Here is a 55,964-nt window from a genome sequence, read left to right on the forward strand (position 1 = left end):
CTGCCAGCGGCGCCTCGTCCAGCGTCGCCCGGTGTACGCGCACCGCCTGATACGTCAGGCGTTCCGCCAGCGCCTCCCGCAGCGGCGGCCACAGTCCGGCGCGCTGGGCGGCGATGGCCCCGCCGACGGCCACGGCGTCCAGCCCGGCGGTGAGCGCGAAGTTGGCGATGCCGTCGGCGAGGTGACGGGCGTACGCGTGCCAGAACCCGGCGTCCTCCACCGTCTCCAGGGCCCGGCCGAGGTGCCGGCCCAGCGCCGCGCCGCCGAGCAGCGTCTCCAGGCAGCCGGTCTGCCCGCAGCCGCAGCGCCGGTCGTTGCCGGCGACGAGCTGGTGGCCGGCCTCGGTCGTCGCGGCCACGAAGTGCCCGCCGGCACCGAGCCGCAGCGCCGCGCCGACGCCGGTCGACAGGGTGACGTACCCGCACCGGTCGGTGCCGCGCAGGCTGCCCAGCGCGTGCTCACCGAGCAGGCCGCAGGTCGCGTCGTGGGCGACCCGCACCGGGGCGTCCAATGTGGACTCAAGGTCGCGGCGCAGCGGGCGGCCCTCGTATCCGCGGAGGTTCATCGCGACCCGCACGTCGCCGGCGGCGGTGACCCGGCCCCCGAACGACACCCCGACGGCCGACGGCGTCCCGGGGATGGCGTCCCGCAGCCGGGCCAGCTGCCGGTCGTAGTCCTGCTCGGTGGGGAACCGCACGACGGGCCCGTCGCCGGCGGCCACCCGGGTGCGGGTCCCGCCGACGTCGATCGCCACGACGCCGCGCCCCTGACTCGCGGCACCGCTCATGCGGGCCCGGCGGGCGGATCGATCGCCGCGGGCGCCGGCCACGGGTCGTCCGGCCGGGCCGTGGCGAGCAGCCCCGCGATGAGCAGCGCCATGCCGAGGACGTGCAGCACCAGGAACCCGAAGCTGGCCCCGGCGAGGAGCGCCCTCGACTCCTGCCAGTCGCCGTAGCGGATGACCCGCGGCAGCAGCACCATGTACACCACGTCGGCCACCGCCCCGGCGAGCAGCACCGCGAGGCCGGCCAGACCGAGCGTCCAGGCCCGGTGCACGAGCCGCTTCCGCCGCGCCCACAGCAGCGCGACACCGACGATCAGCGTGGCGATCGCCGGCACGGCGAAGGCCACCTGCGGCACGACGTAGTAGAGGTCCCCCATGCGCACGACCGTAGTCGATGCACCGGCACGCCGTCATCGACGATGGGCGGTCCGGGACGACAATGGGACCATGATCGAGACCCTGCGGCATCCAGTCGAGGACGACCACGCCCGCGTCATGGCGGTCATGGACGAGTGGTGGGGCGGCCTGGGCGGCGAGTCCGGCCACCTGTTCCGCACGTCGCTGCTGCCCCGCCTGTACTTCCAGCACTTCACCGACACCAGTTACCTGCTGGACCTGCCCGGCGGGAAGCTCGGCGCGTTCCTCATCGGGTTCCTGTCGCAGTCCGAGCCCGGGGTCGGCTACATCCACTTCGTCGGGGTCGCGCCGGCGGTGCGGCGCACGGGGGTCGGCGCCGCGCTGTACCGCCGCTTCTTCCTCGACTCGGCCGCCCGCGGCGTCCGGAAGGTCCACTCGATCACCGGCACCGGCAACCAGCAGTCCGTCGCGTTCCACACCCGGCTCGGGTTCACCCTCGAACCGGGTGACGACGAGGTCGACGGGCTGCCGGTGCACCGCAACTACGACGGGCCCGGACGCGACGCGTTCAAGTTCGCCAGGCACCTGCCGTGAGCACCCGCGTCGCGGTGTCAGCCCTTCGGGCACGCACCGCTGCGCGCCGCCCCGGCCGTCCCACGTGAGGTTCAGGTCACCGCCGAACACCGCCGGACCGGCCCAGCCCGGCAGGACGACGCCCGTGACGCGCCGGCACTGGGCGAGCGCCACGGCCACGTCGGCGCCGGGCGAGCGCCACGGACGCGCCGGCACCGGGCGAGCGCCACGGCCACGTCGGCGCGCCGGCATTGCTTTGGTACGCCCGAAAGCCCGCGAAGTGGTCCTTCCCGCCGGCTGCCGCGCCGGGCGACGCTGGAGCGCGTGCAGTTCCGTCACCATCCGCAGCTCCGTGCGGACTTCCCCACGCTCGTCGTCGGCACGCTCCGTCTCGACGGGGTGAGCCCTTCCGCCCCCGCCGACCCGGCGCCGTGGCTCGACATCGCCCGGGCCCGGCTCGCTGATACCTCCGAGGGTCAGCTGCCGCCCATCCAGGCCTGGCGCCGGGCGTTCACCGCGATGGGGCTCAAGCCCACCCAGTACCGCTGCGCCTCGGAGTCGCTCCTGCGCCGCCTGCGCCGCGAGGGCGACCTGCCGTCGCTGCACCCCCTCGTCGACCTGTGCAACGCGGTGTCGGCGGCGTTCGCGATCCCGGTCGCCGCGCTGGACGCCGACCGCATCACCGGCGACCTGGAGGTGCGCCGGGCCGACGGCACCGAACGGTACGACACCTTCACCGGCGACGTGGAGCACCCCGACCCCGGCGAGGTCGTGTTCGTCGACACCGCGGGCCGCGCGCACGCCCGGCGCTGGACGAACCGGCAGAGCGGCCACTCCGCGATCAGCGCCGCGACCAGCCGCGCGTTCATCGTCACCGAGGCCCTGCACGAGGACGCCACCGCCGACGTGACCGCCCTGCTGGCCGCACTGACCGGCGCCCTGCGCACCACCTGGCCCACCGCGACCCTCACCACCACCACATGATCCGGCAGCCCCTTCCGTAGCCCGATCCCACGTGCGCCGTGATCCGGAAGACCCTGTGCAGTCAGGAGTGCACGAGGTCTTCGGGATCATGAGAAGGGGTGGGGCGGGCGCGGGCTGCGGTGAGGCAGGCGGCCGCGACCGCGGCGAGGCCGAACAGCGGCACGGCGACGGCGTCGCTGTCGATGAAACCGACGTACACCGGGGACGGCGGGCCCCAGCGGTCCGGGCTCAGCACGGCGCCCGTGACGATCAGCAGGTATGTCCACAGCACCGGCCGGAACAGGACCAGGACCGCGACGGCCGCGAGGATGGCGACCGTGCCCCGGCGGGCCCAGGACCGGTCGCCGCGCAGCTGGTAGGCGACCCAGGCGACCAGCAACCAGCCGGCAACGGCGCCGGCGAGCCAGCCGGTCACGACGCCGGCGGTCACCGCGGCCGGTTCGGCCGGCCAGATGACGACGGAGACGGGAGCCGCCGATGGGTCCGGCCACATGACCACGCCGGCGGGGTTCTCGGCGGCCGGCAGCGGGCCGGTCACCCAGGTCCGCAAGGTGCCGCGGTTCGCGGTGAACGCGGAGGGGCCGGTGGGCTCGACGGTCCAGCCGGCGGCGGTGAAGCGGGCCGCGGCCGACGTTGAGGTCCAGCCGGCGATGTAGCGGGGGTCGACGGCCTCGACCTTGACGGCCCGGAGCTGCCAGCGGTCGTCGCGGCTGAAACCGCCGACATACGGTTCGCCGATGGCGAGCCCGGCGATCTGGGCCGCGCTCTGGTCGACGCGCAGCGGCGGGGTGGTGCACCAGCCGAGGAACGAGCCGGTCCCGGCGCCCAGCGCGCCGAACACGAACGCGGCGAAGACCGCGACGGCGACCGGGGCCTTCCCGACCGGCAACCTGAACCGCTGCCGCAACCCGCCGCGCAGCAGGTCGACGGTGTCGCGGCGGCCCGGCCGGACCCGGTCGGTGCCGGCGGCGTCGAGCAGCGTGGTGATGAGTTCGTCGCCGTGGCGGCGCCGGTACGCGGCCGGGTACGCCAACAGCAGCCGGCGGTAGCGGCGCTCCAGCCCGGTGACCACGGGCCGCCCCGGCATCGTGGGCCCCGTCGACGCGGCGACCGCGAACCCCTCCGACCCCGCCGGCAACGCCGACTCCGACTCCGACGACGACCCCGAAGACGCCGACGATGAAGCCGATGACGATGAAGACGACGATTCCGGCGTGGTCATGCGAGACCCGGCAGGGTGACGTTGCCGGTGGCGCGGCGGCGCAGGCCCGCGGCCGCCGCGTTGGCGTTGCGGCGCAACCGTTCGACCTCGACGCTGAGCCGGCCGGCGCCCTCGTCGGTGAGCCGGTAGTAGCGGCGCAGCCGCCCGTCCACCGCTTCCTCCCGCTCGACCGCGATGAGCCCCTGCTCGGTCAGGCGGTCCAGGGCGCCGTAGAGCGTGCCGGCGCCGAGCACCACGGTGCCGCCGGACAGGGCGGTGACCTGCTGGAGGATCCCGTAACCGTGCAGCGGCTCGCCGGTGAGTGCGGTCAGGACGAGAAACGTCGGCTCCTGCATTGGCGGCATGACCAGCAAATTACAGCCGCCGCGATATTACGTCAACCGTAACGTAGGAAACCGCGGTCGTGCGGGGCAAAGGCTCATGGCAGCATTCTGGTGGTCGATGTCCCTGGCGACGGCACTGGACGAGGAGACCGCATGGGCGCACTGCGACAGCTGCGGGCGATGTCCGGGCTGGTGCGCGCCTCGTGCCTGATCCTGGCGGTCTGCGCGGTCTGGTTCACGGTCAACCTGGTGACGCCGGTGGGGCCGCCGGTGCTGCTGTGGCTGCCGACGCCGGTCGGTGCGCTGCTGCTCACCGCCGCGTTCCGCCGCACGTCGAAGGCCCAGGCACTGCCCGCGCCGACCCGCCGGTTCTGGGGGCACCTGAGCATCTCGGCGTTCCTCGTCGGCGTCGCGCACACCCTGCAGGCGATCGACGTGCTGACCCATCCCGACGAAGGCGGCGCGTACAACGGACCCGGCCTGCTGATCTTCGACAGCGGGGCGATTCTGATGATCGTCTACGCGCTGTACCGGCTGCCGCTGTCCGCCCGCAGCGCCGGGGAGCGGCTGCGGGTCACCCTCGACGGCGGGACCGTCGTGGCCGGTGCCGCCGTGTTCATCTGGCACTTCCAGACCAGGGTGGCGCTCGGCACGGACGACCGCAACCAGGTCGTCGGCTCCCTGATCCTCGGCGTGCTCGCCCTGGTCGTGGTCCTGGCGGTGGCGAAGGTGATGCTGTCGGGGTTCGAGTTCATCGACAAGTCGGCCCTGCAGTGGCTCGCGTTCGCGATCTTCGTCGGCGCGACGAGCTCGCTGTTGCAGCCGCTGCTCGCGCCCGGGCACCCGCACCTCATGGTCACCCAGGTCAGCATCCCGGTGGTGTGCTGCCTGGCGTCGTTGGCCGCGGAGCGGCAGCGCCTCTCGACCGGCCGGGCCGTCGCGGTGCGGCGCCGCCGGCCGTTCAGCCTGGTGCCCTACGCGGCCGTCGCGGCCGTGTACGTCCTGCTGGTCCTGGAGACCTGGTTCGGCACGCAGCGCGACCAGAAGATGGTGGTCCTCGGCGCGGTCACCCTCACCGCCCTGGTCATGGTGCGGCAGGTGGCCGCGTTCGTCGACAACGGGCGGCTCGTCGCCCGGCTCGACCACGGCGCCACCCACGACGCGCTCACGCACCTGCCCAACCGCACGCTGTTCGGGCAGCGCCTCCACGAGGCGCTGCAAGCGCCCAACGCGCAACGGGTCGCCGTCGCGCTCATCGACCTCAACGACTTCAAGGAGGTCAACGACACCCTCGGCCACGAGGTCGGCGACCTGCTGCTGGTCGAGGTGGGGCGGCGGCTCGCCGGCTGCGCGGACACCGGGCACACCGTCGCCCGGCTCGGCGGCGACGAGTTCGTCGTGGTCATGCCCGGCGCCGACCCGCAGGCGGCCGGCGTCGCCGCGGACCGGATGGCCGCCGCGCTGTGCACACCCGCCGTCGTCAACGGCCACGAGCTGCCGATCTCCGCCAGCATCGGCATCGCCGACGGCCGCACCGGCGACGACCCGAGCCTGCTGCTGCGCCACGCCGACATCGCCATGTACGCGGCGAAGAAGCGCGCCGGCACCACCTACCTGCACTACGACAGCGCGATGACGGAGCCCGGCGACGACCATTCGCAGCTGCGGGAGGCGATCGCCGGCGGGCGGTGTTTCCTGGTGTACCAGCCGATCGTGTCCCTCGACGACGGCCGGCTCGCCGGCGTCGAGGCGCTCGTGCGCTGGGACCACCCGGAGCACGGCGTCCTGCCGCCGGACACGTTCATCCCCGTGGCCGAGCGCACCGGGCTGATCGTGCCGCTGGGCCGGTTCGTGTTCGCCGAGGCGTGCCGGCAGTTCGCGGTGTGGCGCGAACACTACAAAGACGCTCCCGCCGTGCTCAACGTCAACGTGTCCCCGCGGGAGCTGCGCGAGGCCGGCTACGCCGACTTCGTCGCGGCGACCCTCACCACGCACGGCGTCGAGGCGTCCCGCGTCGTGCTGGAGATCACCGAGTCGCTCGCGCTGGACCTGGGCCCGGCCGTCGCCACCCTCCACCGGCTCCGCGCGCTGGGCCTGCGGATCTCGCTGGACGACTTCGGCACCGGCAGCTCCACCCTGCGGCTGCTGCACGACTGCCCCGTCGACGAGGTGAAGCTGGACCGCTCGTTCACGCAGGCGCCGCACGGCCGGGCCCCGGTCGCCGCCGCCGTCATCCAGCTCGCGCAGGCGCTGGGGCTGCATGCGGTCGCCGAGGGCGTGGAGACGCCGGCGCAGGCGGAGCAGCTGCGGTCACTGGGCTACAGCACGGCGCAGGGCTACCATTTCGCCCGCCCGGTGCCGGCCGCGCAGCTCACGGAGTGGATGACGGGTGCTCCGGTGACCGCTCAGCCGTCCGGACTCGTCCGATGAGGACGGTGATGCTCAGCGCCACCAGTACCACCGCCGCCAACGCGAATCGCAGATCGACGGCTCCGGCGAGCGCGCCGATCAGGGGCGCCGCGACCAGATAGCCGGGCCACTGCCCCATCACCACGACGGACACCCCCTCGCCGGCGGTGAGGCCCGGCTGCTCACCGGCGAAGCCGAGCACCGTCGGTGTCACGCAGGCCATCCCGAGCCCGAGCAGCCCGAACCCGGCCATCGCCGCGGCCGGGTGCGGCACGAGGAGCGCGAACGCGAGGCCCGCCGCGGCGACGAACGCGGACCACCGCACGAACCTGACCCGCCCGACGCGGCCCGCGAGCCGGTCACCGCCGAGCCGGGCGGCGACCGACGACAGCGACAGGCACGTGTAGGTCGCCGCGCCGACGGCCGCGCCCGCGTGCAGCGTGCCGGTGGCGTAGAGGGCGCTCCACTGCGCGCCGGCCATCTCGGTGAACGCGGCCAGGAACGCGACCGCGGCCAGGAGCACCAGCTGCGGCGTGAACCGGCGCTTCGCGCCGGCACGACGGTCGGCGCGTTCGGTGTCCGGCAGGTGGCGGGCCGTGGCGAGCAGGAGCACGCCCATGCCGGCGCTGGTGCCGGCCATCTGCGCGGCGGGGGTGATGCCGGCGCCCGCCGCGACGGTGCCGAGCAGCCCACCGGCGAGCATGCCGACGCTGAACCCGGCGTGGAACGTCGACAGGATCGGCCGGCCGTACGCCCGCTGGACCTCGACCGCCTGCGCGTTCATCGGCGTGGACAGCAGGTTGGCCGCGAACCCCCACACCGCCAGCCCGACCAGCAGCGCCGCGACCGTGGACGCGGAGGCGAGCAGCGGCGCGTTGACGAGGATGACGGCCGCGCCGATGAGGGCGAGGAGCCGCGTGTTGACCCGCCCGATGAGCACGGCGACGATGCCGAGCGACACGACCTCGCCGACGTTGGTGGCGACGTTCGCCAGGCCCCAGCCGGCGTCGCCGAGCCCGACGGCGTGGCGCACGTCCGGCACCCGGGCCGACCATCCACCGATCGCGATGCCCATGACGACGAAGAGCACGGTGACCGCGGCACGCGCCCGCCGTGGCACGGTCGCCGGCGCTTCGATGACGGTCATTGCATCGCGCGTACCCCGGCGGCGGGCGCGCGAAACGGGCTACTTCAGCGTGAGCTTCTGCTGCGGGCTGCTGTCCAGCTTCAGCGTGGTGGGCTTGCCGTCGCGGGTCAGGGTGCCCTTCGGCTCGAACCGGAACGTGAGCGTCTGCACGGAGCCCTCCGCCACGTCCATGCGCACCTCGTCGTGGATCGTGTAGTCGGTGATCGCCTGCCCCCGCTCGATCTCGGCGCTGGCCGCCTCCACCGCGATCGCCTTGCCGTTCGCCGTCACCTGCAGGCTCTGCTTCAGGTCGATCGTGCCCTCCAGCACCCCGATCCCGCTGACCTTCAGCTCCACCCACATCCGCAGCCAGGTGTGCCCGGCCGGGGCCCAGGTGCCCTTGGCCCGGTGGTCGAAGGGTTCCAGCGCCGCCGACACGGTGATGTCGACGTAGGTGCGCTTCGGCTCGCCGCCGATCTGCCCGACGAGCTGGTAGGTGACCTCGCCGTACGGGCGGGCCTTCAGGTACGCGGCGACGGCGCCCGCCCCGACCGCCCCGGTGCGCACGTCGACGCTCTGGTCCTTGTCCCGGTCCGCGACGACCAGCGTCACCGCGGCCCCGGCCGGCACCAGCGCCACGATCACCGAGTCGGGCGTGATCATGCCGGCGACGGCCCGGGCCTGCTCGCCGATCCGCAGCCGTGCCGTGACGTCCGGCGACGGATCGCTCTTCACGCCGGGCACCGCGGCGAGGCGCACGAACAGGAACTCCTTGCCGGCCCCGGCGGCGATGGTGCCCGTCGCGTCCCGGGACACCCCGGTCGCCGACTGCATCTTGCCGAACTGCGTGACGACGGCCGGCTCGAGATGATCGGCGGCGCCGACCTCGGTGAGCCGCACCGCGTAGTCGGGCCCGCCGATGGCGGCGTTCGCCGGCAGCTGCTTCGCCGCCGGGACCGCGATCCCGCCGCCGGCGACGACCGCGAGGTCCTCGGCCACCGTGGCCTTCGTCGACGCCGCCGCGGCCGGTGCCGGGACCTCGTCCCCGGTGCAGCCCGCCAGCAGCCCGCACACCAGGACAGCCGCCGCCCCCAACACCCCGCGCATTGCTCCCCTAACGTCGAAGACGCATCACCTTAGCGGTGTCAGTACACGTCGCGGACGTAGCGCTTGTCGGCGGCGAGCTGCTTCACATATGCCTCGGCGGCGTCCGGGGTGAGGTGGCCGTGGGCGACGGCGATCTCGCGCAGGGTGCGGTCGACGTCCTTCGCCATGCGGCTCGCGTCGCCGCAGACGTAGAAGTGGGCGCCGTCCTGCAGCCACGACCACAGCTGCGCGCCGTGCTCCCGCATGCGGTCCTGGACGTACACCTTGTTGCGCTGGTCGCGGGAGAACGCGAGGTCGAGGCGGTTGAGGGTGCCGGCGTCGCGCAGCGCGAGCAGCTCGTCGGCGTAGTAGAAGTCGGTGTCGCGGCGCTGCTCGCCGAAGAAGAGCCAGTTCGCGCCGCGGGCGCCGCGGGCCTGGCGTTCGTGCAGGAAGCCCAGGAACGGCGCGACGCCGGTGCCCGGGCCGACCATGATCATGGCGGTGGCGGGGTCCGCCGGCGGGCGGAAGTGCGGGGCCCGCTGGACGAAGACCGGGACCTCGCCGCCGGCCGGCAGGTCGGCCAGGAACGTGGACGCGACGCCCTTGCGGATCTGGCCGCGGATGTTGGGGAACCGCAACACCGACACGGTGAGGCTGACCCGGGTGGGGTCGAGCAGCGGGGTCGAGGAGATCGAGTACTGCCGCGGCTGGAGCCGCTTGAGCACGCCGGCCCATTCCTGGGCGGTGGCGTCGACCGGCCACTCGGCGACGACGTCGATGGCCTGCCGGCCCCACGTCCACTTCGCCAGCTCGCCCTGGTTGTCGGGGCGCAGCAGGGTCTTGAGCTGGGGGTCGCCGTTGCGTTCGGCGACGAACCGCAGCAGGTCCGGGCTGATCTTCGCGATCTCCAGGCGGCGGTGCAGGGCTTCGGTCAGCGGGAGCGTCCCGTGCTGGGCGAGCTCGACGGGGTCGTCGGCGCGCAGGCCGGTCACCTTCAGCCACTCGCCGACCAGGTCGGGGCAGTTGACCGGCCAGACGCCGAGGGAGTCGCCGGCCTCGTAGGGCAGCACGCCCTCGTCGGTGGCGAACGTGAACTGCCGGACCTCCTTCGCCGACCCGGGCAGGCTCAGCAGCCGGTTGCCGGCCAGCTGGGCCGTCACCGGCGCGTTGCGGGTCGGCACCGGCAGCGCGGCCCGCCGGGCGGGCGTGGCGCGCAGCGCGGAGATGACCTGGTCGAGCCAGTCGGCGGCGGCGGGCTGGTAGTCCGGCTCGCAGTCGACGCGGGCGGTGAGCCGGGTCGCGCCGAGCTCGCTGAGGCGGGCGTCGAGGCGCCGGCCGTGGCCGCAGAAGTCGTCGTAGTTGGAGTCGCCGAAGGCGAGCACGGCATACCGGCGGTCGTCGAGGCGCGGTGTGTCCGGCCCGTCGAGGGACTGCCAGAACGCGGCGCCGTTGTCGGGCGCGTCGCCGTCGCCGAACGTGCTGGTGATGATGAGCAGGTCGGCGGGACCGTTGAGGGTGTCCACGCCGACGTCGGCCATGCTGCGCACGCTCGCCTGCCAGCCGGCCTCGGCGAGGCGCTGGCCGACGACGCCGGCGAAGTCCTCGGCGTTGCCGGTCTGCGACGCCCACAGCACCTGGATCGCGGGCCCGGCCGCCTCTTCCGTGGCGACCACGACGGCGGGTGCGTTCGCGGGGATCCTGGAGTACCGGCCGGCGAGCAGGCCGTTGACCCACAGGATCCGCTCCGGCGCGATCGGCGCGGAGCCGGGCAGGACCGGGACGGTGGTGTGGTCCGGAGGGGCGGCGGTGAGCGCGTCGAGGAAGCCGGCCAGGTAGCGCTTCTCGTCGTCGGTGAGTTGGGGCGGCGCGACGGGCAGCCCGAGCATCTCGCGCAGGTCCGACGTATCCGAAGTTTCAGCCTTGTCAGGCACCGCGGCCACGCGGGTCAGGGACACCGCGCAGACCTTCAGCTCCGGCTGGAACGAGATCGGGTCGACGGCGTCGTTCGTGACGGCGTTGATGCTGAGGTATTCGCCGAACAGGTCGTTCCAGTGGAACGGCGCGAAACAGCCGCCGGGCATCACCCGGTCCGTCAGGACGGCCGGCAGCACCGCCCGGCCGCGGCGGGACGCGACCTCGACCCGGTCGCCGTCGCGGACCTCGAGCCGCGCCGCGTCCGCCGGGTTGAGCTCCACGAACGGCCCCGGGTTGAGCTTGTTGAGCTTGCCGACCCGGCCCGTCTTCGTCAGCGTGTGCCACTGGTGCTGCAGCCGGCCGGTGTTGAGCAGGAACGGGTAGTCGTCGTCGGGCAGCTCGGCCGCCGGCAGGTGCGGCCGGGCGTGGAAGACCGCGCGCCCGCTCGGCGTCGCGAACGCCAGCCGCGGCCGGGTGCCGTCGGGCGCCTCGAGGAGGCGCTGGCTGACGCCGTCGTTGAGATACCGGATCGGGTTGCGGGCGTCCGCGCCGGGCGCCGCCGGCCACTGCATCGGGCCCTCGCGCAGCCGGTCGTAGCTCACCCCGCGCAGGTCGTAGCCGGTGGCGGGGTTCCAGAACGCCTGCAGCTCGGTGAAGATCTCCTCCGCGCTGGAATAGTCGAACGCGGCGCCGTGCCCCAGTTCGGTCGCGATCCGGGCGATCAGCTCCCAGTCGGGCAGCGCGTCCCCGGGCGGCGGCACGGCCCGGTGCACGAGCGTCAGCGAGCGCTCCGAATTGATCATGATGCCGTCGGTCTCGCCCCAGATGGTCGCGGGGAGGATCACGTCGGCGTAGGCGTTGGTCTCGGTGTCGCCGTACACGTCCTGGGTGATGACGAGCTCGGCGGCCTCCAGGCCCTCGATGACGGTGCGGCGGTTGCCCACCGACGCGACCGGGTTGGTGCAGATGATCCAGCAGGCCTTGATCTTGCCGTCGGCCATCTGCTGGAACATGTCGACGGTGCCGGTGCCGACCTCGGTGCGCAGCGTGCCGCGCGGCAGCGCCCACCGGTCCTCGACGAACGCCCGGTCCTGCTCGACCAGCACGGACCGCTGACCGGGCAGGCCGGGGCCCATGTAGCCCATCTCGCGGCCGCCCATCGCGTTGGGCTGGCCGGTCAGCGACAGCGGCCCGCTGCCGGTGCGGCAGATCGCGCCGGTGGCGAGGTGCAGGTTGACGAGGGCGTTGGTGTTCCACGTGCCGTGCGTGGACTGGTTGAGCCCCATCGTCCAGCAGCTCACCCAGTCGCCCGCGGCGCCGATCAGCGCGGCGGCTTCTCGTATGCCTTCCTCGGAAATGCCGGTTATTTCGGACACCCGTGCCGGGGTGTAGTCGGCCAGGAACGCGGGCATCGCCGCCCAGCCGTCGGTGTGCGAGGCGATGAACTCCTCGTCGATGTCGCCGGCCTCGACGAGCAGGTGCAGCAGCCCGTTGAGCAGCGCCAGGTCGGTGCCGGGGCGGATCTGCAGGAACAGGTCGGCCTTGTCCGCGGTCGCGTTGCGTCGCGGGTCGACCACGATCAGCTTTGCGCCGGCCTTGATCCGGTCGAGCATCCGCAGGAACAGGATCGGGTGGCAGTCGGCCATGTTCGCGCCGATGACGAGGAACACGTCGGCGTGGTCGAGGTCGTCGTAGGACCCGGGCGGCCCGTCGGAGCCGAGCGACAGCTTGTAGCCACTGCCCGCGCTCGCCATGCACAGCCGCGAGTTCGACTCGATCTGGTTGGTCCCGATGAAGCCCTTCGCCAGCTTGTTCGCCAGGTACTGCGCCTCGAGGGTCAGCTGCCCCGACACGTACAGCGCGACCGCGTCCGGCCCGTGCTCGTCGATGATCGCCCGCAGCTTCCGTGCCGTCTCGGTGATCGTGGCGTCCAGGTCGGCGTCCTGCGGCGCGGCGCCCCGCTCCCGGCGAACCCTCGCGGTGCCGAGCCGGCCCGGCGCGGCCAGCATGTCGGCGCTCGTCGCACCCTTGGTGCACAACCGTCCGCGGTTGGCCGGGTGCTCCTTGTCACCGGCGGCCTTGAGCACCTTCGGCCGGCCGTCGGGTCCACGGCCGATGTCCAGCACCATCCCGCAGCCGACGCCGCAGTACGAACACACCGTCCTGACCTGCGTGTCCAGTGCTGTCACACCCCACACCCCCGCTCGGCCGACACCGTCGCGTCGACCGTGACGCTGGAGGGAGCATAGGAATGGCGCGTTACGCCCGCGTCACACCGATCATCGCCGCGTCGTTACGCCGGTCCCACATCGATCCCGGTCCCGGTGTGAAGGCGCTCCAGCACCACGACCGGGATCTCGCGGGCGGCGGCGGCCCGGTACTGCTCGTATCGCGGGAAGATCGTCACCATCGCCTGCCACAGCGCGGGTCGCTCGTCCGCCGTCGCCGTCCTGGCCCGCGCCGCGAACCGCTCGGTGCCGACCTGCAGGTCGACCTGGGGTGTGTCACGCAGGTTGAGATACCAGGCGGGATGCCCGTCCGACCCGCCGTTGGACGCGACCACGACCAGGTCGTCCCCGGCGCGGCCGTAGATCAGCGCGGTGCGGCGCAGGACCCCGGATCGGCGCCCCCGGACGGTGATCAGGAGCGTCGGCAGCCCTTGATACAGGTGCCCCTTGGCGCCGCCGCTGTCGACGTAGGTCCGGATGTGCTTGGCCACCCAGCCGGTGGCACTGTCCACGATTGGTTCTTCAGTCGTCATCGGCGTCGATGGTACGGCGGTCCGGCTGGAAATCGGTCAGCTCCCGCAGGCGCCGGACCGGCGACAGCACCAGCGCGAGCGGCGCGGCGAGGACGGCCGCGGCGAACAGCCACAGCGTCACCCGCCCGCCCAGCGGCCCGGCGAGCGCGCCCGCGACGAGGCCGCCGACGGGGATCGCGCCCCACGACACGAACCGCACCGTGGCCATCACCCTCGGCAGCAGCTGCGGCGGGCTGGCGATCTGCCGGTAGGTCCTGGTGGTCACGCTCAGCACGACCACACCACCGGCGAACACGACGTTGCCGGCCGCGAACGCCGCGTAGGCCACCCAGCCGGTGCCGGCCGGGATGAGCGCGGCGCCGGCGACCGCGGTGAACCCGGCCCAGACCAGGGCCCGCGCGGACCCGAGCCGGCGGGTGATCCGCGGGGTCAGGGCCGCCCCGACCAGGGAGCCGATCCCCTCCACGGCGAGCAGGAACCCGACCAGCGCGGCCGGCGCGTGCAGCTCGCGGACCAGGTACAGCGGGTAGACCGCCAGCTGCGCCCCGCAGACGAAGTTGACGGCGGTGGCGGTCCACATCCCCGGCCCCATCACCGGGTGCCGGACCACGAACCGCCAGCCCTCCCGGATCAGGCCCTTCTGGCCCTGGTGACCGCGGACCCTGCCGCCCCGAGCCGGCAGGGTCCGCAGCAGCGCGGCGGAGACGAGGTAGCTGACGGCGTCGACCAGCACGGTCACGACCGGCCCCAGCAGCTGCACGAAGAGCCCGCCCGCGGACGGCCCGCCGAGCTGCGTGGTGGCGTGCGTGGCCGACACCAGGCTGTTGCGGGCCTGCAGCTGCTCCCGCTCGACGATCTCCGGCAGGAACGTCGCGTTGGCCACGTCGAAGATCACGTTGGCGAAGCTGATCACGAGCGCCACGACGACCAGCTGCGCCACGCTGAGCCACCCGAACCACCAGGCGAGCGGCACCGACCCGACCGCGGCGGCCCGGGCCAGGTCCGCGCCGATCTGCGCGCCGCGCAGCGGCAGCCGCTGCACGAGCACCCCGGCCGGCAACCCGATCACCAGCCAGGCCACGTATCCGGCCGCGGCGATGAGCCCCATCTCGAACGGCCCGGCGTCCAGCACCGTCAGCGCCGTCAACGGCAGCGCGACCGCCCCGACCGCCGACCCGGCGCCGCTGGCGGTCCCCGCCGCCCACCAGGTCCAGAACACGCCCCGCTTCGACAGATCCGGCTGCCGCTCCATGGTGAGTTCCATAATGGAACGCACTATAGTTGGTGCTCGTGGACCGCGCTGCCCTCACCGACGCCGACTGCGGCATCAGTCAGGCCCTCGGCGTCATGGGCGACGGCTGGACGTTTCTGATCGTGCGTGACATCGCCGGCGGCACCACCCGCTTCGACGCCCTGCAGCGCGCCCTCGGCGTCAGCCGCCGCGCCCTCACCGAGCGCCTCGGCCGGCTCGTCGAGCACGGCGTGCTGCGGCGCCGGGAGTATTCGGCCCACCCGCCGCGCTACGACTACCTGCTCACCCCGAAGGGCGAGGGCCTGCTACCGGTGCTGGTCGCCCTGCAGGACTGGGGCACCCGGCACGTCATGGGCCCCGGCACCCTCACCGCGACCGCCGACAGCGCCTCCGCCGAGGCCCGCCGGGTGCGCGCCCTGACCGGCCGGCGCCTGCCCGGCGTCACCCTCACCGCCCACGACGGCACCCTGGTCGACCTCGGCGCCCAGGTCTCGTGGACGGTGCTCTACTGCTTCCCGGGCGCCTTCGCCCCCGACGCCCACGGCTACCCGCCCGGCTGGGGCGACATCCCCGGCGCCCCTGGCTGCACCCTCGAGTCGCTGACCTATGCCGCCCGCCACCCCGCGTTCCTGGCCAAGGGCGCCGCCGTGTGCGGTGTGAGCACCCAACGCCCGGACCAGCTCGCCGCGTTCGTGGCGCACGCCCGGCTGCCGTTCCCGCTCCTGTCGGACCAGGACAGCGCCCTGGCCGCCGGGCTGCTCCTGCCCACGTTTCGCGCCGCGGGCGTCGACCGGCTCAAGCGGCTGACCCTGCTCGTCGACCCCACGGGCACGATCCGCGAGGTCCAGTTCCCGGTCACCGACCCCGCCGCCTCCGTCGACGAGGTCCTGGCCCTCATACCGTGACGGCCGCCCGCCCGTCGGGACGGCTGTCCGGGTCGAGGATCCAGTGCTCGCGGATCGTCGCCCGGTACATCCGGTAGATCCCCTCGCCGGTCACGTCCTCGATCTTCACCCGCCGCCCGCCCTTCGGCAGCGCCGCGGCACCGTAGGCGGCCGCGACCGCCGCGACCGCCTCCCCCGTCACCTCGGCGGCGACCCCGCACATGTACACGGCCATGCCGTCGCCGGGTTCGACGCGCGAGTCGTACACCACCAGACTCACGTCGGGGCGCTCACCGATGTTGCGGGAGTGCCGCGCCTCGGGTGATGACATCCAGATCACCTCGCGATACCCGCTCAGCGTGTAGAACACCGGCGACACCCACGGCGTACCGCCGCCGTCGGCGGTGCCGAGCACCACGTAACGATTCCCGTCCAGCACCGCCCGCGCGACGTCCTCGAATGCGACCATCCTCGCAGCGTATGACCGACCCGCCCGCGCCGCCCGCCGTACCGCCGCGTCACGCCTTGAGGGACTTCGTCAGGACATCGTCGGGACCGGTCACGACGTAGCAGCGGGCCGTACGCTCACCCAAGGCCCACCAGTCCGGATTGCCGCCGGACGGAACGACGCGCAGGCTCTTGGGGAACGTCTTGCCCAGGAACGCTGTCGCCTTGGCATCGCAGGCCTCCGTCGCCTGCTGGGAGAGCCTCGTCATGCCGGGGTGCGGGACGTCCGCGCCGACGTACGAGCCGATGTACTCGCCGTTGTGCGGCTGGGCGCAGTCGATCGGGATCATCGGGTCGAGGTCCTGGAACCAGCCCTTCCCGTCCGGGGTGCCGCGGACCTCCATGCACGTCAGCGCGAGGGGGCGGGCGCCGCGCAGGCCGTCCTTGAGGCTGCCCGTGCGCAGCTTCGAGCTGCGGCTCTCGGCGGCGAACTCGAACAGCGCGCACCGGTACTCCTGCACGCCCGCGATCCACTCGTCCGTCGACGGAACGATGACCGCGATGCCCAGCCGGCCGTCGTGCCAGTCGCCGCCGACGTACTCCCGGGCGGCGGTGTCACAGTCGGTGTAGACCTCCTTGGTCTTGTTCTCCGGCGGTGACGTGAGCCGCCCGACGCGGACGATCTCGGCATCGTGCTCGGCGGCGCAGTCGACCGCGTTGAGGGTGGTGGCGCGGTAGTGGTACACGTCGAGCGCCTGGCCCGCGTGACACCTGCCGGCGTCCGGCAGCGACTTCGGCCGCACGGAAGCGGGCGGCGAAGCCGTTGCCGTGGTGCCGGCAACGGGCTTCGCCGCATCGCATCCAGTAAGGCCCAGCAGGATCAGTGCCGCGATCATCCCCGTACGCATCCGGCCATGATGATCGATCATGGGCGCCGGGGTGAAATCGGGACGCGGCTACCAGGCGATGGCTGCCTCCCAGGTCCGGACATACGCCTCGGCACCGGACATGAGCTGCTGCCGGAGCAGCGCGCTGTCACCGCCGGCCTGCTGGATGAGGTCGGTGGTCCAGTCGGCGAACAGGCCGTACTGCGCGGCGCCGTCGGTGTTGACGTCGAAGGTGCGCGACCCGAAGACCTGCCGGCTCACCGTGGTGCCGTTCGGCGCGGTGAACGGGTAGATCAGCGGGCTGGCCGCCGCGTTCGGGCGCGGGTTCGCCTGGTCGCCGAGGCCGTTGACGTCGGTGCCGTAGCCGTAGCCGGTGATGGCGTTGCCGTGCGGCGCGGCGCGGTTGGCACGCCACTCGCTGAGGAACTCCGGCACCGAGTTGGCGTAGGTGGCCACGAACCCGCCAAGACCCAGAATCCGGTCGATCATGGTCGGGTCGGACCAGCTGTGCACCGAGGTCACGCCCGGGTAGTGCGCCGCCGCCGCCATGTCCAGCACCGCGGTGGCGGTCTTCACGCTCATGTGGTCGACGTGAATGATCATGCCGCGGTCCATCATCTTCTGGATGAGGTACCGGCCGAGGCTGGTCAGCCCGCGGGTGTTGCAGATCTTGCCGCTGGGGTACACGGGCAGCACCGCGCCGGGCGGCAGGCCCACCACGCCGAAGGCCAGCAGCTTGACGAGGTCGTCGCTGACCAGCGGCTGCTCGTTGTCGGACGGGCCGGTGCAGCTGGTGGCGGTCCACCAGTGCCCGGTGGACAGCAGGTTGCCCAGGTTGACGAACGCCCCGCTGACGCCCGCGTCGAACCGGGTGCCGCCGAAGGCGTTGTCGAACTTGTGGATCGGGTACAGGCCGGAGACGCCGAGCGACTGCAGCTCGTTGAGGCCCGCGTCGATCTGGGCCGTGGTGCACTGCGGGACGTCGTTGACCTCGCGGCAGCCGAAGATCTCCGAGTTCTCCACGCCGATGGTCACGGCCAGCTTGCCCTGCGCGGCGACGCTGCGCACCTGGGCCGGCGTGGTGGCGATGCGGAACCAGCCCTTGCCGGCGCCGCCGTTCTGCGCGTCGATGTAGTCCTGCATCGAGTACAGGTAGCGGGACTGGACCCGGATCTGGTCCATCTCGTCGCAGGACGTGTCACGGTAGGGGAACAGCTCGCAGATGGACCTGTTCGCGACGAGCAGCGCGTTGAGCACCCGCTGCCCGGCCCGCCAGGACCGCTCGATGCCCCGGTAGTACGACTGCTCGTGCAGCAGCGAGTTGTGCTGCGGCCAGTCACCGAACGTCGGCCAGCCGTCCTCCGGCGAGTTCACCGCGTCCGTGCCGCCGACGATCGCCTCGAACAGCGCGCCCACGTTGAGGCTGCGGTGGGTGTCGCAGCCCGCGAGCGCGACCTGCACGCCGCCGGACGCCCACGCCTCACCGCAGTGCATCTGCCCGCCGAACGCGGCGGCGGCGGTGATGTGGGCGTGCGCGTCGATCGTTCCCACGAGCTTGCCGCTGCCGTCGACACCCGGCGCGGCGGTGCCGGTGACGCCCGGGTCGATGTCGGGCGGCGTGACACACCCCGCCGCGGTGGCGAGGGCGACGGTGTACGACGAGCCGGCCGCACCGAGACTCCACAGGAACGAGCCCATGACCTGGCCGGTGGCCGTGGCGGTGAACCGGTACCGGTCGCCCACCTTGGCGACGGTGAAGTCGGCCCGGTCGCCGTAGGAGTCGCCGGCCATGATGAAGCTGACGACGCTCTGGTACGCGGGTTTGCCGTCGGAGCCGATGAGCTCGTACCGGCCGAGCTGGGTGGCCTCCAGGCGGAACGACGTGGCCGAGGACGCCGAGGAGGTGAAGCCGTAGCCCGCCCCGCTGCGCACCACGTAGCCAACCGAGGTGGAGCCGTTGTAGACGCGCAGCGAGGCACAGGTGCCGTCCAGCGCGTCGGCGTTCGCCGTGATCGCCGCGGCCGAGGCGGCCGGCACGGCGACGACAGTGGTCGCGACGAGCGGGAGGAGCACGACGGAGGTGAGGGTGATCAGGCGGGATGGATGGCGCAGTGACAGGGACATGATGGCGGTGCCCCTTCCTACGTGCCGGAACGCACGATCCGGCGACCGGATTGAAGTCAGATCAGCGTCTGATAGACCCCGGTGACTGTCAACAGGAGGCGAGAATTTTTCGACTTTCGTGGCATTGCCGAGGCGGGCGGCCTACCCGGCCCAGTTCCGGAGGCACCCGTCGATGAGCTCCGCCCGCTCCTCGACGGTTCCGGCGGGTACGTCGAGCAGCTCGAAGCCGTGTTCCCGGTACGCCCGCTCGTGGAAACGCGCGAACGCGACCGACTGCTCGAAACTGATCCGCCGCACCGCGGTCGGCGTGACGAACCCGAGCAGCTGCACGAAGAAGACCCGGCGCTGGTAGGTCCCCTCGGCCGCCACCCGGTCCAACTCCTCCGCCAGGACCGGCGGCACCGGCAGGCCGAGGTAGCGGGCCAGGGCGAGCGTGCAGAACGGCGACCGGTCGAAGACCTGGACCGTGGTCGCCGGCGGCGCGGGCTGCTCCAGCCGCTCCCGCTGCAGGAGCGTGATCGCGTCGATGAACCCCGGTTCGCGCCACGCCACGTCGGCGCCCCGGGCCTGCAGGCGGACGTTGACGTCGGTCGCCGCCTCGTCGACCACCGCGTATCCGCGGCCCCGCAGCGCCGCCAGGACCGTCGTCTTCCCGGCGCCCGGCGCGCCAGTGATGATGTATCGCCGCATGAGGGCGACTCCTTTCGGGCTTGGTTGCTTTGGCTGCTTGGGCATGGGTGCTTGGTTGCTTGGGCATGGGTGCTTGGGCATGGGTGCTTGGTTGCCTGGGCATGGGTGCCGAGCCGGTGCCCTCGAAGGGCCGGCGAGTGATGAGGATTGGCCGCGGAAGCGCGGCGAGGAGACCGGCGATCCGGTCAGCTACGAGCCGGTGCGAAGTCCGCACGGGCGAGCCGTCCACCCATACTAGGCCCGGCCCGACCTTCTATGGTGGGCCGATGGCATCGGTCAAGCAGTTCCAGGTCACCTTCGACTGCGCGGAACCCGCGCTCGTCGCCCGCTTCTGGTGCGACGCGCTGGGCTACGTCCCGCCGCCGTCACTGGAGGGTTACGCGCCGCAGCCTGGGGTGCAGGGCCCGGCGTCGGCGTGGTGCAGCGATCCCACCGGCGTCGGCCCGCGGCTGTACTTCCAGCGCGTCCCCGAAGGCAAGGTCGTCAAGAACCGGGTGCATCTCGACATCCGTGTCGGCACCGGCCTGGTGGGCGACGCGCGCGTGGCCGCGCTGGAGGCCGAGTGCGCCCGGCTGATCCCGCTCGGCGCGACCCGCGTGCGGCTCCTGGTCGCCGACGAGGAAAACGAGTCGTGCCTGGTGATGCAGGACGTCGAGGGCAACGAGTTCTGCCTGGACTGAGCGACTAACCCTTGTGGATCTTGCCAGCCTGGCGCACGTCACCGACAATTCGGTTGGCAGCCAGGTCGAGCGGCGGAGGTATGCGATCAGCAACCATCGTGTCATCCGAAGGTCTCGGCCCTATGTGGTGACCCCCGCGGTTGCGATGATCCTGCTCGCCGTGAACGCGGTCTGGGACGTCGTCTGCCAACGCATCGGGCGGGACGAATGGATTGTCCTGGACACCGGCTCGACGATCACCCTCCTGGTGGCGGTCGGCGGTGCGACGCTGGCCCGCGGCCAATACGCAATGACGGTCCGGCCCTATCTGGGCTGGCGTTTCACCCGCGACGACAAGGGGCGCGGGCGGGTGACGAGCCCCGAGGGCGCGCCACGGGCGATCCACCTGTACGTGCACAACGGCGGCAGCGGTGTGGCGTTCGTGGAGAATGTCCGCTACCGGCTGGAACTGGCCGGCGGTCCGACACCCGACGACCGCGCCGGGCCATCACCCTGGCTCACGCTGGACCAGACGAGACAGCAACTGCGCCAGATCGGACTGATCGAGGAGCGCGACTTCTACCTCATGATCATCGGTCCGGCACCGATGCCACCGACGGCGAACCCGTTCGACGGCGTCCACGTCCTGAGTCTGACCTCACGCGCGGTCCATTCCATCAGCAACCTCGACATCAGGTTCAGAGCGACGGACCTGGTCGGCGACGTCCACGAGTGGACGCTCACCGACTATGTCGCGCCACAACACCGGGCCGAGATCCGGGCCTATCACGCCACGCCCACACCCACGCCCGCCGGCGATCCGGCGGTGGCCCCGGGCCCCCGGGAGGAATGAACCGAACCCACCGCGCAGGCCAGGCCGACGCGGATCGGCCCGGCTGACCACCACGACAACCAGGCGCGGCGGCAGCACGAGACAACGCCACCCGGCCGCCGAGCCGACGCGGATCAGCCGGGCCTGCAGACGGCACGAGGCAATACCGCCCGCCAGCCGAACCAACGCGGATCGGCCGGGCCGGCAACCACGACACCCAGGCGCGGCGGCAGCACGAGGCAACACCGCCGCGCCGCCGAGCCGACGCGGATCAGCCGGGCCGGCAACCACGACAACCAGGCGCGGCGGCACGAGAAAGCCGCCCGGCGGTCGGGCCGACGTGGATCGGCCCGACCGGATACCGCGACGGGCGGGTCAGACGAGGCGGCGGATCTCGCCGTGGGCGCGGTAGAAGCCACCCCGGCTGGCCTCGCGGATCTCCGGGACGACATAGCGGGCCTGCGGCTCGCGGATGCCCTTCGGGAACTGGACCTGCCAGTCGGAGTGGTAGCCGGGCGTGACGACGCGGATGCGCAGGCGGCCGCCCTCCTCGAAGCACTCGACGACCACGCCGCCGGAGGAGTCGGTGGCGACCTCGACGGTGGTGGAGGGGGCGACGGCCTCCATGCGGGGCGCCTTCACGTCGACATACTCGGGCACGACGCCCTGCTCGGCGGCGCGAACGGCCTCCTCGCTGGCGTCGATGCAGGCGAGCGACCCGTCGGTGGTGACGATGTAGAGGCGCTCGTTGTGATACTGCATCGAGTAGGCGCTGCCGCAGCCGGTGCCGAGCTTCCACAGGCGGGTGCCGTCGGCCGCGAAGCAATACACCGAGGAGCTCGAGTCGCCGGCGAAGACGTAACGGCCGTCGGGGGCGGCGGCGCAGGAGTAGATGGTGTTGTCGCAGCGGTAGCTGACGGAGGTCTGGCCGCTCTTGGTGAAGGACAGGACCTGGTTGGAGGACATGCCGGCGTAGAGGGTGTCGCGCTCCTGCCAGCCGAACAGGACCGCGCCGCGGGTCGGCTGGTTCCACAGCTCCTTGCCGGTGCGCCAGTCGTAGCTGGTGACGCCCTTGCTGTGGCCGTGGTGCACGGCGTTGTCGTCGCAGCGGACCATCCAGCCGCTGGAGCCGTTGCCCTGCTGGCGCCAGAGGAACTCGTCCTCGTGGTCGATGCTGCAGATGCCGCCCTTGGCGTCGGCGACGCCGAGGACGCCGTCGTGGATGTCCAGCCAGTAGATGTCGATGTCGGGGGCGATCGCATAGGCGATCCGCGGGATCTTGCCGGACAGGTCATAGACGTTGCCGTCATCGCAGCCGGCATAGAGCCAGTCGTCGTCGGCGACGATGCACTTCACCCCGTCGGGGAGCTGGAACTGGCGCTCGACCTGCGCGTCGTGGGTGAGGGTGGTGACGACGCCGGCCTCGTTGCCGACCATGCAGACCCGGTCGTCGACGAAGATGCCGAACGCGGAGGAGCCCGACTTGTAGCGCCACAGCAGCGGTGCGGTCTTCGCGGTGGAGCGGGCGCTGACGATGACGCGGCGGGACACGGAGCGTTTGGCCCGCTGGCCGGCAACGGCCGGGGCGTAGCCCTTGCGGGACTTCTCGCCGATCTTCTTCGCCGCCTCGGCGGTCGCCTTGGCGTGGTCGGGGTATGTCGTGGTCTTCAGCGTGCCGGGGTCGCCGATGCGGCCGTAGCGGATCGACATCTCGGCGCCGTCGACGGTCACCTCATAGAACTTGTGGGCGCTGCCGCTGTCCTCGGACAGCTCGAGATAGGTCGTCTGGGGCATCGGTCACGGCCTTTCGAATACGGATCAACGAGGGGGCGCCGACAGCGTAGCGACGACCACCGACAAAAATTGAAGGGTGCTGCATCTGCGGGTCATCTCCCCACCGGACCGGACCGACGAGGTCGTCCGGATCATCGAGGCCGCCCCCGGCGCGACGAACCTGGTCGTGCTGCCGGGCGCGGCCCGCCAGCCCGACGGCGACCTCGTGCTCTGCGACGTCGTCCGGGAGGCCGGCAGCCAGGTCCTGTCCGCCCTGCGCCGGCAGCGCATCCACGAGGTCGGTTCGATCGCAATCGACCACGTCGACGTGGCGTTGTCCAACGTCGCGGCCGCCGCCGCGGACGCCGCGCCGGGCCTGGCCAGCGACGCGGTGGTGTGGGACGAGATCGAGCAGAAGACCGGCGACGAGACCGAGCTGTCCGGCACCTACCTGGCGATGTTCGCGATCGCCACCATCATCGCCGGCATCGGCGTGCTGCTCGACCAGCCGATCCTCATCGTCGGGGCGATGGTCGTCGGACCGGAGTTCGGTCCGCTCGCGGCACTGTGCGTGGGGATCATCCGGTGGCGTCCGGGGTTCATCAGACGCGCGTCGATCGCCCTGGTCGTCGGGTTTCTGACAGCGATCGTCGTGACGATCGGCACCACGTACCTGCTGGATCTCGTCGGCCTGGTCGACAAGGGCATGCTGCTGCGGGAGCGGCCGCTGACCGACTTCATCTGGCGACCCGACGCGTTCTCGTGGGTGGTCGGCTTCTTCGCCGGGATCGCCGGGATGTTGTCGCTGACCTCGTCGAAGGCCGGGCCGCTGATCGGCGTGCTGATCTCGGTGACGACCGTGCCCGCGGCGGCGAACATCGCGGTCGCGATCGCCTACGGCGTCATGCACGAGGCGCTCGGCTCGGCCGTCCAGCTCCTGCTGAACCTCGCCGCGATCGTGACCGCCGGCGTGCTCACGCTGCTCGTGCAGCGCTGGTTCTGGAACCGGAAGGCAATGGCATGACCGACCTCCGTGAGGCCCTCGACCAACTCCTCGAAGCCGTCCCGCCGAAGCGGCTGGCCGAGTCGGTACAGCGGCTCATCGCCGACTACCGCAGCGGCCGGCCCGCCGACGAGCCGCTGCTGCGCAACATGGTCGACGTGACCGCGTACGCCGCGTACCGCATGCCGGCCACCCACGCCGCGGTCGCCGCGGTACTGGCACAAATCACGATAAGTCCGAAAAGTGTGCTGGATGTCGGCGGCGGGTCCGGCGCCGCGACCTGGGCGGCCCTCGCCGCGTTCCCGGCGCTCGACACCGTGACCATCCTCGACCAGGTCCCGGAGGCGCTCAAGCTCGGCCAGCGCATGCTCCCCCGCGCGACCTGGCAGGAGTGGCATCTCGGCGAACCCACGGACACCGCCGACCTGGTGCTGGTGTCCTACGTCCTGGGCGAGCTCACCGAGGACGCGCAGCACGACCTGGTCGACGCCGCCGGCGCCGCCGCCCGCCAGGCAGTGGTCATCGTCGAACCGGGCACTCCCCTGGGGTACCGGCGGATCCTCGACGCACGACAGCGGCTGCTGGAACAGGGCTGGACCGTCGCGGCGCCGTGCCCCCATCAGCAGCAGTGCGGCATGACCGGCAAGGACTGGTGCCACTTCTCCGTCCGCGTCAACCGCTCCGCCCTGCACCGCAAGGTGAAGGACGCCGCGCTCGGCTACGAGGACGAGAAGTTCGCCTACGTCGCGGTGACGAGACAGCCGACCGAACAGCAGGGACGGGTCGTGCGGCACCCCGCGTTCCGCAAGGGGCTCGTCACGCTGCAGGTCTGCAACCCGGACACGACCGTCGGCCCGACCCTGGTGTCCAAGCGGGAAGGCCCGACCTACAAGGCCGCCAGAGACGCGGAATGGGGCGACCGGTGGCCGCCCCATTCCGAAGAGCACTGAATCAGGTCTGGTCCGCCGCGAAGGACGCGACCCAGGACAGCGACGAGTTCCAGTTGATGGTCAGCTCGTTCGTCGACCACGACTTGATGTCGTCGATGTAGCACAGCTGCGGCTTGCAGCCCTTCAGCGCCGCCGAGGCGACCTCGTCCTGCAGCGAGGAGTTGGGGCCACCGGCGAGGGTGCCGCGCGGCGGGTTCGGCAGCTTCGGGTCGAGCTGGCGGGCGTACCAGCGGCTGTGCTGGTTCTTCGACGCCTTCTCGCCGTAGCCGGTCACGTAGGACTGGTTGAGCGCGTTGCGGCCGAAGATGTAGTCCATGCCGGACAGGACGCCGTCACGGTACTTCTGCTCACCGGTCAGGTCGAACGCGGTGCCGACGACGGCGAGGTTGTTGAGCATCTGGCTGTTGGACGCCCAGTCGTAGCCGCCGTTGGGCGCGTACGCCTGGCCGTACGCCTGCGAGTTCAGCGTGGCGAGGTGCTTGTCCGCGCCGGCGACGACGCTCGCGCGGACCCGCTCACGGTCGGGCAGCTTGTTGTCGACGGCGGCGAGGTCGAGCCGGCCGAGGGCACCCACGGCCCGCCAGTCGAAGGCGTTGGCGAAGACGTCGGACTTGTGCACCGGCGAGGCGGTGACGAAGTCGGCGAATTTCTTCTCGCCGGTGGTGATGTACAGCTCCGCCGCGGCCCAGTAGAACTCGTCGTCGACGTCGGTGTCGCCGTATGCGCCGCCGCCGACGCCGTCGGAGTCGGGCGCGTACATCTTCGGGTTGGCCTGCGCGGCCGCGAACGCCGTGCGGGCCACGGTCAGCAGCTTCTCGGCGTAGGCCTTGTCGTACACCTCGAACACCCGGGAACCCTGAGCGGCCGCGGCGGCGAGGTTGAGGGTCGCGGCCGTCGACGGCGGCTTGAGGAACCGCTGCTGGGTGTCGGCTGCGGGGTCCATCGGCAGCCCCGTCCAGCCGGCGTCGTGGATCTTGTGGTGGGCCATGCCGGCGAGCTTCTGGCCGGCCGGGACCTGCATCTTGGTGAGGAAGTCGAGCTCCCAGCGGGCCTCGTCGAGCACGTCCGGGATCTTGTTGCCGGCCTCGGGCTGGCGCAGCGTGCGCGCCTTCGACGCCTGCGGGGACCGCTCGTAGGAGCTCATCAGCTGCGCGACGGAGATGCCGCCGTTGACGACGTACTTGCCGTGGTCGCCGGCGTCATACCAACCGCCCGTGACATCGAGGGAGTAGTCGCAGGTGCCGGGCTGGCACGGAACCTTGCTGTCGCCGCCGTTGGGGCTGTCTGCGGTGTGACCGGCGGCGCGGCCGTAGCCGGGGGCGATCTTGTCGTCGATGGCGATGCCGCTGCGCTGCGGGTAGTAGAACGACATCGCGTCGATCGCGAGCTGGCGGTAGGCCTTCGGGTCGAGGTCGAAGGGCAGGCTCGCCTTGCCGTCGACCTCGAGGGTGTACGTGCTGCCACTACCCTTGTAGTCGCTGAAGTCGATCGTGTGCGTGCCCTGGCCGGAGCTGGGGTCCATGCCGTGCGGCGTGGTCTCGCCGGAGGCGACCACCGTGCCGGCCTTGTCCTTGAGCTGCCACGCCAGCGGGGTGCTCGCGTCGCTGATGACGGTGGCCCGCTTCGGCCCGTCCGGCAGGTAGCCGACCTGGTTGACCCGCACGGGGGTGTCCGGGATGTGGTCCGGGGTCGCGGGGAACGCGTAGGCGGCATCGGCGCCGCCGGATCCGACGCCCGGAAGGCCGCCGTCCTTCGTGGCGAACGCGATCGGCAGGGCGATGGCGGGGACCGCCACAATCGCCGCGACGGCAGCGAGTTTGGCCTTGTTGGACAGGTTCGGCAGACGCACCGGCTCTCCTTCTCGGTCGGTTACAGAGCGCGCGCCACCGTCATCCCAAGGGGAGAAATGGGGTGATCAGCGGCGTGTCCGGGCGAACCTACAGAGCGCCGTATTGGCGGAAACGGACAAAAGGGCCGTGCTGTGACCTGGACCACAATGAGCACCGGCGGTTGGCACATTTACTCGTACAAGCGCATGAGACGAAATGCTGAGCCGCAGCTCAGAGGCTCTACAAGGCGTGTATACACACTAGGTATACACATGGTGTAGAGTCGCCCGCATGTCCATCGGTCAAGCGTTTCTGGGGCTGCTCGAGTCCCAGCCCCGCCACGGTTACGACCTGAAGCGGGCCTACGACGAGCGGTTCGGCAGCGACCGCCCCCTCGCGTACGGCCAGGTCTACTCGACCCTGTCCCGGCTGCTGAAGCACGGCCTGGTCACGGTTGACGGTGTCGAGCCGGGCGAGGGCCCGGACCGCAAGCGCTACGCGATCACCCCCGCCGGCGTCGCCGACGTCGAGCAGTGGTTGCAGCAGCCGGAGAAGCCGGAGCCGTACCTGCAGAACACCCTCTACACGAAGGTGGTCCTGGCGCTGCTGACCGGCCGGCCCGCGGCGGAGCTGCTGGACACCCAGCGGGCCGAGCACCTGCGCCTGATGCGCGAGCTGACCCGGCGCAAGACCGGCGGCGACCTCGCCGACCAGCTGATCTGCGACCACGCCCTGTTCCACCTGGAGGCCGACCTGCGCTGGCTCGAGCTCACCGCGGCCCGCCTCACCGAGCTCGCCGGGAAGGTGCGCGGATGATGCTCTCGGCCGTCGAACTGACGAAGTCGTTCGGATCCACCCAGGCGCTGTCCGGTGCGTCCATGTCCATCGCCGCCGGGGAGATCGTCGCCGTCATGGGACCGTCCGGGTCCGGCAAGTCGACGCTGCTGCACTGCCTCGCCGGGATCATCCGTCCCGACGCCGGCCAGGTCCTCTACCGCGACCAGGAGCTGTCCGCCATGTCCGACGGGCAGCGCAGCGCGCTGCGGCGCGGCGAGTTCGGGTTCGTGTTCCAGTTCGGCCAGCTCGTGCCGGAGCTGACCTGCCTGGAGAACGTGGCGCTGCCGCTGCGCCTGGACGGGCACCGGCGCAAGGACGCCCAGCGGCGGGCCGCCGAGTGGCTGGACCGTCTCGAGATCACCGACGTGGCGGGCAAGCGGCCCGGCGAGGTCTCCGGCGGGCAGGGCCAGCGGGTCGCCGTCGCCCGGGCCCTCGTCACCGGGGCGCGGGTCGTCTTCGCCGACGAGCCGACCGGCGCGCTGGACTCCCTCAACGGCGAGCGGGTCATGCGGCTGTTCACCGACGCCGCCCGCACCAGCGGCGCCGCCGTGGTCCTGGTGACGCACGAGGCCCGGGTCGCCGCGTACGCCGACCGCGAGATCGTGGTCCGCGACGGTAAGGCCCTCGACCTGGCCCGGCACGCATGACGGCCCCTCTTAGCGGGGTCGGCCGGCCGGCCCCGGCGGCCGGGCCGGTGCACACCGGACGGCTGCGGCGGTGGGCCGCGGAGGTCGGCCTCGGTGCCCGGCTCGCGCTCACCGGCGGCCGCGAAGGGCTCCTGCGCACCGCCCTCACCGCGATCGGCGTCGGGCTCGGCGTCGCCGTGCTGCTGCTGTCGGTGTCCGTGCCGGCGATGCTCGACGCGCGCTCGTCCCGCACCGCCGCCCGCGACGACGACCGCTACGGCTCCGACAAGATCACGCCCGGGGACACCACCGTGCTGACCCTGAACATCGGCACCTCGTATCACGGCCGCAGCGTCCGGGGCAGGCTCGTGCGACCCGACGGCGCCCACCCGGTGCTGCCACCCGGCGTGCGGTCCCTGCCGGCGCCGGGCACCATGCTGGTCTCCCCCGCCCTGCGCGACCTGCTCGCCTCCCGCGACGGCGCCCTGCTGCGCGACCGCATGCCGGGCACGGTCGGCGGCACCATCGGCAAGGCCGGCCTGTCGGGCCCCAACGAGCTGGTCTACTACGCGGTCCGCGGCGACCTGGCCTTCGGCCAGCCCCAGGTCCAGCGCATCGACGGCTACGGCAGCCACAGCCCGCACGAGCCGCTCGACCCGTTCCTGCTCATGCTCGTCATCGTCATCTTCGTCGTGCTGCTCATGCCGGTCGCCATGTTCGTCGCCGCCGCGACCCGCTTCGGCGGCGAGCAACGCGACCGGCGCCTGGCCGCGGTCCGGCTCGTCGGCGCGGACGGCGGCATGACCCGCCGCATCGCCGCCGGTGAGGCCGTCGTCAGCGCCACCCTCGGCCTGCTCGTCGGCGGGGTCGTCTTCCTCGTCGGCCGCCCGTTCGTGGAGTTCTTCGAGGTCGCCCAGCTCAGCGTGTACGGCACCGACCTGCGCCCGCCGCTGCCGCTGCTCGCCCTGCTGATCGTGTCCGTGCCCCTCGCGGCCCTGGCGATGAGCCTCGTCGCACTGCGCCGGGTCGTGGTCGAACCCCTCGGCGTGGTGCGCCGCGCCACCGCCCGCACCCACCGGCGCCTGTGGTGGCGCCTGCTCACCCCGGTCGCCGGCGGCGCGCTGCTCGCCCCGCTCACCGGCAGCCGCGGCGACTTCAACCAGTGGCAGGCCGTCGCCGGCGTGTCGCTGGTCCTGCTCGGCGTCGCGCTGCTGCTGCCGTGGGTGTTCGACCGGATCGTCGGCCGGCTCGGCGGCGGTGGCGCGCTGTCGTGGCAGATGGCCGTGCGCCGCCTGCAGCTGTCCGGCGGCAGCTCGGTGCGCGCGGTGGGCGCGATCGCGGTCGCCGCGGCCGGCACGATCGCGTTGCAGATGCTGTTCTCCGCCGCCGACGCCACCTACACCAGGGACGCCCACCTGGACCCGGGGCGGGCCCAGTCATACACGGTCGTCAAGGTGTCGGCGCTGGCGACCGCCACCGACAGCGGCGCGCTCGACGCGAAACTGCGCACCGGTGGGGTGACGTCGGTCAACACGTTCCGGCGCGACTCCGCCCACTTCGGCGCGAGCGGCTTCGCCACCATGTGGATCGGTGACTGCGCGGTGCTGCGCGAGCTCGCCGAGCTGGACCGGTGCGCCGACGGCGACGTGTTCGTGTTCGAGCATCCCGACCTCGCCGAACTGCCCGGCCAGACCGTCGTCATGGGCGACTCCGACCCCGACACCGAACGGCCGCACACGGAGTGGACGGTGCCGGCGACGGCCCGGCCCGCCAAGGCGCTGCCAGGCCCCTACGGCGACGTCACCGGCGTGCTCGTCACCACCGGCGCCGCGCCGCCCGCCGAGCCCGCCCCCACGTTCGTCTCCTACGTCCACCTCGCCCCCGGCGACGAGGACGCCCCGGAACGGCTGCTCAACGCCGCCATGGCCATCAGCCCCACGATGGACGTCACGATCCAGCGGTCGCAGGTCCGGGACAGCACCTTCGCGAGCATCCGCCGCGGCCTGTTCGCCGGCGCCGCCGTCACCCTGCTGCTCGTCGGCCTGAGCCTGCTCGTCGGCACCCTCGAGCAGCTCCGCGAGCGGCGCCGCACCCTGGCCGCCCTGGTCGCCTTCGGCGCCCGCCGCTCCACCATGGGCTGGTCGATCCTCTGGCAGACCCTGGTGCCCGTCGTCCTCGGCCTGGTCCTCGCGGCCGCGCTCGGCCTCGGCCTCGGCGCCCTTCTCCTGGCCACCGTCAACGTGCCCTTCCACGCCGACGTGTCCGGCATCGCCATCGTCAGCGGCATCGCCGCCGGCGTCGTCCTGCTCGTCACCACCGCCAGCCTCCCGGCCCTGTGGCGGCTGATGCGCCCGGACGGGCTGCGCTTCGAGTAGCTACGGCCGCATTCGGCCGCGACCCCGACCGGGGCCGCGGCCGTCTGTCGTTGACAGGTCTACGAGACCGCGATCTTCGCCGGCCTCACTGTCCTGCTCGCCGGCGTCAGCTGCTGGCGTGTCCGCCACCTCAGCTGAACGTTTTCTGTCGTACCCCCGGGCTACGGTCTCGGGTGTGGAGACGCTGGAGTGGTGGGACCTGATCGAGTCGGCGCGCTCGGCCTGCGGCGAGCGTGCCGGCGACCGTGACCCGGCGGACGACCCGCTGCCGGACGCGGTCCTGGACCGGGTGGCGGCCCTGCCCCCGGAGGAGATCATCGGGTTCGCCCGGCACTTCTCCACCGTCTTCGACGCCGCATACCTGGCCCCGTTATGGGCGGCCGCCTATCTCATCGAGGGTGGCTGCGGCGACGACGGCTTCATGGACTTCCGCTCGGGGCTGATGCTGCAGGGGCGGGCCGCGTTCGACGGTGCGGTCGCGGATCCGGATTCGCTCGCGGACCTGCCGGTGGTGCGTCGCATGGCCACCACCGGCAAGGGTTGGCTCGGCTGTGAGGAGATGCTGTATCTGGCCCGCAACGCCTATGTGCGCCGGACCGGTTCGGGGGATGACTTCGACGCGGCGTTCGACGGCCCGGTGGAGCGCCCGGCACCCGCCCGCGGCGACCGCTGGGACGTCGAGGACGACTCGGAGATGCGCAGGCGGCTGCCCCGGTTGGCGGCGCTGTTCCTGACATGACGTGGGCCGGTGATCGAACGCCCGGGCCAGCATCTGGGCATCGATCCGACGCAGGGACCGCGGGTCGGCGACGAGCTCGGAGGCCGCCCGGGCCCACGGCTGCACGACCTCGATGTCCCAGACCTGGCGCACGGTGAATCCGTCGCTGGAGCGGTGTTTGCGATCTGCGCCGGGGGCGGCCGCCGGTCAGCGTCACCGCCACACCCGACCGGCGATCACGGCGGCCGGCAGCGCGAGCGGCACCCCGACGACGGACGCCGCGGCGATGGCGCCATCCGCGCGGCTACCAGCGTGGGAAGGGACACTGCCAGCGGGAACCAACCCGGACGGCACCGCAGTCATGGGGAGCGGGCCACACGGTCCGCCGCTGTGTGGGCGAATAGCTGAGGGGCATGACGACCAAAGGCACGCGAACCGCAACCGGCGGAGGCACGAACAGATGCGATGGACCCGCTCACTGGCGGCACCCGAAGGAATCGCCGCCCTCGTCGCGGCCCGCTGCGGCATCGCCGTCACCGGCTGCGAGCTGGTCCGTTCGCTGACGAACGACGTGTACCGGGTCGAGGCCGACGGCCGGGCCTATGCGTGCAAGGTGTACGCCACCGGGAGCCGGCACGTCGCGTGGGAGCAGGACCTCGCGGCGCACCTCGCCGCGGCCGGGGTCACCGCCGCCGCACCGGTGCCGCTCGACGACGGCACGCTCGTCGGCACCGTCGACGCGCCGGAAGGGGCGCGGCCGTTCACGGTCACGGTGTGGGCGGCGGGTGAGAAGCCGAGGCCGCCGTGGACCGGTGCGCTCTTCCACCGGTACGGCACCGCCCTCGCCCGGTTCCATCTGGCCACGGACGGGTTCGTCAGCGGCAAGACGGCCCGAATCGACGATCCGACGTCCACATTGGACACCGCCCTGCGCGGCATCGCCGACCCGATGGTCCACGAGATGGCGGCGGCCGCGCGGGAGCGTCTCGCAAGGGTCGCCGCGCCCGACCGAGGGGTGCGGCACGGGGACGCCAGCCTCGACAACGTCCACCTCGACGACGACGGCGGGGTCCGGTGGCACGACTTCGACCTCGCCGCCGTGGGGTGGCGGGCCGCGGACCTGACCGGGCCGTACGGCGGGGCGCACTGGCCGGCGTTCCTCGACGGGTACCGGACGCTGCGGCCCGTCGACCCGGATGCCGTCGTCGCACTGCGGGTCGTGGAGCTGGTGCGCAACATCGCCTGGCACCTGACGGCCAAGGTGGCCCTGCGTGGTTCCGAGTCGGTCGGTGAGGGGTGGGTCGAGCGGGAGCTGGCCAGCCTGCGCGACCTGCGGGACCAGCTGTAGGCGGCGGCAGCCCCGCCGCCTACAGCGCTCAGCCCGCTACGACCCGACGGCGCAGCTGGTGCCGTTGAGGGTGAAGGCGGTCGGGTTGGTGTTGGTGGTGTTGTTCCAGGAGGCGATGAAGCCGAAGTCGACGCTGCCGCCGTTGGCCCCGATCACCTTCGTGTAGTCGGCGTTGGTGACGGTGACGCCTGCGCCGGTCTGGCTGTTGACGCCGCCCCAGATCTGGCTGATGGTCTGGCCGTTGGCGTACGTCCACTTGAGGTTCCACCCGTTCACCGCGGTGGCCGACCGGTTGGTGATCTTCACCGCGCCCTGGAAGGCGCCGCCCCACTGGCCGGTGACCGAGTAGGCGACGGTGCAGGCGGCCGAGGAGGACGGCGAGACCGAGGCCGACCGCGACGGCGAGGCCGACGATGAGGCGGACCGTGAAGGCGAGGCCGAGGCCGACCGCGACGGCGACGCGGAGTACGACGTCGGCGGGGCGCCGGTGCGGTCGCCGTAGATGATGCCGCGGCCGTTGGTGCCGAGGTACACCCGGCCGTAGACGCGCGGGTCACCGGTGATCGTGTCGCCGATGTTGCCGTACTGGTGCTGGTCGTCGTTGATGCGCAGCCAGGACGCGGCGCTGTCGTCGGAGCGGTACACGCCCTTCTTCCCGTCGACCTGCGCCACGGCGAAGACCGCTACGTTCGAGCGGCCGGGCGCGCCCTTGCCGAAGCCCACCGCGTTCGCTGCCTGTACCGACGCCACCTTGGCAAACGAAACGCCACCGTCGGTGGACCGGAACAGCCCCGAGGTCCCACCCGCGAGCCAGATCTCACCGGCGACGCCGGGGACGGCCTTGAAGGTGGCGGTGGCCGGGAGTCCGGTGGCAGCCGCGGCGAACGTGGCGCCGCCGTTGGTGCTGCGGTAGAAGGTGCCGCCGGAGAAGCCGTAGAACGTGCTGGCATTCACCCGGTCGGACTCGACGACCGCGTTCTGCGGCAGGCCCGAAGCCTGGGTCCAGGTGTTGCCGAAGCCGACGGAGTACACGGGCGCGCTGTTCTTCGGCGCCCAGACGAACCTGGAGCCGTCGGCGGCGGCGGCGATCGTGCCGCCCTCGTTGATGCCGCCGGGTTCGCTGCCCTGGAACCAGTTCGCGCCGCCGTCGGTGGAGAACGCGGCGTGGCTGTCGTTGGGGCGGTCACTGTCGGCGAAGTTGCCGGCGCGGACCATGACGCTCGGGTTGAGCTCGGCGTAGTCGAGGCTGGTGGTGCTGGTGAAGTACGGCGACTGGAACATCATGGCGGGCACGGCGTCGAGGTTGGTGTGCCGGAAGCCGCCGATGTCGCCGAGGCCGGAGATGAGCGGGGCACCCGACGGCGGGCTGATGAGGTCCAGCACCGCGGTCTCCTCCAGGCCCGCGGCCATCGGTGTGATCGTGATCTGGCCGCCGGTGTCCCAGGTGGTGAGGTCGGTGCTGCCGTAGATCGTCGCGCCGGTGCCGTACATGAAGCGGTTGGAGTTGAACGGGTCGATCTCCAGGGACTCCGTCATCCAGCCGAGCTTCGGGGAGACCTCCGGCGGCTGCGGGTTGGCGCCCAGCGACAGCCACGGCGAGCGGCTGACGTCCATCTTGTACCGGAGGCTGCGGTTCGGGTAGCTGCTGAAGTCCCAGATCCGGGTCCAGGTCGCGCCGGCGTCGGTGCTGCGGAAGAAGATGACGTCCGGCCACCAGGAGATCTGGGTGGCGACCATGATGGTGTTCGGGTGCTGGCGGTCGATGGTGAGGCCGCTGTAGCCGAAGTAGTCGTCCGCGCTGCTGGACGGGATCGGGCTGATCTGGGTCCAGGCGCCGGTGGCCGTGTTGTACTTCCAGACGTCGCCCTTCGCCCCGTCGTACGGGCCGCCGGTGTCGCTGGTCGCGATGTACAGGTTGCCGCCGGCGGTGTCCAGGACGCCCTTGTGCGACAGGTACCCGGTCGGCTGCCCGGCGACGCGCTCCCAGGTGGTGCCGCCGTTGGTGGTGCGGTAGACGGTGTTCTGCTTGTCGGCCACTCCGACGTAGATGGTCTGCGTGGTATTCCCAAGCGTGCCGGTGCGCTTGTCGAACGTCACCCAGGTGACGCCCTGGTTGTCGGTGAGATAGCCGTTGACGTCGTTCGGGTCCTGCGCGTAGTTGCCCGGGTTCGGGAAGGCGGTGACCTTCGACCAGGTGACGCCGGAGTCGGTGCTGCGCCACAGCCCGTTGCCGCTCGGGGCGCCGAGGTACAGGATCGAGTTCTTGTTCGGGTCGATCGCGAGGCGCTCCCCCATGCCGCGGCCGGGCATGTTGCCGCCGAGCTTGAACGGCAGCGGGGTGCTCTGCCAGGTGGCACCCTTGTCGGAGGAGCGCAGGATCGCGCCGTTGTTCGGGTCCCAGGTGTTGGTGTACATGCCGGCGGCCACGTACACCTTGTTCGGGTCGACCTCGTCGGTGGCGAGGCTGACGACGCCGTTGTAGCCCCAGTTGTCCTGGCCGACCCAGTCCAGCAGCGGGATCCAGCGGTTCGTGGCCGGGTCCAGGCGATACGCGCCACCGATGTCCGTGCGCGCGTAGACCAGGTTCTGCTGCTTCTGGTTGAAGATGATGCCCGGCACGAAGCCGCCGCCCTCGATCTGCACGTTCTTGAGCGCGTACGGGTCCGCGGCCGCGGCCTGCGCGGGGCTGGTGGCGGTCTGCACGACGACGCCGAGCGCGACGACCGTCACCGCCCCCGCCAGCCCGGCGACGATCCTTGACTTGGTTCGCATGGGCCGCATGGTGTGAGCGCTCACTGTCCCGGGTCAACGAACGGACAGTCCCGGTCCAGGTCACGGCCCCGGCAGCCGTGAAACTCTCATGACCTCACGTAGGGTTGTGCCCCGTGAGACGGGCCCGACCGCTGATCGCTCTCGCCGCCGCGCTCGTCGTCGGCGGCTGGCTGCTGTTCTCCCCCACGTCCCGGGATGTCCCGCCGACCGTCGCGCCGTCCGGTGCCGGCACCGTGACGGCGACCCTGACGCCCGGGGTCGTGCCCGCGCGGCTGGCCGACGGCGCGATCTACACGCCGCTGCTGTACCTGGACACCGGCACCTCCGTCGGCACGGCCCCGTCGGCGGACGGCACCGCGGAGCGGCTCCTGCTGCGCGGCGCCGGCGCCCCGCGCGAGCTGCGCAGCGTGCCGAAGGACCGGTTCCCGCAGTGGCTGGGCCTCACCGCCGCCGACGGCGTCCTGTACTGGGCGGAGTCCTCGGCGACCGCGGCCGGGCCGTACGAGACACGGCTGTGGCGCGCACCGGTCGCCCCGGCCGCGGGCCCGCCGGTCGCACTGACCGCCGACACGGGCGGGATCGTGTTCTTCGAGTCCCAGTACGACCTCGTCGTCGCGGAGGACCGGCTGCACTGGGTCGCCGCGACCCCCGACGACGCACCCAAGACCGAGGTGCGCTCGATCGCGCTCACCGGCGGCGCGGTGGCCAAGGACGTCATCGACGGCCGGTACCGATGGAGCGCCTGGCCCTGGCTCCTCAGCGTCGACCCGGGCGCGGCGACGCTGCTGAACCGGGCCGACGGGCAGCGGCGACCCGTGCCGGCGACCGCGGCGGAGACGCTGCTGTGCACCCCGGAATGGTGCCGCGCCATCGCGGAGACCGGGAGCGGGCGTAATCTGGTCGACGTCATGCACGCCGACGGCAGCGACCGGCGGCGCCTGCCGGGTGACGTCAACACCATCGGCGTCGACGTCGGCCTGCTGGACCGGTTCGAGTTGCTGACGAGCGTGGAGGGCGAGTCGCTGCGGCTGCTCGCGTATGACCTGCCGACCGGCCGGACGATCGTCCTCGCGGGTGACGTCAGCGTGGTCACGACCCGCGGCGGCCTGGTCTGGTGGTCCACCGGCAACCCGGAACCGACCGACTGGCACGTGCTGGATCTGCACCAGTTGGCGTAGCCCTAACCCCTGTCAACAGCCGTAATCGAACGTGTGCTCGAATTGTAACCGGCCTGCGTAGGCTGGTTCCCGGCTTCGAAACGGGCCGGTGAGCTCGACCAGGAGGGTTTCAGTGACGAATCCAACGGCCGCGGCGTCGAATAAGATCGACGCCGCGGTGCTGAAGATCGCGGGGGTCGTGGTCCTCGGCGCGATCATGTCGATTCTCGACATCACCGTCGTCAGCGTGGCGCTGCCGACGTTCCAGTCCGAGTTCAAGACGTCGTACGCGACCGTCGCCTGGACGATGACCGGCTACACCCTGGCGCTCGCCACCGTCATCCCGCTCACCGGGTGGGCCGCGGACCGGTTCGGCACCAAGCGGCTCTACATGGTGGCGCTCGCGCTCTTCACCATCGGCTCCGGCCTGTGCGCCACCGCCGACTCCATCGGTCAGCTCATCGGCTGGCGGGTCGTGCAGGGTCTCGGCGGCGGCATGCTCATGCCGCTGGGCATGACGATGATGACCCGGGCCGCCGGCCCGGAGCGCATCGGCCGGCTCATGGCGATCCTCGGCATCCCGATGCTGCTCGGCCCGATCACCGGCCCGATCCTCGGCGGCTGGCTCATCGACGAGTACTCCTGGCACTGGATCTTCCTCATCAACCTGCCGATCGGCGCGATCGCGCTGGTCTACGCGGCGATGGCACTGCCGAAGGACGACCCGAAGCCGTCGGAGTCCTTCGACTTCCTCGGCATGCTCATGCTGTCGCCGGGTCTGGCGCTGTTCCTGTTCGGCGTGTCGTCGCTGCCCGGCGAGGGCACGTTCAGCGCGACCAAGGTCTGGCTGCCGATGCTCATCGGCGGGCTGCTGGTCATCGGCTTCGTGTTCTACTCGTTCGTGCCGAAGCACCCGCTGCTGGACCTGCGGCTGTTCCGCAACCGCAAGCTGACGATCGCGACGATCACGCTGTTCGTGTTCATCATCGCGTTCATGGGCGCCGGGCTGCTGTTCCCGAGCTACTTCCTGCAGGTCGGCGGCGAGTCCACGCTGCACGCCGGGCTGCTGATGGCCCCGCAGGGCATCGGCGCGATGCTGACCATGCCGATCGCCGGCATGCTCGCCGACAAGGTGCCGGTCGGCCGGACGGTGCCGTTCGCGATGGCGCTCATCGCCGTCGGCTTCTTCACCTTCACGCAGGTCACCGCCGACACGTCGTACTGGCTGCTGTGCGGCTCGCTGTTCGTCATGGGCCTCGGCATGGGCGGCACGATGATGCCGATCATGACCTCGGCGCTGAAGACGCTCAGCCACGCCGAGGTCGCCCGCGGCTCCACGCTCGTCAACATCCTCCAGCAGATCGGTGGCTCCGTGGGCGCCGCCGTCATGTCGGTGATCCTGACCAGCAACCTCAACGAGTCGGACCTGGCGCCGATTCCGAGTCCCGTGGACGGCAAGCCCATCACCGAGGCGGGTCTGGCGATCCTGGCCCAGCACGTTCCCGGACTGCCGGAGAAGCTGCCGCCGGGGCTGTTCGACAAGGGCCTGGCGTTTGTGGCGGACTCGTTCGCCGCGACGTTCTGGGTCGGTTTCGCGCTGGTCCTGGCGACGTTCATCCCGATCGCGTTCCTGCCGCGCAAGAAGGAGGCGACGCCGATCGGCGACGACGCCCCCGCCGGCGCCGCGACCCCGGTGATCGTGCACTGATCGCTGCACACGAAAAGGCCGCTCCCGGCGTCGGGGGCGGCCTTTTCGCTGGTTCAGACGGTCTTCAGCGACCCGGCGAAGAAGTCGGCGAACGGCCGCACGAACCCCGCGCGGGCGATGTTCGCCGCGTTGTGCGACGACCTCGGGACGCGCAGGGCCCGGCCGTGTGCCGTGACGTCCGCGATCGCCCGGCAGTTCTCCATGAAGTACCCCGGACTGCGGGCGCCTGCGGCCAGCAGTAGCTCGGCGGTGATGCCGGCGTAGTCGGAGGGCGGCCCGCCGTGCGCATGGATGCGGCGGACCTCGGGCGGGATCGTGGGCATCAGGTCCACGAACCTGCGCCCGATCGGGGTCCGCAGGAACAGCCGGGTGACGCCCAGCGCCATCCCGAACGGCAGCTTCGCGCCGATGTCGTCGGGATACGTCGTGCGGGCCATCACGGTCATCGCGCGGGCGTGGTCACCGGCGGCGACGAGCCGTTCGAACTCGTCGATGAACTCCAGTTCGCGGCGGCCGTCGATCCTGAGGGCCGGGTCGTAGACGGCGACGCGCCGCACCGCCGGCAGGCTCAGGGCCGCCCGCAGTGCCACGAACCCGCCGCCGCTGTGCCCGAAGACGCTCCGCGCCCCGGTGTGCTCCAGGACCGCGCCGAGGTCGGCCAGGTCGGTCTCGACGGTCTCGGTGCCGGTCAGCGGCGCCGTGTCCGGGCGGCCGCGGCGGTTGTACAGGTGCACCGTGAACCGGTCCGACAACGCCTTGGCCAGCCGCTGGTAGTCCCGCACCGCGACCCCGCCGCCGTGCAGGATCACGATGCCCGGGCCGGTGCCCGTGGAATACACCGGAATGCCGGTGTGCGTGGATGTGACCCGCATCAGCCCTCCCCATTTTATGCGAACACTGTTTGCAGTTTATGGCGCCGGCCGCCGGTTTGCCAAATGGGCTGCGTCGATCGATGGACGGCGAATAGCCTGCTGCGGTGACGACCGGACACCTCGTGCGACTGCGACCGATCGAACCGGACGAGTGGGAAACGCTGTGGCGGTGGAACAACGACCGCGACGTGATGCGGTGGATGTTCGACGGCTACCGCCAGACACTCGCCCGTTACGTCGCCCGTGGCGAGGAGCGGGGACCGAACACCTACGGGGACGTGCTCTTCGGCATCCAGACCCTGGCGGAGCCCCGGCTGGTCGGGCTGGTCCGGCTCAGCGGCGCCAACCCCGAGATCGGGCGGGCCGAGCTGGACATCTACCTCGGCGAGAAGGACAGCTGGGGGCACGGTTACGCCACCGAGGCCACCCGCCTGATGTGCCGCTACGGCTTCGAGGAGATGCGGCTGCACTCGGTCTACCTGTGGGTGGTGACCGAGAACGTCGCGGCCCGCCGGGTCTACGACAAGGTCGGCTTCCGTGAGGACGGACGACACCGCGAGTGCTTCCGCCGCGACGGAGAGTGGTACGACATGTACCTGATGAGCCTCCTCGCCAGCGACCCTATGCAGAACTAGGAATAGCTGTATAGAGTACCGGCATGGGTGCGCTGCGCATGACGACGCCGCGGCTGCTCGTGCTCAGGGCGTTGCTGGCCGACCCCGGACGCGAGCGCTACGGCCTCGACCTCGCCACGGAGGCCGGGCTCGAACCCGGCACGATCTATCCGATCCTCGTCGCGTTCGAGGGCGCCGGCTGGCTGTCCAGCCGCGAGGAGGAGATCGACGTGCACGCCGCCGGCCGTCCCCGCCGGCGCTACTACCTGCTGACCGCAGAGGGCGCCACCGCGGCCCGGTCCGCCCTGGCCCGCCGCCGCGCCGCTTCGCCGGCACCTTCGCCGGGCCCGGACACGGGTCGGCTCGCATGGTGACCGGGGCCGCCCCGGCCGCCCTCACCGGCGGGCTGCGGCTCGTTCTCGCGGCGCTCACGCTGCTGCTGCCCCGCGGCTTCCGCGACCGGCAGCGCGCCGAGTGGACCGCCGACCTCATGACCATGACCACCGGCCGCTGGCGCTATCTCTTCGGCGCCGCCCGCACCCTCCCCGCACTGCGCGCCGCCGCCCGGCGGGCCGGCCTCTCCCGCGGCCCGACCGCCGTCGCGCACACCACCGGCGCGCTGCGGGCACCCGCCCGCGTCCTGCTCTTCGGCCTCGGCTGGCCCGTGCTGTCCTGGGTCCTGCTCGTGCCGCTGTCCTACTTCCTGTTCGACATCCCGGGCCGCATCGCCCGCAGCGGCGGCGGCCCCGTCGACCCGAAGAGCCTCTGGCCCGACGACGGCGTGCTGTTCTGGGTGCTGCTGCCCCTGATGCTGACCCTGTGGTTCGGCACCTATGTGGCCCTCGCGGGCGGCTGGCTGCTCGCCGCGACGATCGGCCTCGCGGGCGCCGTCGTCGGGTTCGGCGGCCGCCGGATCTGGTTCGCGGTCGCGGGCCTGGGGCTGGCGGCGGTCGCGCTGCTGGCCGTCACGGTCGCCGGCTTCCCGATGTTCAATGCCGATCCCGGCTATGGCGCCGCCCTGCTCGGCACGATCGCCGTCGGGCTCGGCCTGTTCGGGCGCAGCCTCGGCCGGTGGCAGCGGGGCTGGCTCGTGGTTGTCGGGCTCGCCGCGGTCGCGGTGCTGGCCGCGCACCACACCGCGCTCGGCGCCGACATGCACGCGTGGTTCCGGGACTGATCCCCGGCTCGCCGTGCGCGCCGAACATGCCGGCGTGCACGGCCTCCTGGATCACCGCGGGCGCGGCCGTGCCCACGTCGGGCATGCCCTCGCCGGAGATGTGGTCCATGGCGCCGCCGTCGGACGAGATCAAAGGACCGCGTCACCCCCTTGTCCCGACGGCACCCTGTGATCCACGCCGCCACCGTCGGACGAGATCAAGGACCGCGTCACCCCTTTGTCCCGACGGCACCCTCCGGCCGCCGCTCACCTGCTCCACCGACTGCTTGCCCCGGTTCCGGGGCCATGCCGGCAGTGTTCTCACCGGCGGGTGCCGCCACCGGATCCGGCCCGGCCGGCGGAGGCGAAGGGGTCGCACGGCGGCGGTGCAGCAGCAGGGCGGTCAACCCACCCGCCACCAGCCCCCAGAACGCCGACCCGATGTTCAGGATCGTCATCCCCGAGGCCGTCACCACGAACGTCACCACCGCCGCCTCGCGCCCCGACGGCTCGGTGACCGCGCTCGCCAGCGACGCGCCCAGCGCCGACAGCAGCGCCAGCCCCGCGACCGCGACGACGAGGACCGGCGGCGAGAGCAGCACGAGCGCCATCGCCAGCCCCGCGCCCAGGCCGAGGGTGAGCTGCCCGAAGCCGAGCGCCACCGTGGCCACCCACCGCCGGCGCGGGTCGGGGTGGGTGTCGGGGCCGGCGGTGAGCGCGGCGGTGATGGCCGCCAGGTTCAGGGCGTGACCGCCGAAGGGAGCCGCGAGAGCGCTCGCCACGCCGGTGGTGACCAGGACGCCGCGCAGGGGCGGGGTGTAGCCGTAGGTGGCCATGACGGCCATGCCGGGGACGTTCTGCGCGGCCATGGTGACGAGGAAGAGCGGCACGGCGATGCTGACCAGCGCCGGCAGGTTGAACGTCGGCACGGTGAACACGGCGGACGGCGCCACGGAGACGCCGGTGAGGTGCACGCCGCGGACCAGGATCGCCACGACCGCGGCGAGCAGCGCGCCCGGGACGGCCCACTGCCGGGCGAAGCGGGTGAGCAGCGCCCAGGTGAGCACCACCGGGACGGCGAGCTCGGGCACGCTGACGACGGCGCGGACCGGGGCGGTGCACAGGCTGAGGATGACGCCGGCGAGCATGGCGCCGGCGATGGGGCGGGGGATCGCGGCGATCGCCCGGGCGAGCCACGGCGACAGGCCGGCGACGACGATGAGCGCGGCGGAGACGAGGAACGCGCCGACAGCGGCGGGCCAGCCGCCGTGCACGTGGCCGGTGGCGACGAGCAGCGCCGCGCCGGGGGTCGACCAGGCGATGCTGATCGGCATCCGGTGCCGCACGGAGAGGAACACGGCCGTCGCGCAGATGCCGGTGCACAGCGCGAGCAGCCCGGAGGCGGCCTGCGCCGGGGTGGCGCCGACGGCGCGGAGGCCGGCGAGCACGACGGTGAACGAGCTGGCATAGCCGACGACCGCGCTGACGAGCCCGGCCAGGATCGGTGGGGCCGTGTCGAACCGTCGCATCAGACCCCTCCAGGGACCGTTCCGTTTACGGAACAGTCACCATAGCCAGGTGGAGGAGCGCGGGACAAGTCTTGGCGACCGGCTGCGGGAGTTGCGGGCCGCGCGCGGGATGTCGCTGTCGGAGCTGGCGCGGGCGGCCGGGATCGGCAAGGCCACGCTGTCGGGACTCGAGCACGGCACCAGGAACCCGACGCTCGAGACGTTGTACGCCGTGGCGGGTGCGCTGGGGGTACCGCTGACAGCGCTGGTCCGGGAGCAGCACGGCGAACCGGTGCGTGGCACGGCGGTCACCGCGAAGCTGCTGGAGGTGTTCGACGAGCCGGGGGTGACGTTCGAGCTGCTGCGCATGTGGGTGCGGCCGGGCGTGGTGCAGCACTCACCGCAGCACGCGCCCGGCGTGACCGAGCACGTCACGGTGTCGGAGGGGGTCCTGCGGGCCGGCCCGACCGACGCACCGCTGATCGCCGGCCCGGGTGAGCACATCGCGTGGGCGGCCGACGTGCCGCACGTCTACGGCACCGTCGGCCCGGACGAGGTCGTGGCCACCCTGCTGATCCGGACGCCCCGGACCTAGTCGACCGTGGTCTCCTCGGTGTCCTCGTCCTCTTCGTGGCTGTGCCCGGTGAGGCCGTCCACGACCGCGTCGATGGGCTGCCCGATGTAGTCGAAGTCCGGCACCGCGATCCGCTCAGCCTCGTCACGGATGGTGTCGGTGTCCACGGTGTCGTCGACCCGCGGCACGCCGTTGTTGTCGATGTTGGCCATACAGCACAGGTTTCCGGGCGGGGCGGCGGTCAAACCCGCCGTGTGGCACGGTCACTGGATGAAGAGCCGGATGGAGATCCGCCGCGCGCGCCGGTCCGACGTCGAGACGCTGATCGCGATCCATCAGCAGGCCCGCCGCACGTACTACGGCGACCTGGCGACCCGCGACGACACGGAGGAGTTGCGCGAGGCGTACACGGTCAGCGTCGACGCCCCGGATCGCACGGTGCTGTGCGTCGACGGCGACGCGCGGGTGGCGGGATTCTTGTCGATGAAGGACGACCAGCTCATCGGCCTGTACGTGGACCCGGCACACTGGCAGCACGGCATCGGTGGCGCGCTGCACGACGCCGGGGTCGACGTCTGGAGGGCCGCCGGGGTCACCGGGGGTCGGCTGGAGGTGTGGGACGGCAACGAGCGGGCCAAGGCGTTCTACCTGCGGCGCGGCTGGGAGTCCTCCGGCGAGCGCCGCCCGGGCCCTCTCGACCGCGACTTCGTGTATCTGCGGCTGCGGATGTCGTAGTACTTCAGGCCGATCTGGGACCGGTCCGGGCTCCCATACGATCGGCGGATGACCGAGGCCTTGCGCGCGCTGTGGGACGAGCCCCGTGCCCCGGGCGCGCCCGCGCGGGTGTGGCGGGACTGGGCGCTCGCCGGGATCCTGGTGCCGCTCACGGTCCTCGAAGGGCTCCTGCGCCCGGACCTGCCGATGCGGGCGCTCTCGGTGGTCGTCCTCGTCGTGCTCGCGCCGGTGCTGCTCTGGCGGCGGCGGCAGCCCTTCGCCGCGGTCGCCCTCGCGTTCGGTGTGACGGGGCTGCTACCGGTGTTCACGGGGCAGGCGCTCGAGAACGACGCGACGGCGTTGGTGCTGATCACGGTGTACGCACTGGCGCGGTGGGGTGCCGGCCGCGAGATCGTCGCCGGAGTGGCGGTCGTCGCCGCGAAGTTCGCCGTCGCGGTCTGGCTCGGCGAGGTCGATGCCGGCGACGCCGTCGCGGGTCCGGCGGTGCTGTCGGCGTGTCTCGCGCTGGGCGTGGCGCTGCGGTACCGGGCCAGCGCCCGCCGGCGCGAGGTCGACCGGATCCGGTTGCTGGAGCGGGAGCGGCTGGCCCGGGACCTGCACGACACCGTGGCGCACCACGTCTCGGCGATGGCGATCCGCGCGCAGGCCGGCATCGCCACCGCGGCCCTGCACCCGGACGCCGCGACCGACGCGCTGCACGTCATCGAGGCCGAGGCGTCGCGGGCGCTCGCCGAGATGCGCGCCATGGTCCGGGTCCTGCGGCGCGACGGACTCCCGGAACCCGCCGAGCTGACCCCCAACCCGCACACCGCCGGGCCGGCACCGGACCCACCTGACCCACGCATCGCCGACCTGGTCGGCCTGGCGGGCCGGGCCGGTGCGCGGACCGGGCCGGGCGTGCACGTCGGGCTGTCCGGAGACCTCGGTGACCTCCCGCCGGAGGTCGGTGCCGCGATCTACCGCCTCGCCCAGGAATCGGTCACCAACGCCCGCCGGCACGCCCGGCACGCGACCAGGATCGAGGTCCGCGTCGACGCCGACGACACGTCCGTCCGGCTGCGGGTCAGCGACGACGGCGACCACAGCCTGAGCCACGCCGCGGCGACGCCCGGGTTCGGGCTCATCGGCATGGCCGAGCGGGCCGACCTGCTCGGCGGCACGGTCGAGGCGGGTCCGGGGGCGGGCCGCGGCTGGACCGTGACGGCCGTGCTGCCACGCGCGGAGTCACCGGCGTGACCATCCGTGTGGTGGTCGCCGACGACCAGGAGATCGTGCGGACCGGGCTCACCATGATCCTCAACGCACAGCAGGGGATCACGGTCGTCGGGGAAGCCGCCAACGGGCAGCGGGCCGTCGAGCTCGCCCGGCGGCTGCGCCCGGACGTGTGCCTGTTCGACATCCGCATGCCGGGCGTCGACGGCATCGAGGCGACCCGTGCCCTCGCCGGCCCCGGCGTCGAGGACCCCCTCGCGGTCGTCGTCATCACCACGTTCGACCTGGACGAGTACGTCTACGCGGCGCTGCGCGCCGGCGCCCGCGGGTTCCTGCTGAAGGACGCCGGTCCGGCGCTGCTCGCCCAGGCGGTCCGCGCCGCGGCGGACGGCGAGGCGCTGATCGCCCCGGCCGTCACCGCCCGGCTCCTGCGCGCCTTCGCCGGCGCCGGCCCGTTGCCCAAACCCCGCCAGCCCGTCGAGCCGCTCACCGATCGCGAGGAGCAGGTTCTCGCCAAGGTGGCCGCGGGCCGCACCAACGGCGAGATCGCCGCGGAGCTGTACATCACGCTCAGCACCGTCAAGACGCACATCACCAGCCTGATGGCCAAGCTCGGCGTCCGGAACCGGGTCGAGATCGCGATGTGGGCCTACGAGACCGACCGGGCCCCGGGGACTACGCGGGGGTCGTCCTAAAGTACGGCCGTGCCCCGGCCCGCGCGGCGATGAGCGGGCACCGTCCCGGGCCCGACGATCGACACATGACCACCCCCAGATGGCTCGTCCCCACCGGGCTGATCCTGCTCAGCCTCGTCCCGATGCTCGGCGGTGCCGTGCGCGTCGCGGAGCTCAGCGGCGGCGGTGCCCGCACCCCGGACAACGCGCGATTCTTCGACCAACCGCTGCCGGTGGTGCTGCACATCTTCAGCGCCAGTATCTTCCTGCTGCTCGGCGCCTTCCAGTTCGACTCGCGGTTGCGCCGCCGCCGGATCGGCTGGCACCGGGCCGCCGGGCGGCTCCTCGCGCCGCTCGGCATCGTCGCGGCGCTGACCGGCCTGTGGATGACCGTGTTCTATGACGTGCCGCCGGTCGACGCCACCGTCGTGGCGGTGCTGCGGCTCGGGTTCGGCTCGGCGATGGTGGTGGCGCTCGTGGTCGGCGTCGCCGCCGCGCTGCGCCGCGACATCCCCCGCCACAGCGCCTGGATGACCCGCGGTTACGCGATCGGGCTCGGCGCGGGCACCCAGGCGTTCACGCTCGCGCCGTGGATGCTGCTCGTCGGGGAGCCGGGCTGGATCACCAGGAGCGTCGGGATGGCGGCGGGCTGGGTCATCAACCTCGCCGTCGCGGAGTGGGTGATCCGGCGCCGCGCGGTCCCGGTCAGGCGGCCGGTTTCCACACCCGCGTGACGGAGCCGGTCAGGACCGTCCACTTCGGACCTCCGGCGCGGACGGGCACGGGGCGGCGCGGGCCCGCGGTGACACCGTTCACCATGCCGTAGTCGATCCGGGGTTCGACCAGGCCGGGCAGGCCGCGCTCCAGCAGCAGCGTCAGCGTCGTGCGGACCTGCAGGTCGGCGAACTCCGCGCCCAGGCAGCGGCGGGGGCCGAGCCCGAACGGGATGAACTCGTACTGCTTCGGCCCCGGCTCCCCCGCCGTCCAGCGTTGCGGGCGGAACACCTGCGGCTGCGGGTACACCGCCGGGTTGCGGTGCTCCAGCAGCGGCGACAGGAACAGCAGCGCCCCCTTCGGCACCGGCGGCGAGCCCGCGACCTCCACCGTCGCGGTCACCCGCCGGGGCAGGGTGATCGGCACCGCCGGCAGCAGGCGCTGCGACTCCTTCACCACGGCATCGACGTCCACAGTGGACGGGTCAACCGGAGCGGCGTCCGGGTCGGGGCTGCCGAGCAGCGTGATGAGGGCGAGGCTCATCGTCATCGCGGTCGTCTCGAACCCGGCGGCGAAGAACCCGTGCAGCTCCCCCGCGATCTCCTCGGTGGTGAGCTGGTCGCCGTCCTCGTCGACGGCGTGGCACAGGATCGACAGCGCGTCGGGGCGCGGCTCGCCGGCCCGCCGCTGCGCGATCAGGGTGGCGAGCTGGTCGTAGGCGCGGGCGACCCGGCGCAGCCACCGCCCGTACGGCGACCACCGCAGGTCCCGCTTGAACAGCAGCACCCGCGGGTCGCCGGCCTCGGTGCCGAGGGTGACGATCCGGTCGGCGAACGCGCTGAGCCCGTCGGCGTCGTCCAGGCCGAGCAGGCACCGCATCAGGTTGGCCTTGGAGATGCGCAGGCACTCCCGCTTCAGGTCGAACGGCGCGTCATCGACGGCCGCGAACCGGGACCGCTCGAACGTGTCGGCGAACACCGCCCGGTAGTGGGTCATCGCGGTGCGGTGCACGGCCGGCATCAGCAGCTTCCGGCGGCGGGTGTGCTCGGCGCCGTTGGCGGTGATGACCGCGTCGAACATGCCCGACCACGGCCGGCCCGGCGGCAGGTCGAAGAACCCGTCGGCGCGCTGGAACGCGGCGGTGTCGGTGAACACCTGCTTCACGGCCTCGCGCCCGCGGACCACGACGACGGATCCGTTGCCGGCGGTGGCGGGCACGACGGGCTGCTCGAACGGCCCGACCCGGCCGAGCAGGAACCGGGCCGAGTCGCGGATCAGCTTGAGGTTGTTGACGACCGGCACTCCCGAGGGTCCGGGCGCGTCGATACGCAGCGCGGTGTCGAAGAGCTCCACGGATATCCACGATGAACGAAGTCAGAGACCGTCACCATCCGGCGAACGGTCAGCGACCCTGCGTGAACCTGGCCGCCGCTTCGCCCGACAGGTGACCGGCGGGCAGCAGCCGCCCGCAGACGACGAGCAACAGGTCCTGGGCCAGGCCGCGCAGCGGGGCGCCGCTCCCCCGGCCCCAGTCCACGTCGGTGGCCTCGAGCCGCACGCCGGTGAGGTCGACGCCGAAGTACGCGACGTTGCGCGGCCGCATCGCGTCCAGGACGAGCAGGAGCCGGTCCGCGGGCACCCGCCGGTCGAGACCGAGCGCGACGGTGCTGTCCAGGCCGTGGATGATCTCGTGCGACAGCGCGCCGACGGCCCCGCCGCCGGGCGGCGACCACGGGTGCGCGATGTTGTCCCGCAACGCCGCCACGAGCGCCGGGGCCGGCATCCGGGCGGCGTCGCGGCGGGCGACCCGGTCCGCCATCCGGCCGAACCGCCCGCCGGAGCGCAGCATCTCCCACCCGAACTCGGCGGTGCCCATCCGGAACGGCATCGTGGTGTGCGCGAGCACCTCCCGCACCCGCCACCCGGCGCAGAGCGATGGCGCGTCCCACTGCTCGTCCGTCAGCCCGGCGAAGACCTCGGCGAGCTCGCCGCGTTCAGCCATGATGTGTGACCTCATGCAGCTGATACGACCGGCGCACGCGGAACTCATCGGTGCGGAACGGCTGGCGCGGGCCGGATACACTCCCCAACCATGACGACCTTGACCCGCCGCCTCGCCTCGGTCGCCGCCGCCCTGGTCATCGGGGTGGGCGCACTGACGGCCTGCAGCTCCGACAACGTGACGTGCTCGACCAACGCGTGCACCGTCACCTTCGACCGGGGAGTGGATGCCGAGTCCAGCGTGCTCGGCGTCGACGTGAAGTTCGTCAGCGTCGACAACGGCGTGGTGAAGCTGGAGGTCGGTGGCACCACCGTGAGCGTCCCCGTCGACGGCTCCACCCAGGCGCAGGGCTTCGACATCACCGTGCAGAGCGTGACCGACTCGCAGGTCGTCGTGCGGATCCAGACCAGCTGACCGCCTGATACCACCCGGTAGGGTGTCGGCGTGAACATCGTCGCCCTGGTCCTCGTCGGGCTCGTCGCCGCGCTGCACGCGTATTTCCTGGTGCTGGAGATGTTCCTGTGGACCGCGCCGCGGACCAGGGCGGCGTTCGGCACGACCGCCGAGTTCGCCGAGGCCAGCAAGGCCCTCGCCGCCAACCAGGGCCTCTACAACGGCTTCCTGGCCGCCGGCCTGGTCTACGGCATGATCGCCGACGACCCGGTGGGCTTCGCGGTGCGCGTGTTCTTCCTGGTGTGCGTGATCGTCGCCGGCCTGTACGGCGCCGCCACCGCAAGCCGCCGGATCCTGCTGGTCCAGGCGCTCCCGGGCGCTCTCGCCCTGGCCGCGGTCCTGATCGCGCACTAACACCACCCGCACGGGGCTACGCTGCGTTAAGTGAAGATCACTCGCAGTCTGCTGGTCCTGTGCCTGACCCTCACCGTCGGTGCGTGCGCCAAGAAGGACGAACCGGGCGGCGAGGGCACGACCGCCGGCGGGTTCAACGCCGGGCTCACCGAGGTGGTCAACCCGTCCTCGGCGACCGGCGGGACGTTGAAGCTCGCCAGCGCGCACGACGTGGACTCGTGGGACCCGACCCGGTCGTACCTGACGGCGGCGTACAACCTGCAGCGGCTCTACACGCGCACGCTGCTCACGCCGGACGCGAAGCCCGGCGCCGACGGGCTGAAGCTCGTCCCGGACCTCGCCGCGGCGGCGCCCACGATCTCCGCCGACGGGCTGACGTACACCTTCACGCTCCGCGACGGCGTCAGGTTCGAGGACGGCGAAACGGTCACGTCGAAGGACGTGCGGCACGGCATCGAGCGGCTCTTCGCGCAGGAGGAACTCGGCGGCGGGCCGACGTACCTCATCGACCAGCTCGACCAGGGGCAGCACTACCCCGGCCCGTACGCGGACAAGACGGGGCTGAAGAGCATCTCGACGCCGGACGACAAGACGATCGCGTTCCGGCTGGCCGAGCCGTTCGCGGACTTCCCCTACCTGCTGGCGATGGGGGTCGCCGCGCCGGTGCCGGCGGCCAAGGACACGGGCGCGAAGTACGGCGACAAGCCGGTCTCCTCGGGCCCGTACCGGTTCGAGACGATCGACCCCGGCAAGGAGGTCGTCCTCGTCCGCAACGCGGAGTGGGACCGCGCCACCGACACGGTGCGCCGGGCGCTGCCGGACCGCATCGAGCTGGCCATCGGCACCGCCCCCGACGAGATCGACGCGCAGCTGCTGGACGGGGACCTGGACGCCGACGCCGGGCAGAGCGGGGTGCAGGCCGCCACCCAGCCGAAGATCCTGCTCGACGCCGCGCTCAAGGCCCGCACCGACGAGCCGACGACGGGGTTCGTGCAGTACGCGGCGATGAGCACGGCCGTGCCCCCGTTCGACGACGTGCACTGCCGGCGGGCCGTGCAGTACGCGGTGGACAAGACCGCGGTGCAGACCGCCCGCGGCGGACCGGACGCGGGTGGTGACATCGCCGGCGCGATGCTGCCGCCGGGCATCCCTGGACACGACCCGTCGCTCGACCCGTTCCAGACGAAGAGCGGCAAGCCGCAGCCGGCGAAGGCCAAGGAGGAGCTCGCCGCGTGCGGCAAGCCGGACGGGTTCGAGACCGTCATCGCGGCCACCGACAGCCCCCGGGCGGGCAAGACCGCCGAGGCGATCCAGGCGGCCCTGGCAACCGTCGGCATCAAGGCCCGCATCGAGGCGTCGGACCCGTCGCTCTACGCCCGTTCGGTCGTCGGCTCCCCGTCGAACGTGCACGCCAAGGGGTACGGGCTGATCCTGGGCGCCTGGTCGGCGGACTTCCCGACCGGCTACGGCTTCTTCCCGACCCTGGTCGACGGCCGCCTCATCCTGCCCAGCGGCAACAACAACTACGCCGAGCTGTCCGACACCGCGATCAACGCCCTGCTCGACCGGGCCCGTGCCACCACGGACCCGGCCGCCGCCGCGAAACTGTGGTCCCAGGTCGACGCCGCGGTCATGACCTCCGCGACGATGCTGCCGTTGACCTACGACAAGGTCCTCAACTACCGCAACCCGAGACTCACCAACGTGTTCGTCAACCAGTACTACGGGATGTGGGACGTCACCGCGCTCGGGGTGGCCTGAGCATGGCGTAGAGGGGTGGGCCGTCGCCGATGGGGACCTCGTTGGTGTCCACGTAGCCGTGCCGGCCGTACAGGGCCGCGTTGCGCCGCCCGGTCGCCTCCAGGTACGCCGGCAGCCCGTCGCCGTCGGTGACCCGGTGGTGCTCCCGCAGCAGCCGGCTGCCCAGGCCCTGGTTCTGCGCGGCCGGAGCCACGCCGAGGAACGCCAGGTAGTCGTGGGTCAGCCCGTCCGGGTGCGCGGCGAGCATGTCCACGTCGAGCCGCACGAACCGGTCGGTCGCGGCGCCGCACGCCTCGGCCAGCCGCCGGTCGTAGTCGGCGATCTCCGGCTCGAACTTGCCGTCGAGGCGCACCCACGCCGCCGCGGCCGAACCGTCCGCGGCCAGATACACCGTGCCGTGCTCGACGAACCAGGGCGTGACGAGGTCGAAGTAGCGCCGGTACACCTCGGGCCGCTCGGCGTCGTCCGGCACCAGCCAGTGGGCGATGTCGGTGTCGTCGAGCGCGGCGGCGAGCACGGCCGCCACCGCGGGGGCGTCGGCCGCCCCGGCGCGTCGCAGCGCCGGGGCGGTGGAGGTCGACGTCATCGGGCCCGGTGCGCCGCGGTGGCGTCGTCGGGCTGGGCCGGCAGGAGCGCCGCGTTGACGCCCTGGCCGATGCCGCGGTACGTGGTCGGGTTGACCGTGCGCAGGACCGCCGCCCATGCCGCGCCGATCAGCGCCACGACCAGGAACAGGCCGGGGAACAGATAGCGGGCCAGGTCGTCGGGCTTGACCCCGAGCAGCGTCTCGAACTCCAGGATCGTCACGACCAGGACCGCGGCGAGGAGCACCGCGCCGATCGCCGGGGCGATGAACCGCCGCCACGGCGACACCTCGGCGATCTCACCCTCACGGTTGCGCAGGAAGTACACCAGCACCGCCACCGACGTCACGGTCATCAGGATGAGCACGCCGAAGCCGCCGGTCACGGTCCACCAGAAGAACAGGTGGATGAACGGGTCCAGGCCCTTGCTGGACGCGAACACGGCCAGGACGAGGGCGGCGAGGATCGTCTGCGAGAGCGAGCCCCAGACCGGGGCGCGGAAGCGCCGGCCGGTGGCGCCGAAGAAGCTGAACAGGACCCGCTCCCGGCCCAGCGCGAACGTGTACCGGGCGGCGGTGTTGTGGAACGCGAGCAGCGCGGCGAACAGGCTCGTCACGAACAGCACGTGGCCCAGGATCAGCCAGATCTCCGCGAGGTGCGGGCTGACCAGCACGAACATCGTCTCGCTGGAGTTCTCCGTGGACAGCCCGACGATCTTGTCCGGCCCGGCGGCGACCGACATCGCCCAGGAACAGAACGCGTACAGCAGGCCGATGATGATCAGCGACAGGTAGGTGGCGCGGGGAATGTTCCGCTTCGCGTTGCGGGTCTCCTCGCTGTAGACGGCGGTGGACTCGAAGCCCACGAAGCCGGCCACGGCCGTGGCGAGCGCCGCGCCGATGCCGGCGCTGAACAGCTGCGACGGGTTCACGGTGTCGAACGTGACGTTGCCGCCGGCCGGGTGTGCGAGCTCCACGACCGAGAAGATCAGCGCGATGATGACCTCGGCGCCGAGCAGCACGCCGAGCACGATGCCGCTGAACTCGATGCTCAGCACGCCCAGGATCCCGATGACGGCCCACGCGATGAACGCGCAGGCCCACCACTCCAGCTTGATGTTCCACTGGGTCTCGAGCAGGCCGCTGAGCACCGGGCCGAAGCCGCCGTACAGGCCGATCTGCATGAAGTTGTACGCGAGCACCGCGACGCCGGCGGCGCCGAGGCCGGTGATGCGGCCCAGCCCCTGCGCGACGTAGGCGTAGAACGCGCCGGAGTTCACGATGTGCCGGGACATCTCCGTGTAGCCGACGCTGAAGACGCCCAGCACGACGGCCATGGCGACATACGCGACGGGAATACCGAGCACGCCGGTGACGGCCCAGCCCGCGGTCGCGCCGCCGGCGATGACGGTGAACGGCGCGGCGGCCGCGATCACCATCAGGATGACGGTGAGCACCGTCAATTTGTTCTGGTCCAGCGCTGAATCGATCTTGCTGTAGCCGCCTGTCGGCGGCGCGGTGGTGACAGGCATGGAACGTCCTCCGGGGAAGTGAGGGGGTGTTGCTTAACGTCCGTTCATCACCTTGTTGCCGATGACGACCCTGGTTTCCTGGATCAGGGTCTGCACATCGCTGTGGGACTGCTGCATGAGGTGCTCGAAGTACGCGTGCGCCGCCTGGCCACCGCCGTCGAGAATGCTCGACAGCAGGCCGGTGGCATCCGCGATGCCCAGCAGGTGCATGTCGATCTGGTCGATCGGCCTGCGCTGCGCCAACGCCGTGCCGAGCCGTACGCGCGGCCACACGAAATCGTTGGTGTCGGTCGGCATATAGAAGGTGAAGCGGCGCAGCAGCCGCCGACCCTCCTGGGGGATGACGTGATTCGCGGCGACCATGCGGCGGGCGACCCGTTCGTAGGCCTCCATCGACAGGTAGGTCAGCCAGGTGCGCACGTCCCGGGGAGTGCGCTCACCCCGGATGTCGTCCAGGACCGCGTGCGCGACCGAGTCACCGGGTGTGGATCCGCTGCGCACCAGCAGCAGGCCGTCCTCGACGGTGAGAATGCCCGCCCAGCCCAGCTCGCCGATCAGCGCGGAGGCGAGGCCGACCCGGGTGGCGTCGTCGGAGAGCCGGAGGGCGCCACTACGGTCGTCGTGGCAGAGGCGGAAGAAGTCGTCGGCGAGCGGCTCCCGGCGCCTGCGGTCAGCCAGCAACCGCGTGCCTTTCCGCTTGCTGCCGCACAGTCGTCCCCCGATGAATGCAATCCGGCGCTCCAAGTCCGGAATGCACCGTAGCGGTTGCCCGCGACGCACTTCAATCCCGAACGACATTTTAACAACCCGGAAACGGTGCGGACCACCGCCGGAACGGGACAGTGACGAGGTCAGACGGCTATGACACACTTCAATTAAGAAAGTTCCTCGCTTCGGGCCGCCGGGCGGGCCGTCGGCACAAATGCCACGCAATCGGGCAAGCCACCCGCGTAGGGTGGATCCACATGGATGTGTTCATGATCGCCGAATCCGGCGACGGGCCGTACGGCATCACCACCGGCCCCGACGGCGCCATCTGGTGCACGCTGGTCCACGCGGGTGCCGTCGCCCGGATCGCTCCCGACGGCACCACGACCCGCTTCGACGTCTCCGGCGACGGCCCCGCGCTGATCACCTCCGGCCCCGGCGACGCGCTGTGGTTCACCCTCCTGCGGGCCGGCGCCGTCGGCCGCGTCACCACCACGGGTGCCGTTTCGCTGACGCCGGTGCCGGACGCGCAGGGCACGTACGGCATCGCCGCCGGCGGGCACGTCTGGTACACCTCGATGCAACCGGACCAGGTCGGCCGGCTGGAACCGGACGGGTCCGCGACGGTGGTGCCGCTGCCCGCGGGCTCGATGCCCTCGATGCTGACCACCGGCGCGGACGGCGCGCTGTGGTGCACCCTCAACCAGGCCGGTGCGATCGCCCGGATCACCCCGTCCGGCGCCGTCACGGTCTTCCCGCTGCCGACCCCGGACGCGGCGCCGGTCGGCATCACCACGGGTGGCGACGGCGCCGTGTGGTTCGTGGAGATCGCCGCCGGCCAGGTCGGCCGCATCACCACCGACGGCACCGTCACCGAGTTTCCGCTGCCCGACCGCGCCGGCCGCCCGCACGCGATCACCGCGGACCCCGTGCGCGGCGGCTGCTGGTTCACCGAATGGGCCGGCAACCGCATCGGCCACATCACCCCGGCCGGCGACATCACCCTGCACGACCTGCCGGTCCCCGACGCCGAACCGCACGGCATCACCGTCTCCCCCGACGGCACCGTGTGGACGGCCCTGGAGACCGGCGCCGTGGCCCGCCTCACCCCGCGTGATCGAGCAGCCACGCGGTGACCGCCCGGACGGCACCGGCGACCGCGCCGGTGACGGCGGCGAGCAGCAGCTTCGGGGTGTTCCTGGGTGGTTTGGACATCGGGTTCTCCTCACGCGTGGGTGTGTTCCTTGAGCGTGAGACCCCCGGTGGTGATCGATCTCGGATGCGATGAGTGACGACGCCACGACGGGGGATGGCACGTCAACCCCCCGATGCCCGATGCTGGACGGCGATGAGCAGCGATGAGCGCCGACCAGCGCGGCGCCGACCCCGGCCGATCACTCCCCCGTGGCTGCCCCCCGGTCCGCTGAAGGACCTGAAGGATCTGCTGCACTCGCTGTACCTCCAAGCCGAGGCGCCGACGATGGAGCAGATCGCGGCGGCGACGGCGCGGCTCGCGGACGAGCTCGCCGAGGAGTGGCGGTGCCCGGTCGACGAGATCGACGAGCTGATCGGGGCCGCTCCGAAGAAGGACGCCGTCAACCGGATCCTCCGCGACGACGACGTCCCGCCGAGCGAGCAGGACGTGGTCGCGGTCGCGGTGGCCCTCGCCCGGATGGCCACCGATCGCCATGACCTGAGGGTGCTCGTGGACCAGGTCCGCGGTGTGTGGCGCCGGGCGCAGGCGGCGCCGCCGGCGCGCCGGCTCGGCCGGCCGGTCAGCGCGTGCGACCCGCTCACCCTGGAGGTCCATCGCGCCATGGAGGTCGACGGCGCGCCGCTCGACCCGCTGCCGCTCTACGTGCCGCGGGCGCACGACGCCCGGCTGCGGGACGTCACCGATGCGGCGGTGGCCGGGGCGAGCCGCATCGTCACGCTGGTCGGCGGATCGTCGACCGGCAAGACCCGGGCCGCCTGGGAGGCGGTCCAGACGCTGCCGAAGCAGTGGCGGCTGTGGCACCCGATCGATCCGGGCCGGTCACAGGCGATCGCGCAGGACCTGACCGAGGTCGGCCCGTTCACCGTGATCTGGCTCAACGAGGCGC

Annotated in this window: 52 protein-coding genes (2 of these 52 running past the window's edge); 28 read left to right on the forward strand and 24 right to left on the reverse strand. The window is 72.1% G+C overall.

Annotated features, from left to right (window positions below; translation table 11 throughout):
- Positions 1–787: the 5' portion of an ROK family protein gene (locus Dsi01nite_RS40960; RefSeq protein WP_203851796.1), read on the reverse strand. The gene continues 47 nt to the left of window position 1, outside the view; the window shows 787 of its 834 coding nt (coding positions 1–787); the start codon lies at positions 785–787; its stop codon lies off the left edge, out of view.
- A complete protein-coding gene (locus Dsi01nite_RS40965; protein ID WP_203851797.1) occupies positions 784–1,161 on the reverse strand; it encodes a hypothetical protein in 378 nt (125 codons plus the stop codon). Before Dsi01nite_RS40965 ends, Dsi01nite_RS40960 begins: the two co-directional genes overlap by 4 nt.
- Between Dsi01nite_RS40965 and Dsi01nite_RS40970 the strand changes: the two genes are divergently transcribed.
- Together Dsi01nite_RS40970 and Dsi01nite_RS40975 are read left to right on the forward strand one after the other, a co-directional pair.
- Positions 1,160–1,735: a GNAT family N-acetyltransferase gene (locus Dsi01nite_RS40970; RefSeq protein WP_275423455.1), complete on the forward strand. Its 576-nt coding sequence runs from the start codon at positions 1,160–1,162 to the stop codon at positions 1,733–1,735. The genes Dsi01nite_RS40965 and Dsi01nite_RS40970 overlap by 2 nt on opposite strands.
- Before the next feature lie 303 nt (positions 1,736–2,038).
- Complete coding sequence (locus Dsi01nite_RS40975) at positions 2,039–2,698, forward strand: B3/B4 domain-containing protein (protein ID WP_203851799.1); 660 nt, start codon at positions 2,039–2,041, stop codon at positions 2,696–2,698.
- 61 nt (positions 2,699–2,759) lie between these two features.
- Here Dsi01nite_RS40975 and Dsi01nite_RS40980 read toward each other — a convergent pair whose 3' ends face one another.
- Complete coding sequence (locus Dsi01nite_RS40980; RefSeq protein WP_203851800.1) at positions 2,760–3,836, reverse strand: hypothetical protein; 1,077 nt, start codon at positions 3,834–3,836, stop codon at positions 2,760–2,762.
- A gap of 80 nt (positions 3,837–3,916) precedes the next feature.
- Positions 3,917–4,255, reverse strand: a complete 339-nt coding sequence (locus tag Dsi01nite_RS40985; RefSeq protein ID WP_203851861.1) for a PadR family transcriptional regulator — start codon at positions 4,253–4,255, stop codon at positions 3,917–3,919.
- 141 nt (positions 4,256–4,396) lie between these two features.
- On the opposite strand from Dsi01nite_RS40985, the gene Dsi01nite_RS40990 reads away from it, so the two are divergent.
- On the forward strand, positions 4,397–6,673 hold the full coding sequence (locus Dsi01nite_RS40990) for a putative bifunctional diguanylate cyclase/phosphodiesterase (protein ID WP_239136544.1): 2,277 nt from the start codon (positions 4,397–4,399) through the stop codon (positions 6,671–6,673).
- Here the strand turns inward: Dsi01nite_RS40990 and Dsi01nite_RS40995 are convergent.
- The 5 genes from Dsi01nite_RS40995 to Dsi01nite_RS41015 all read right to left on the reverse strand — a co-directional run bounded on the left by Dsi01nite_RS40995 (position 6,615) and on the right by Dsi01nite_RS41015 (position 14,803).
- Positions 6,615–7,799 carry an MFS transporter gene (locus Dsi01nite_RS40995; protein WP_203851801.1) on the reverse strand — a complete coding sequence of 395 codons (1,185 nt, stop codon included), beginning with the start codon at positions 7,797–7,799 and terminating at the stop codon, positions 6,615–6,617. The genes Dsi01nite_RS40990 and Dsi01nite_RS40995 overlap by 59 nt on opposite strands.
- Before the next feature lie 39 nt (positions 7,800–7,838).
- Positions 7,839–8,885 (reverse strand): hypothetical protein, encoded by a 1,047-nt coding sequence (locus Dsi01nite_RS41000; RefSeq protein ID WP_203851802.1) that lies wholly within the window; start codon positions 8,883–8,885, stop codon positions 7,839–7,841.
- A 38-nt stretch (positions 8,886–8,923) separates the two neighbouring features.
- The gene (locus Dsi01nite_RS41005) at positions 8,924–12,967 is read right to left on the reverse strand and encodes a bifunctional nitrate reductase/sulfite reductase flavoprotein subunit alpha (RefSeq protein ID WP_203851803.1); all 4,044 of its coding nucleotides are present in this window, start codon (positions 12,965–12,967) and stop codon (positions 8,924–8,926) included.
- A gap of 104 nt (positions 12,968–13,071) precedes the next feature.
- Positions 13,072–13,539: a nitroreductase family deazaflavin-dependent oxidoreductase gene (locus Dsi01nite_RS41010; protein ID WP_203851804.1), complete on the reverse strand. Its 468-nt coding sequence runs from the start codon at positions 13,537–13,539 to the stop codon at positions 13,072–13,074.
- Complete coding sequence (locus Dsi01nite_RS41015) at positions 13,529–14,803, reverse strand: MFS transporter (protein ID WP_239136545.1); 1,275 nt, start codon at positions 14,801–14,803, stop codon at positions 13,529–13,531. Before Dsi01nite_RS41015 ends, Dsi01nite_RS41010 begins: the two co-directional genes overlap by 11 nt.
- Positions 14,804–14,829: 26 nt before the next feature.
- Between Dsi01nite_RS41015 and Dsi01nite_RS41020 the strand changes: the two genes are divergently transcribed.
- On the forward strand, positions 14,830–15,696 hold the full coding sequence (locus tag Dsi01nite_RS41020; RefSeq protein WP_203851805.1) for a winged helix-turn-helix transcriptional regulator: 867 nt from the start codon (positions 14,830–14,832) through the stop codon (positions 15,694–15,696).
- Here Dsi01nite_RS41020 and Dsi01nite_RS41025 read toward each other — a convergent pair.
- The 4 genes from Dsi01nite_RS41025 to Dsi01nite_RS41040 form a co-directional block, all read right to left on the reverse strand.
- Complete coding sequence (locus Dsi01nite_RS41025; protein ID WP_203851806.1) at positions 15,686–16,144, reverse strand: pyridoxamine 5'-phosphate oxidase family protein; 459 nt, start codon at positions 16,142–16,144, stop codon at positions 15,686–15,688. The genes Dsi01nite_RS41020 and Dsi01nite_RS41025 overlap by 11 nt on opposite strands.
- A gap of 49 nt (positions 16,145–16,193) precedes the next feature.
- Positions 16,194–17,030: a septum formation family protein gene (locus Dsi01nite_RS41030; RefSeq protein ID WP_203851807.1), complete on the reverse strand. Its 837-nt coding sequence runs from the start codon at positions 17,028–17,030 to the stop codon at positions 16,194–16,196.
- Between the two features lie 48 nt (positions 17,031–17,078).
- A complete protein-coding gene (locus Dsi01nite_RS41035) occupies positions 17,079–19,133 on the reverse strand; it encodes a membrane dipeptidase (protein WP_203851808.1) in 2,055 nt (684 codons plus the stop codon).
- A gap of 141 nt (positions 19,134–19,274) precedes the next feature.
- Positions 19,275–19,823, reverse strand: a complete 549-nt coding sequence (locus tag Dsi01nite_RS41040; RefSeq protein ID WP_203851809.1) for an AAA family ATPase — start codon at positions 19,821–19,823, stop codon at positions 19,275–19,277.
- 266 nt (positions 19,824–20,089) lie between these two features.
- Here Dsi01nite_RS41040 and Dsi01nite_RS41045 point away from each other — a divergent pair, with 266 nt between their 5' ends.
- Together Dsi01nite_RS41045 and Dsi01nite_RS41050 are read left to right on the forward strand one after the other, a co-directional pair.
- On the forward strand, positions 20,090–20,503 hold the full coding sequence (locus Dsi01nite_RS41045; RefSeq protein WP_203851810.1) for a VOC family protein: 414 nt from the start codon (positions 20,090–20,092) through the stop codon (positions 20,501–20,503).
- Between the two features lie 127 nt (positions 20,504–20,630).
- Positions 20,631–21,335, forward strand: a complete 705-nt coding sequence (locus Dsi01nite_RS41050) for a hypothetical protein (protein ID WP_203851811.1) — start codon at positions 20,631–20,633, stop codon at positions 21,333–21,335.
- 354 nt (positions 21,336–21,689) lie between these two features.
- Here the strand turns inward: Dsi01nite_RS41050 and Dsi01nite_RS41055 are convergent, their stop codons facing one another.
- Positions 21,690–23,108 (reverse strand): WGR domain-containing protein, encoded by a 1,419-nt coding sequence (locus Dsi01nite_RS41055; protein WP_203851812.1) that lies wholly within the window; start codon positions 23,106–23,108, stop codon positions 21,690–21,692.
- A gap of 76 nt (positions 23,109–23,184) precedes the next feature.
- Here Dsi01nite_RS41055 and Dsi01nite_RS41060 point away from each other — a divergent pair, with 76 nt between their 5' ends.
- Positions 23,185–24,111 carry a DUF389 domain-containing protein gene (locus Dsi01nite_RS41060; protein WP_203851813.1) on the forward strand — a complete coding sequence of 309 codons (927 nt, stop codon included), beginning with the start codon at positions 23,185–23,187 and terminating at the stop codon, positions 24,109–24,111.
- Positions 24,108–25,040, forward strand: a complete 933-nt coding sequence (locus tag Dsi01nite_RS41065; RefSeq protein ID WP_203851814.1) for a small ribosomal subunit Rsm22 family protein — start codon at positions 24,108–24,110, stop codon at positions 25,038–25,040. The genes Dsi01nite_RS41060 and Dsi01nite_RS41065 overlap by 4 nt, the downstream gene beginning before the upstream one ends.
- A gap of 1 nt (position 25,041) precedes the next feature.
- Here the strand turns inward: Dsi01nite_RS41065 and Dsi01nite_RS41070 are convergent, their stop codons facing one another.
- The gene (locus Dsi01nite_RS41070; protein WP_203851815.1) at positions 25,042–26,889 is read right to left on the reverse strand and encodes a glycoside hydrolase family 9 protein; all 1,848 of its coding nucleotides are present in this window, start codon (positions 26,887–26,889) and stop codon (positions 25,042–25,044) included.
- A 271-nt stretch (positions 26,890–27,160) separates the two neighbouring features.
- On the opposite strand from Dsi01nite_RS41070, the gene Dsi01nite_RS41075 reads away from it, so the two are divergent.
- The 5 genes from Dsi01nite_RS41075 (at position 27,161) to Dsi01nite_RS41095 (ending at position 32,773) form a co-directional block, all read left to right on the forward strand.
- Positions 27,161–27,685 (forward strand): PadR family transcriptional regulator, encoded by a 525-nt coding sequence (locus Dsi01nite_RS41075; RefSeq protein ID WP_203851816.1) that lies wholly within the window; start codon positions 27,161–27,163, stop codon positions 27,683–27,685.
- Entirely contained in the window at positions 27,682–28,353 is a 672-nt protein-coding gene (locus Dsi01nite_RS41080; protein ID WP_203851817.1) for an ABC transporter ATP-binding protein, read from the forward strand. The genes Dsi01nite_RS41075 and Dsi01nite_RS41080 overlap by 4 nt, the downstream gene beginning before the upstream one ends.
- Positions 28,350–30,707, forward strand: a complete 2,358-nt coding sequence (locus Dsi01nite_RS41085) for an FtsX-like permease family protein (protein ID WP_203851818.1) — start codon at positions 28,350–28,352, stop codon at positions 30,705–30,707. Before Dsi01nite_RS41080 ends, Dsi01nite_RS41085 begins: the two co-directional genes overlap by 4 nt.
- Positions 30,708–30,882: 175 nt before the next feature.
- On the forward strand, positions 30,883–31,446 hold the full coding sequence (locus Dsi01nite_RS41090; protein ID WP_203851819.1) for a DUF4240 domain-containing protein: 564 nt from the start codon (positions 30,883–30,885) through the stop codon (positions 31,444–31,446).
- A 439-nt stretch (positions 31,447–31,885) separates the two neighbouring features.
- Positions 31,886–32,773 carry a phosphotransferase enzyme family protein gene (locus Dsi01nite_RS41095; protein WP_203851820.1) on the forward strand — a complete coding sequence of 296 codons (888 nt, stop codon included), beginning with the start codon at positions 31,886–31,888 and terminating at the stop codon, positions 32,771–32,773.
- Between the two features lie 36 nt (positions 32,774–32,809).
- On the opposite strand, the gene Dsi01nite_RS41100 is transcribed toward Dsi01nite_RS41095, so the two are convergent.
- Complete coding sequence (locus tag Dsi01nite_RS41100; RefSeq protein ID WP_203851821.1) at positions 32,810–35,545, reverse strand: cellulose binding domain-containing protein; 2,736 nt, start codon at positions 35,543–35,545, stop codon at positions 32,810–32,812.
- A 113-nt stretch (positions 35,546–35,658) separates the two neighbouring features.
- On the opposite strand from Dsi01nite_RS41100, the gene Dsi01nite_RS41105 reads away from it, so the two are divergent.
- Positions 35,659–36,723 (forward strand): hypothetical protein, encoded by a 1,065-nt coding sequence (locus Dsi01nite_RS41105; protein ID WP_203851822.1) that lies wholly within the window; start codon positions 35,659–35,661, stop codon positions 36,721–36,723.
- A gap of 112 nt (positions 36,724–36,835) precedes the next feature.
- Complete coding sequence (locus Dsi01nite_RS41110) at positions 36,836–38,410, forward strand: DHA2 family efflux MFS transporter permease subunit (protein ID WP_203851823.1); 1,575 nt, start codon at positions 36,836–36,838, stop codon at positions 38,408–38,410.
- A gap of 53 nt (positions 38,411–38,463) precedes the next feature.
- Here the strand turns inward: Dsi01nite_RS41110 and Dsi01nite_RS41115 are convergent, their stop codons facing one another.
- Complete coding sequence (locus tag Dsi01nite_RS41115; protein ID WP_203851824.1) at positions 38,464–39,282, reverse strand: alpha/beta fold hydrolase; 819 nt, start codon at positions 39,280–39,282, stop codon at positions 38,464–38,466.
- A 104-nt stretch (positions 39,283–39,386) separates the two neighbouring features.
- Here Dsi01nite_RS41115 and Dsi01nite_RS41120 point away from each other — a divergent pair, with 104 nt between their 5' ends.
- From Dsi01nite_RS41120 to Dsi01nite_RS41130, 3 genes are read left to right on the forward strand one after another with little or no spacing between them, the layout of a single operon-like run.
- Positions 39,387–39,917 carry a GNAT family N-acetyltransferase gene (locus Dsi01nite_RS41120; protein ID WP_203851825.1) on the forward strand — a complete coding sequence of 177 codons (531 nt, stop codon included), beginning with the start codon at positions 39,387–39,389 and terminating at the stop codon, positions 39,915–39,917.
- Between the two features lie 23 nt (positions 39,918–39,940).
- Positions 39,941–40,270, forward strand: coding sequence for a PadR family transcriptional regulator (locus tag Dsi01nite_RS41125; RefSeq protein WP_239136547.1), 330 nt, complete (start codon positions 39,941–39,943; stop codon positions 40,268–40,270).
- Positions 40,264–41,073 carry a hypothetical protein gene (locus Dsi01nite_RS41130; protein WP_203851826.1) on the forward strand — a complete coding sequence of 270 codons (810 nt, stop codon included), beginning with the start codon at positions 40,264–40,266 and terminating at the stop codon, positions 41,071–41,073. The genes Dsi01nite_RS41125 and Dsi01nite_RS41130 overlap by 7 nt, the downstream gene beginning before the upstream one ends.
- Positions 41,074–41,282: 209 nt before the next feature.
- Here Dsi01nite_RS41130 and Dsi01nite_RS41135 read toward each other — a convergent pair whose 3' ends face one another.
- Positions 41,283–42,581 (reverse strand): benzoate/H(+) symporter BenE family transporter, encoded by a 1,299-nt coding sequence (locus tag Dsi01nite_RS41135; protein ID WP_203851827.1) that lies wholly within the window; start codon positions 42,579–42,581, stop codon positions 41,283–41,285.
- 49 nt (positions 42,582–42,630) lie between these two features.
- On the opposite strand from Dsi01nite_RS41135, the gene Dsi01nite_RS41140 reads away from it, so the two are divergent.
- Positions 42,631–43,155: a helix-turn-helix domain-containing protein gene (locus Dsi01nite_RS41140; RefSeq protein ID WP_239136548.1), complete on the forward strand. Its 525-nt coding sequence runs from the start codon at positions 42,631–42,633 to the stop codon at positions 43,153–43,155.
- Here Dsi01nite_RS41140 and Dsi01nite_RS41145 read toward each other — a convergent pair.
- Entirely contained in the window at positions 43,152–43,346 is a 195-nt protein-coding gene (locus Dsi01nite_RS41145) for a hypothetical protein (protein ID WP_203851828.1), read from the reverse strand. The genes Dsi01nite_RS41140 and Dsi01nite_RS41145 overlap by 4 nt on opposite strands.
- A 58-nt stretch (positions 43,347–43,404) precedes the next feature.
- On the opposite strand from Dsi01nite_RS41145, the gene Dsi01nite_RS41150 reads away from it, so the two are divergent.
- The 4 genes from Dsi01nite_RS41150 (at position 43,405) to Dsi01nite_RS41165 (ending at position 46,489) form a co-directional block, all read left to right on the forward strand.
- Positions 43,405–43,869 (forward strand): GNAT family N-acetyltransferase, encoded by a 465-nt coding sequence (locus Dsi01nite_RS41150; protein WP_203851829.1) that lies wholly within the window; start codon positions 43,405–43,407, stop codon positions 43,867–43,869.
- A 48-nt stretch (positions 43,870–43,917) separates the two neighbouring features.
- Positions 43,918–45,105: a sensor histidine kinase gene (locus tag Dsi01nite_RS41155; protein WP_203851830.1), complete on the forward strand. Its 1,188-nt coding sequence runs from the start codon at positions 43,918–43,920 to the stop codon at positions 45,103–45,105.
- A complete protein-coding gene (locus Dsi01nite_RS41160; protein WP_203851831.1) occupies positions 45,102–45,776 on the forward strand; it encodes a response regulator in 675 nt (224 codons plus the stop codon). Before Dsi01nite_RS41155 ends, Dsi01nite_RS41160 begins: the two co-directional genes overlap by 4 nt.
- A 65-nt stretch (positions 45,777–45,841) precedes the next feature.
- Positions 45,842–46,489 carry a DUF2306 domain-containing protein gene (locus Dsi01nite_RS41165; RefSeq protein ID WP_239136549.1) on the forward strand — a complete coding sequence of 216 codons (648 nt, stop codon included), beginning with the start codon at positions 45,842–45,844 and terminating at the stop codon, positions 46,487–46,489.
- Here Dsi01nite_RS41165 and Dsi01nite_RS41170 read toward each other — a convergent pair.
- Together Dsi01nite_RS41170 and Dsi01nite_RS41175 are read right to left on the reverse strand one after the other, a co-directional pair.
- Positions 46,461–47,822, reverse strand: coding sequence for a cytochrome P450 (locus Dsi01nite_RS41170; protein ID WP_203851833.1), 1,362 nt, complete (start codon positions 47,820–47,822; stop codon positions 46,461–46,463). The two genes, Dsi01nite_RS41165 and Dsi01nite_RS41170, sit on opposite strands and share 29 nt — an antisense overlap.
- 49 nt (positions 47,823–47,871) lie before the next feature.
- The gene (locus Dsi01nite_RS41175) at positions 47,872–48,471 is read right to left on the reverse strand and encodes a maleylpyruvate isomerase family mycothiol-dependent enzyme (protein ID WP_203851834.1); all 600 of its coding nucleotides are present in this window, start codon (positions 48,469–48,471) and stop codon (positions 47,872–47,874) included.
- Positions 48,472–48,561: 90 nt separating this feature from the next.
- Here Dsi01nite_RS41175 and Dsi01nite_RS41180 point away from each other — a divergent pair, with 90 nt between their 5' ends.
- From Dsi01nite_RS41180 to Dsi01nite_RS41190, 3 genes are read left to right on the forward strand one after another with little or no spacing between them, the layout of a single operon-like run.
- On the forward strand, positions 48,562–48,885 hold the full coding sequence (locus Dsi01nite_RS41180) for a hypothetical protein (protein WP_203851835.1): 324 nt from the start codon (positions 48,562–48,564) through the stop codon (positions 48,883–48,885).
- Positions 48,886–48,915: 30 nt separating this feature from the next.
- Positions 48,916–49,278 (forward strand): DUF1304 domain-containing protein, encoded by a 363-nt coding sequence (locus Dsi01nite_RS41185; protein ID WP_203851836.1) that lies wholly within the window; start codon positions 48,916–48,918, stop codon positions 49,276–49,278.
- A 30-nt stretch (positions 49,279–49,308) separates the two neighbouring features.
- Positions 49,309–51,039, forward strand: a complete 1,731-nt coding sequence (locus Dsi01nite_RS41190) for an ABC transporter substrate-binding protein (RefSeq protein WP_239136550.1) — start codon at positions 49,309–49,311, stop codon at positions 51,037–51,039.
- Here the strand turns inward: Dsi01nite_RS41190 and Dsi01nite_RS41195 are convergent.
- The 3 genes from Dsi01nite_RS41195 to Dsi01nite_RS41205 are packed head-to-tail and all read right to left on the reverse strand — an operon-like array spanning position 51,017 to position 53,952.
- On the reverse strand, positions 51,017–51,625 hold the full coding sequence (locus Dsi01nite_RS41195) for a GNAT family N-acetyltransferase (protein ID WP_203851837.1): 609 nt from the start codon (positions 51,623–51,625) through the stop codon (positions 51,017–51,019). The genes Dsi01nite_RS41190 and Dsi01nite_RS41195 overlap by 23 nt on opposite strands.
- The gene (locus tag Dsi01nite_RS41200) at positions 51,622–53,154 is read right to left on the reverse strand and encodes an APC family permease (protein WP_203851838.1); all 1,533 of its coding nucleotides are present in this window, start codon (positions 53,152–53,154) and stop codon (positions 51,622–51,624) included. Before Dsi01nite_RS41200 ends, Dsi01nite_RS41195 begins: the two co-directional genes overlap by 4 nt.
- A 33-nt stretch (positions 53,155–53,187) precedes the next feature.
- Positions 53,188–53,952, reverse strand: coding sequence for a GOLPH3/VPS74 family protein (locus Dsi01nite_RS41205; RefSeq protein ID WP_203851839.1), 765 nt, complete (start codon positions 53,950–53,952; stop codon positions 53,188–53,190).
- A gap of 167 nt (positions 53,953–54,119) precedes the next feature.
- Here Dsi01nite_RS41205 and Dsi01nite_RS41210 point away from each other — a divergent pair, with 167 nt between their 5' ends.
- On the forward strand, positions 54,120–54,998 hold the full coding sequence (locus Dsi01nite_RS41210; RefSeq protein ID WP_203851840.1) for a Vgb family protein: 879 nt from the start codon (positions 54,120–54,122) through the stop codon (positions 54,996–54,998).
- 212 nt (positions 54,999–55,210) lie between these two features.
- On the forward strand, positions 55,211–55,964 hold the 5' portion of the coding sequence (locus Dsi01nite_RS41215) for a hypothetical protein (RefSeq protein WP_203851841.1). The gene runs 1,232 nt beyond the window's last position; the window shows 754 of its 1,986 coding nt (coding positions 1–754); the start codon lies at positions 55,211–55,213; the stop codon falls past the right edge of the window.

The organism is Dactylosporangium siamense, assembly GCF_016862795.1.
Classification (GTDB): domain Bacteria; phylum Actinomycetota; class Actinomycetes; order Mycobacteriales; family Micromonosporaceae; genus Dactylosporangium; species Dactylosporangium siamense.

What these genes read in the sequence shown, in the direction of transcription:
- Dsi01nite_RS41030 (WP_203851807.1), bottom strand. Translation starts at nt 17,030, where the DNA reads ATGCGTACGGGGATGATCGCGGCACTGATCCTGCTGGGCCTTACTGGA.
- Dsi01nite_RS40995 (WP_203851801.1), bottom strand. Translation starts at nt 7,799, where the DNA reads ATGACCGTCATCGAAGCGCCGGCGACCGTGCCACGGCGGGCGCGTGCC.
- Dsi01nite_RS40985 (WP_203851861.1), bottom strand. Translation starts at nt 4,255, where the DNA reads ATGCAGGAGCCGACGTTTCTCGTCCTGACCGCACTCACCGGCGAGCCG.
- Dsi01nite_RS41210 (WP_203851840.1), top strand. Translation starts at nt 54,120, where the DNA reads ATGGATGTGTTCATGATCGCCGAATCCGGCGACGGGCCGTACGGCATC.
- Dsi01nite_RS41100 (WP_203851821.1), bottom strand. Translation starts at nt 35,545, where the DNA reads ATGCGAACCAAGTCAAGGATCGTCGCCGGGCTGGCGGGGGCGGTGACG.
- Dsi01nite_RS41130 (WP_203851826.1), top strand. Translation starts at nt 40,264, where the DNA reads ATGGTGACCGGGGCCGCCCCGGCCGCCCTCACCGGCGGGCTGCGGCTC.
- Dsi01nite_RS41195 (WP_203851837.1), bottom strand. Translation starts at nt 51,625, where the DNA reads ATGACGTCGACCTCCACCGCCCCGGCGCTGCGACGCGCCGGGGCGGCC.
- Dsi01nite_RS41025 (WP_203851806.1), bottom strand. Translation starts at nt 16,144, where the DNA reads ATGGTCGCATTCGAGGACGTCGCGCGGGCGGTGCTGGACGGGAATCGT.
- Dsi01nite_RS41165 (WP_239136549.1), top strand. Translation starts at nt 45,842, where the DNA reads ATGACCACCCCCAGATGGCTCGTCCCCACCGGGCTGATCCTGCTCAGC.
- Dsi01nite_RS41010 (WP_203851804.1), bottom strand. Translation starts at nt 13,539, where the DNA reads ATGACGACTGAAGAACCAATCGTGGACAGTGCCACCGGCTGGGTGGCC.
- Dsi01nite_RS40970 (WP_275423455.1), top strand. Translation starts at nt 1,160, where the DNA reads ATGCGCACGACCGTAGTCGATGCACCGGCACGCCGTCATCGACGATGG.
- Dsi01nite_RS41175 (WP_203851834.1), bottom strand. Translation starts at nt 48,471, where the DNA reads ATGGCTGAACGCGGCGAGCTCGCCGAGGTCTTCGCCGGGCTGACGGAC.
- Dsi01nite_RS41205 (WP_203851839.1), bottom strand. Translation starts at nt 53,952, where the DNA reads ATGTCGTTCGGGATTGAAGTGCGTCGCGGGCAACCGCTACGGTGCATT.
- Dsi01nite_RS41080 (WP_203851817.1), top strand. Translation starts at nt 27,682, where the DNA reads ATGATGCTCTCGGCCGTCGAACTGACGAAGTCGTTCGGATCCACCCAG.
- Dsi01nite_RS41075 (WP_203851816.1), top strand. Translation starts at nt 27,161, where the DNA reads ATGTCCATCGGTCAAGCGTTTCTGGGGCTGCTCGAGTCCCAGCCCCGC.
- Dsi01nite_RS41155 (WP_203851830.1), top strand. Translation starts at nt 43,918, where the DNA reads ATGACCGAGGCCTTGCGCGCGCTGTGGGACGAGCCCCGTGCCCCGGGC.
- Dsi01nite_RS41065 (WP_203851814.1), top strand. Translation starts at nt 24,108, where the DNA reads ATGACCGACCTCCGTGAGGCCCTCGACCAACTCCTCGAAGCCGTCCCG.
- Dsi01nite_RS41040 (WP_203851809.1), bottom strand. Translation starts at nt 19,823, where the DNA reads ATGCGGCGATACATCATCACTGGCGCGCCGGGCGCCGGGAAGACGACG.
- Dsi01nite_RS41015 (WP_239136545.1), bottom strand. Translation starts at nt 14,803, where the DNA reads ATGGAACTCACCATGGAGCGGCAGCCGGATCTGTCGAAGCGGGGCGTG.
- Dsi01nite_RS41085 (WP_203851818.1), top strand. Translation starts at nt 28,350, where the DNA reads ATGACGGCCCCTCTTAGCGGGGTCGGCCGGCCGGCCCCGGCGGCCGGG.
- Dsi01nite_RS41095 (WP_203851820.1), top strand. Translation starts at nt 31,886, where the DNA reads ATGCGATGGACCCGCTCACTGGCGGCACCCGAAGGAATCGCCGCCCTC.
- Dsi01nite_RS41055 (WP_203851812.1), bottom strand. Translation starts at nt 23,108, where the DNA reads ATGCCCCAGACGACCTATCTCGAGCTGTCCGAGGACAGCGGCAGCGCC.
- Dsi01nite_RS41150 (WP_203851829.1), top strand. Translation starts at nt 43,405, where the DNA reads ATGAAGAGCCGGATGGAGATCCGCCGCGCGCGCCGGTCCGACGTCGAG.
- Dsi01nite_RS41200 (WP_203851838.1), bottom strand. Translation starts at nt 53,154, where the DNA reads ATGCCTGTCACCACCGCGCCGCCGACAGGCGGCTACAGCAAGATCGAT.
- Dsi01nite_RS41115 (WP_203851824.1), bottom strand. Translation starts at nt 39,282, where the DNA reads ATGCGGGTCACATCCACGCACACCGGCATTCCGGTGTATTCCACGGGC.
- Dsi01nite_RS41135 (WP_203851827.1), bottom strand. Translation starts at nt 42,581, where the DNA reads ATGCGACGGTTCGACACGGCCCCACCGATCCTGGCCGGGCTCGTCAGC.
- Dsi01nite_RS41045 (WP_203851810.1), top strand. Translation starts at nt 20,090, where the DNA reads ATGGCATCGGTCAAGCAGTTCCAGGTCACCTTCGACTGCGCGGAACCC.
- Dsi01nite_RS41125 (WP_239136547.1), top strand. Translation starts at nt 39,941, where the DNA reads ATGGGTGCGCTGCGCATGACGACGCCGCGGCTGCTCGTGCTCAGGGCG.
- Dsi01nite_RS40990 (WP_239136544.1), top strand. Translation starts at nt 4,397, where the DNA reads ATGGGCGCACTGCGACAGCTGCGGGCGATGTCCGGGCTGGTGCGCGCC.
- Dsi01nite_RS41035 (WP_203851808.1), bottom strand. Translation starts at nt 19,133, where the DNA reads ATGTCCCTGTCACTGCGCCATCCATCCCGCCTGATCACCCTCACCTCC.
- Dsi01nite_RS41000 (WP_203851802.1), bottom strand. Translation starts at nt 8,885, where the DNA reads ATGCGCGGGGTGTTGGGGGCGGCGGCTGTCCTGGTGTGCGGGCTGCTG.
- Dsi01nite_RS41180 (WP_203851835.1), top strand. Translation starts at nt 48,562, where the DNA reads ATGACGACCTTGACCCGCCGCCTCGCCTCGGTCGCCGCCGCCCTGGTC.
- Dsi01nite_RS41145 (WP_203851828.1), bottom strand. Translation starts at nt 43,346, where the DNA reads ATGGCCAACATCGACAACAACGGCGTGCCGCGGGTCGACGACACCGTG.
- Dsi01nite_RS40965 (WP_203851797.1), bottom strand. Translation starts at nt 1,161, where the DNA reads ATGGGGGACCTCTACTACGTCGTGCCGCAGGTGGCCTTCGCCGTGCCG.